Here is a 54002-nt window from a genome sequence, read left to right as displayed (position 1 = left end):
TGAAACGCCGGCCCCACACACCGTTTATCGGACAGTCCCGTGCGCCCAGAACACCGGACGAATAGGCCGAGGCTTGTTCGTGTCTTGACGATCGCAGCGATGAACGGTCCTGAACGCGCTGTGGAAGTGGCTCGCTGAGTCCGGGTGAGGTTCTTCGAGGATTAGGTGGGATCGTCGCCGCGCTAATATCGTCGGTGGCCTTCTGGGCGGTGCGGGCGAGACACGCGCCTACCGGTTCCCTTTCAAAGGGGTTTGCACTCCAAATAGTTTCCCTCCGGTAGCCGACTGCTTGACGACCGAAGGGACTCCCACGTTCGTGCACGAGGCTCGTCGGTGTATTCCGGCTGAGTCCCCGCGAACGGATCCGCTGGGACATCTTCAGGGGTAACCCCAGTATGCGTCCCAATGATGAGTCGCCTCCCCGTACGCCCCATCAAGATCACATGAAGTTCCCCGGAACCGGAACCGGAACCGGCAACCGGAGTCTGAGCGTACTTTCGCCCATGACGGCAAGTCAGTAGTTAAGAAGGGGCCGGGCGCACTGCGCGCCACACGACGACACTGTCTCTCTCGTGGGCGTCCTCGAACAGCTTAATTACGCCGGGTAAATTGGTCGCAGGTCTCATCCTCATCGCATCAATGAATTTTTCTCGCTCACGAACGTCGACGGCGACCAACGCGTCGAACTGCAACTATGCATCGTGCCTTGACGTGCCGCCCGTGGTGCCACCCGGGCTGTCAAAGTCATCCATCCTCCGAAAGGGTACGAGGCAGACGCTGTACGCATCGCTTTTGCCAACGCATTGGGGGGATTTCCGAGCCGTTGCGTCGATCGCTGACCTGAATTGAGGTCTGGAAGCGACAGCGCATCAGCAGCTCGACGGCATCATCGGGAGTAGCCCTAGTTGGGTTGACCGTCGTCCCCATCAGGTGCCGCACTGGGAGATGCCCATCTTTCGGTGACACCTACCTTCAGTGAGGTTGTAGAGATGCCGGCCTCAGGTCCAGTTATCGGTCGTGGGGCGCTTCCGGGTTGTCAGGGGCTTCGTGCCGGCGTTTCTCAAGGAGTTCCTTGGTGCGTACGAGCCGCAGGAGGGTGACCAGGACCAGTCCGCCGAGCATGTTGAAGAGCAGGGTGTACCCGAACCAGGCGAGCCACTGCCCGTAGCTGATGTCGGAGCCGGAGTGGATGGCGGCGAAGATGAGCAGCGAGTCGAGGATGGAGTGGAACAGCTGGAGTCCGGCCAGGAGGAAGCCGCCGATGATGGTGGCGACGATTCGGGCAACATCGTTGTTGGTGCCTTGCTGCATGCGGCTCATGAGGGTGATGGTGCTTCCCCCGAGGACTGCGAGGGCAACGGTTTGCAGGGAGAAGGGCGCATCTACATAGTGGTGGGCACTCTCACTGACGGTGTCGGTCCACTGCGGGAAGGCCTGCATGACGATCCAGACGAAAACCCACCCACCAGCAAGGTTTGCCACCAGGGTGCCTGCCCATAGCTTTCCCAGTTGCGCGATGCTTCCCTCTTTGGCGACGACGGCGGCGACGGGCATGAGGAAGTTCTCGGTGAACAGCTCGCTGTGGGCAAGGAGGAGTGCGACCAGGCCGACGCTGAACGCGAGGCCTGCGAGCAGGTGGTTGCCGGTCTCATGCATGACGGCGAGGTAGGCCATGATGCCTAGGCCGATCTCGAATCCTCCAAAGACGCCGGTCACAAGGATGTTCCTCGTGGTGCGGTGAAGTCTCTCGGCTCCTTCTTCGATCGTTTTGTCGAAGGACTCCTTGAGTTCGTCCTCGACTGGGGCGTTCGATGCGCCCAGTTCCCGTCTGCGGTCCTCGCTCATGTCACCTTCCTGTGGCTGGGTAGAACCCGGGTGGTGAGGTTCCGGTCACCCCGTCACCAATTCTCGGGTCACCTCAGTGAAGCAGTGACCCGCGTGGTCTGCTCGCGACGGCCCGTACTTGATCTTTTCAAGACCCTCTGACGCTGATCACGCAGAAACCTGAGAATGTCAACGTAAGTGGAGACCGCTGTTGCAGTCTCATCGGGACTGTCAGATAACGGTGTGTGAGGTCCGGAATCCCGGAGGAGTGGTGGCGCGATTTTTGTATGTTTCAGCTGTCTTACAAAGCTTTAGGTTTTCATGACATGGTGGAAGCGCCGGATATCGAGGCGTGAGCGACAGTGGTCAATGGGGACCTGCAGCGGACTTTTCAACCGCACCATGTGATGGCGCATCCCACGGAACCCGGAGTTAGGAAGTAGGCTTACTAGTTGGTCCTCCGTAAGGGGGTCCTTCCCGAGTCTCAAGGAGAAGCAATAATTCGCAAGAGCGCAGCCACTGCAGCCCTGTCCTTCGCCGTCCTGATGGGCGTGGCAGCCCCTGCCACAGCCGCGGAAGAAACCGCCCCTGCTACCGAGCAGACCCAGGAAACCGACGACAGCGGTGACGCCGGCCTGTGGGGTCTTCTCGGCCTTCTCGGTCTGGCCGGTCTCCTGAAGCGAAACAAGAAGGAACACGTCGATCACGTCCGTACCGCCGGCGCGAGCCGCGTCAACGACGCGAACGGCCCCGGACACTAATTCCGATCAGCACTGAGCAGCACGAAGCAGCACTGAGCAGTTAGTTCAACGCTGACTAGTGCCATGGAGCGCTGGGCCCGTTTCGGTGCTTGGACATGACGAAGGCTCGCCGCGATGGGCGAGCCTTCGTCATAACCAGAGTCCTGCGTGGATCACCGGGAAAGCTGCCACCGCAACGGTGATCGTTGCCTGAGGCGAAGCGCCGGCGGCCCGAAGTTTTGGCGGGGTTAGAGCGCTTGGCCGAGTGGTGTCAGTCTTTGGAGACGAGTGACCGGAAGTGGGGGTGGTCATGCAAGAACTGTTGGGTCTGCAGACAGTATGGGCTGATGGCAAGGCGGCGCCGGTGTGCGTTGAGCAGGGCGCGGCGGATGAGATCAGCTGCCAGTTCGGCTTGGTAGGTGTCTTCGGTGACGAGGGTTTCCTGCAAGGTCAGGTGGCCTGCTCGTAGCGTGTAGGTGATGGTGCCGACGAGGTCACCGTCGCTGAAGAGCTCGAAGCGTGATCGCAGCGGATTGTCCCTGAACGATGTCGTCCTGCCGGCGCCGATGTGCTGGGCTACCTGTGTCTCGCGGAGTGTGAGTTCCTCGGATACGTCCTGGTAATGCGCATAGGTCTCAAAGGGTGGAGCTGTGGTGTCCAGGTCGCGATAGAGGGCATTGGACAGTGCGCGTAGCTGACGCGTCGACATGGTTGAAAGCTCTACCGGTATCGTTCGGGCAGCGTTCTGGCCGTAGCCAGGATCATCTGTGACCGTTTCGGCCGTCCCTAGTCGGCCGAGGGACCGTACTGAACGGCCGAGGACAGATCCGAAAGGGGTGGTGGACATTGCAGACACCTCACGTAACGAGTTTTCGTCAGGCATCTGTTTAGCCGTGAGAGAATCTAGACGATTCCTAGACCAGCGTGCAAATCGTCTCTTTAGCTACCAGGTGCAGCCAGCCAACCGGTCGGCTCGTCACACGGTCAGTTGGGTAACTTTTGATGGCTCTGCTCGTGGCGCGACGCGGCAGATGTGATGAGGAAGCCGGGCCGCGGAGGCCCTGGATTTTGGGGCCTGCGAGAGTAGTGCTGAGGGCGCGAAACGAGGGTGTTGAACAGGGGTGCAGAGCGGTGGGGCCCTGCACCCCTGCCGTCCTTAGTGCCGGCTGCTTGACCCAAGGACTTCTTCCAGTGAACGGGTATCCGGTCGGGGGAGTGACCGATCCTCTCCTGATGATTTATGCGGCGAAGTGTGAGATGGGACGGAACTGAAGTGTGAGATGGGCTGGAAGTATGGGATGGGGCCAGCCGGCTGAGCTTATGCCAAGACTGAAACTCAAGATCGAGACAATCGAAAGGTGGGGTGCGAAGACCATGAGTGAGGACCCAGGTGTGGCAAGGGGCATGCCATCTATCCATCATGATGGGCAGGAGCGGGCCCGGGATCTGGCGACGCAGCTCGCGGAGCTCGCCCGGTCGCTGCAGCAGGCCCCTGACGCGGATGCTGTTCTTGCCGGTTTCGTTCACGCCGCCCTGGACCTGATTCCGGGAGCGGACGAGGGGTCTGTCAGTGTCGTCCTGGGCCGGAAGAACGTCGGATCCAAGGCTCCTTCGGGGGATTTGCCCGAGCGTATTGATGCGCTGCAAATGGAGACCAATGAGGGTCCGTGCCTGGAAGCGGCCTACGAGCACAGCACCGTCCGTGTTCCTGATATGAGTGTCGAGCAGCGGTGGCCGCTTTTCGCCCAACGCGCCACAGAGGCAGGCGCGCAGGGGATGCTATCGATCCAGCTGTGGGTTGAAGGCGATGACCTCGGCGCCCTGAATCTGTACTCCCGTGAAGCCAACGCTTTCACCGATGAATCGGAGAACATTGGGTTGCTGGTTGCCTCTCACGCCGCAGTGGCCTTTGCAGGGGCGGAGAAGAACCGGCACCTCAAGGAGGCCATCGATTCACGAGACGCCATCGGCCAGGCCAAAGGTATTCTCATGGAACGGCACAAGATCACTGGGGCTGAAGCGTTCATGGTGCTGTCCCTGGCCAGCCAGCGCACCCACACCAGGGTCGTCGACGTCGCCTACGACCTCATCACCAGCGGCGAACTCCCCATCAAACCCGGACGCCGATGAACAGTCCTGCAGACAACCGTTGTAATCTGCTTTCGGTCATCTGGGTTGCGCCGATACCAGGCAACACTGCCCCCGGTATGAACAGATCCTGGGGCAGTGTTGAAGCCTAGATGGACAGCTGATCAGCAGCGTCGGTCAACAGTGCTGGCTGTATCGACGGCAAACCTGGATTTTCTGGAAGTGTGGATTCGGTACTTCGAGTGCACTGGTACAGCCGATGAGCTCGAGCTGGATGCTCATTTGGAGGGGCTCGTCTTTCTCCCTGATGACCAAGCCGACATCCTGTCATACGCCGTCAACGAGCTTATCGACCAACTACCGGCTCGCCTCCGCGCCCCCTACAGCCATGAAATGATCCCTGACGGATCCCGGTGAAAGTATGGGGAACAAGAGCGGAACAACACCGCATTCAAGGTAGACCGCTGAGCCCATAATCTGGCTGCCTGTTCGTTACGCAGCGTCAGGTGGTACCTGGTGATGACGAAAAACAGTCTCGCACCTACAGGAGGCGCCCACACGAGGCGCGGCTCGCATCACGGGTTGAGGCGGGGTGGCGTGAGCGATGGGTTCGGATCACAGTGAATCGCTGTAGGGGGCACGGGGTGGTGGAGCTACTTGAGCGATAAGTTCGTTGACGGCGTGCGAGACCAGGTCCCTGTCCAATGGGGGTAAGACGATGAGTCCATGGAGGTAGGCGTCGAGTTCGAGCTCGTCGGCGTCTCCACTGATCGAGAAGTAGTGGATCCATACCTGCTGCAGTGTGAGACTCGCGGCGTGGAGAGCGTAGAGCGTTGACTGCCGCTGGTCCTCTGCTGGCAGTTCACCTGTCACTGCGCACTGCTGGCATGGTTTCCACGGTTCGCGATGATGCGGGCTTGATCGCCGATAGTGGTTCCGTCCTGGCCAGCCATGTCGAACAGTTTTTCCATGGCTTCCTGCACTCCGATGTCGTGGCGTTCCATGAGGATGCCGCGGGCGACACCGACAGCGTCCCGTCGTACGAGTGAGGTTTTGACGTCGTTACTGATGCGTTGAGGCATGTCGCTGGCCTGCACATGCCCAAGGAGTGCGGCCGCGGAGTGGGCCAGCTTCATCAGTAGCTTCCGGTCCTCATCTGAGAAGGCATTTGGGCTGTCGGAGTAGACCTTCATCGCTCCTAACGCCGCGGGTTTCTTCAACAGGGGAACGGAGAGGCAGGACCGGATGCCGGCTTGAGCTGCGGCCGTTGTCCATGGCTGCCATCGCTTGTCGGTGTGTGTATCGGTGATGTAGACAGGGGTGCCTGTGGACCAAGCACTCAAGCATGGTCCTCCACCGAGTTGATACTGCAGATCATCGGCCGTCAGTACCCCGTCGCTGGTGGCTCCGACGCTCAAGCGTTGACCGTCAGTGTCGATGAGGCTGACACCGGCGCCGTAGGCAGCACTGATGATGTCCGCGGCGACCTCAGCGAGACTGTCGACGGCGCTATGAGCAGTCTCCTCCGTCAGCAGATGGCCATTTGTGCGACCAAAGATGGTGTAAAGCTCGGATGAGGGACGCGGTGGTGTCACCATAGGAATCTCCTGAACAGCGGCGGAATTAAGTAGTGGAAGTTGGCGATGGAAGCTGGCTTTGTCGGTGCTGCGGACTGCTCTTTGTCGTAGTTGGCCCTACTCGGTTGTTCGTCGTGTCGCTAATTCTCGAAGTGGGTATCAGGCGGATTCGGATCACACGTGCCGACAACATGTTCCGCGGTCGTGTGGAGCTTCAACTGCCTCGTATTGGAGGCCCGTTTGAGGATGGCGATGGCCTGCGCTTGTGTGCACCTGTTCTGGGCCATCACCATGCCCACTGCGAGGTTGATGACGGTCCGTGAACGCAACGCCGCTTCAAGATGAAGCTGCCTGTCCACAGCGGCGGATCGCTGAAACACGAGTCGAAGAGCCCGCGATGCCGCCCGCGCAAACGCCTGCGCTTCGTCCTCATTCTCGCCGGTGAAGACGACGCCGTTCTGTGCCTGGAACGACAAGGTCACATCGGTTGCGTCACCCACATCCAGCGGTATGACGATAAGTGCTGAATCGCGGACGAAATGAATCGGCCGACGGTCAGGACCGTCCTTCGTACACGTGAAAGGGCTGCTGGTAGTTGAACTGGAGGTCCGGCTGGTGGTCGTGACGACGTGACCGCCCTGAACATGCTCGAGGGTGAGAACACAGACCGTGTCGGTGCCCACCGAGAAGTGCTGGCTGCCTAGTGAAACGACGCCGGCACAGAACGTTGCGAGGTCCTCATCGCGGAGGACGAGATCAAGCAACCGTGCTGCAAGGTCAGCACCTAGAGTGTGCATGTGGGCGTCAGGAGTCCTGCTCCGAAGGTCAGGCTGGGAAGCTGACAGGGGTAAAAAGTAGCGGTGTGCTGGTGGGTGCACCATCGTGAGACTCCTCGGCGGCAGAGAAAATTGCCATGCCACCGGGGTCTGGGGTGCTGGTTCAACAGTGCGACATAGCAGCCCGCCCGTCAACTCGACAGACCCTGCTCAGTTTCTCCTGCTGGAGGGAATGCTCCTGCTTGACAGGGAGTAGGACGACCGCGATGAGCAAGTCCTTCTCCGAGGGGTACGGGCTATGGTTGAGTCAAGTACCTCGTGATATTCAGGAATCGTCGGCGGATTGTTGAAGGGCTGCTCGTGCATCAGTGCCCCCGCCGTAGGGCCGCAGCCAACGATCCGAGACCCATGACAAAACCCTCACCCGTACCCTCACCCGACACCCCTTCGCCGAGCGACGAGTTGTGCGCGGTCTATCTCAACGAGCTTCCCGTTAACGGGGCTGCGATCTCAATCTTTGCGGGAACAGGCAATGAAACCCGCATCACGGCGACCGATGACGTTGCTGTGGCGCTGGATGAAGCGCAGTTCACCGTCGGGGAAGGACCGCGCTGGGATGCGGTCCGCACCCGACTCCCCGTGACCGTAACCGATACAGGTGCAGCTCACCTGATATGGCCGGCACTGGGCGCAGGTCTTGCCGAAACCGGTGCGGCAGCACTGGTGGTCCTACCGCTCACGGTGGGCGCGGTCGACGTCGGCGTCATCGAGTTGCACTGTCGTAAGCCAGGGCCGCTCAGTCCAGCCCAGCTCGCGCATGCTCAGAGGTTGGCGGCCACGACGTCCTTGGCCCTCCTGCACCTGATCCTCGACCAGCAACGCCATCCAGGATTGAAGCCTTCACTCGAGGGTGAGCCATTGGAGCGCCGCGAGATACATCAGGCGACGGGTATGGTCCTCGTGCAAGCTGATGTGTCCGCCGCCGACGCTCTGTTGCTCCTTCGCGCCCACGCATTCGCTTATGGGATTCCGCTCAAGGACGCAGCGCAAGCCGTCGTCAATAGGCGTATCACGTTCACTCCTGATGAGAACTCGGGCTTCGACACATCGTGGAGCTCGCCTAATGGTACTGATCCTGATTCGGTATCGGATCACGCCGGTCATGAGGAAGACTGATGAACGTACTTCATGATCCCCGCCGCCAGGGCGCCGATACGAAGCAATCCCGAAGGGCGGCATCATGGTGACCCGGTCACGACCCGAACAGGTCAGCGCAGCATTCGTGAAGCTCGCCGATACGCTCGTCGCCGATTACGACGTCCTTGACCTCCTGCACACCCTGGTAGAGGAGTGCGTGAAACTTCTCCAGGTGGATCAGGTGGGCCTCCTCCTTGCCAGCCCTACCGGTGACCTGCAGGTCGTGGCGTCAACGAGCGAACAAGCCGAACTCGTCGAGATCCTGCAACTACAAGCAGGTGAAGGCCCCTGCATCGAGAGCTACCACTCCGGAATCGTCACGACCATCGCGGACCTCACCACCATGGATAAGTGGCCGGCCTTCCGTCGGGCCGCCCTGGATCAAGGTTTCATCTCCGTACATGTTGTACCTCTGCGTATTCACGACAGGATCATCGGTGCCATGGGCCTGTTCGGTTCCACAGCCGGGGATCTTGCCCAGGAAGACGCCATGATCGCCCAGGCCCTCGCGTCGGTGGCGACCATCAGTCTGCTGCAGGAACGCACCATCCGGGAATCCCAGATCGTCAACGAGCAACTACAGCGCGCGCTGAACAGCAGAGTCCTGATCGAGCAAGCCAAAGGCGTCATCGCCCAGACCTCCACCGTCGGAATGGACGAAGCCTTCCGCCGGCTGCGGCACCATGCCCGATCCAACCAGCACACCCTCGACGGCGCCGCACGAGACGTCATTGACCGGACAGTCGTCCTATAGGCCAGCTCCCCACTCCCACCGCGCTACCCAGGGTTCGACGAACCAGAGTCAAGGCGGGCTGACACCACATAAAGGCCGTGGTTCGTGCTCCAGAGCGAAGAGTCAGTGCTGCAGCACCTCAGGGACACCTCAGGGGATGCCTGGGGGTGGGAAGGGAGGAGCAAAAGAATCTTTCTCCTGTGAGCAGTTGCCCGTCGACCTGACGACGCTCCGGTCGGTGTCTAGACTTCTATCAGAGAGTCACCGAACCTCCTATGGGTCCGCATACTCCTCCGTTGAATCAAGATGTTCCCTGAGAAAGGGCGAGGAAATGCTGGACCGGTTCTACGCCCCTGGCACCCGCGACTGCGGGGGCCGCTGGTGACGGGACAGGATCTGCCCGGGTTGGATGAGCTGTGTTCGGCGTTGTGCGCGTCGTTCATCGAAGCGGTGCCGGTGACAGGGGCCGCCCTGTCGGCGTTCAGTGGGTCCTTGCAGGAGACCAGGCTGGGTGCCAGCGACAAACTCGCCGCCAGGCTTGATGAGCTTCAATTCGATCTTGGGGAAGGCCCGCGGTGGGAAGCTGCCCGTTCCCGGATGCCGGTCCTCCTTCCCTATGTGCGGTCGATGCCGCATGAGAAGTGGCCGGTTTTCGGCAAAGCGCTGGTGGAGACCGAGGTGCAGGCCCTCTTCGTGTTCCCCCTGGTCGTCGGTGCCATGGACATCGGGGTCGTCGAGCTCTACAGGACGACCCCGGGGGAGTTGGACGAGACCGGGCTGGTCACGGCACGCGCCCTGGCGGACGGGGCGGCGTGGGGCCTGCTGCGCCGGGTCCTCGCCCCGGACAACGGCGACAGTCCTGATGGTGGACTGTCTCCGTCGCGCCGGGAAATCCACCAGGCGACGGGCATGGTGCTCGCCCAGACCGGGGGGACGGCCAGGGACGCGCTATTGCTGCTGCGCGGGCACGCGTTCGCGAACGGGCAGACCGTGCGGGAGACCTCCGGCGAGGTACTCGACAGGCGCCTGGACTTCACGCCGCCCTCGAACCGATAAACCGGTGAAAAGAGGCCTACAGTGAGCTTCATGGAATCCACCACTCGCGCAGGCCGGGTCAGCGCCGCCTTCGTGAGGATCGCGGACACCCTCGTCGACAAGTACGACGTGCTGGATCTGCTGCACACGCTGGTGGATGAATGCGTGGACCTGCTTGATGCTACCGCTGCCGGGTTGATGCTGGCCGGTCCGGACGGTGTGCTGCAGGTCCTGGCCTCCACCAGTGAGGAAAGCCATCTGGTGGAAGTCCTGCAGCAGGAAACAGGGGCCGGGCCCTGCGTGGAGTGCTACGCTACCGGTGTTCCGGTCACCATCCGCGACATCGCGGGGACCGGAGATCGGTGGCCGGAGTTCAAGGACGCGGCCGCAGCCCAGGGTTTTCAGTCGGTGCACGCCTTCCCGATGCGCGTCCGGGGCAAAACCATCGGTGCAATGAACCTGTTCCGGACCGATACCGGTGAACTCAATGACGAGGACGTCGCGATCGGGCAGGCACTGGCGGACGTATCCACGGTCAGCATCCTGCAGGAGCGTACTATCCGCGAATCCGCCGTCGTCAACGACCAACTGCAACGAGCACTGAACAGCCGGATCCTGGTCGAGCAGGCCAAAGGCGTCATCGCTCATGTTTCGAATGTCACCACGACCGAAGCCTTCCAGCGACTGCGTGCCCACGCCCGGTCCAACCACACAAGCCTCCGCGAGACGGCTGAAGCGGTCCTGAACCGCACACTCACCCTCTAGATTCTGCGTTCGAACCATGGCGTGGCCCACACATGGGTTCGAGGGCTACTCGGACAGAGCTTGAACGTGCTCAATCCGGCGCGACGCGGACATTCACATTGTGAGGTTGGAGTTCGCCATCATCTATTGCTAGCGCTGCGGGACGCCCGTGATCTGCTCGATTACAGCTCACCACGGGGCCTACCTCATGGCTGAGCACCACTGCACCAGCGAAGAGGCCTTCCTCCGGCTGCAGAAAATGTCCAACGACACCCATGTGAAGCTCACGCACGTCGCGACCGCCATCGTCTACCAGATAAGCGCACCGCGAAGCGGTGGATAGGCAACACGACTCTCCCTCAGGGCGTCAAGCTATTTCGTACCCCTTGGCTGACTCAACCAATGTCAGATCACGTACAACAGACGAGGGTTCACGCGTCATGACCGAAGATGATCTCCGTAGGATCGCCGTTGCCACAGCAGGTAAGGAAGCCGCTGCTATCTAGGTCGTAGGACAATGGCGCCACAGATGCAGCATCGCGTTCGGAGCTGATTGGACTGAACTAGTCAGTAGGCGGGGGAGGAGCGAAGCTGGGCGTCGAGGCCTTCGAGCAGGATGGTAATGCCCTGGTCGAGTTCGGCTTTGCCGTCGTAGCTGAGTAGGAGTGCCGCCAGATCGCGCAGGTGAGGGAAGTCCTTTTTAGAAAGTCGGTGAAGTCCCATGCGCAGTCCAACCTCGTCCTCATCGGGGTTGACCACGAACTCTTCAAGTTCGTTGAGAAGGTGACCCAGGAGGTATCCGTAGTAAGCGCGGTAGGCATGTAGTGCCCCGGCGGGATCGAAACCGGCCGTTCGAAGGATGGTGAGGATGCTTTCGAGCGGTCGCAGCGCGCCGAGGGGGCGCAGCCCAAGGGGGGTCGACAGGGGGCGCGTGACCAGCAGCGGCACGAGGTTGGGATGCTGCAGGGTCAACTCACGGAATCGGTGTGCTGCCAGACGGAGTTGGTCCTGCCAGGCGTTAGTTGTCGCATCGGGTGCAGGAATCATCCATTGATCCAGCAGCAGCTCGGTCAGCCCGTCCAAAAGGGCGTCCCGGTTGGCCGCGTACCTGTAGAGAGCCATCGGATCCTTACCGAGCCTCGCACCGAGGCGTCGCATTGACAGGGCGTCGAGCCCGTCCTCATCCACGAGATCGAGGGCGGACTGCAGGACCACCTCCCGATTCAGGGAACCCCGCGTGCTTCCCCGTCGTGTCGTAGCCGCTGCTTGGCCCACCACCTCGCCGGACAGGGCATTACTGGGTCGATCGTTCCGGTCCTTGGCGATCCTGAACACCACTCTCGGTCGGGCGCTTGTAAGCCTGCTTGCCATTCTTACCCCTACACCGTAGAGTCTACAGCGTAGAGCAGTTGTGGAGTACACCGCGACCTTCCCGCTCACACTTATGAAGTCGCCCGGTTCGGGCCTTCACCGCCGAATCTCGGCCCCACATTTTTCAGGAGAAAACCTTGGCTAACAGCAACGCCCACAGTGACCACAACGACCACACCGACGCCGGCAACCGGGTTGAGACTCGCCGCTCCACCGAGACGAAGGCCTCGACGAAGACCACCGAGTTCTTCGCCTATATCGCCATGGTCATCGCGACCGTCGTGACCGCGCTGGTTGTCGGTGACGGCGACGGCGAGGACGGCATCGACATGTTCAACGCTCACCAGGGCATGGAACTGATCACGTTCCTCACCATCGGTTACATGGTGGCCCGTGGCCTGGCGAAGTCCGGCAGCCGCGAGTACTACAACGTCTAGCACCCCCTCGTATCCCCGTACTGAAGCCTCACCCGCTTCGGTACGGGGATGACTTGTACCCGGGGAAATCTAGCCGCCCCAAGCCCGTTCAATCAGCACCCATACCGGTACTCCCCGGCAGTCCCCAGCAGTCCCGACAGCACCAAGGACACTCATGAGCGATCTCGCCACCCCTGCCGTCCCAGTTTCAGATCTTGCTGCGGTCCCTGCTGCTTCGGGGCAGGCAAAGGCACCGACCCCGCGCACCGTCCGCACCTCCAAGCCGAACGACGTCGTCGCCTCCTACTCCGTGCTGCTGAAGCAGGTGCGCAAGGAAGGCCTGCTGAACCGCCGCCGGCGCTTCTACGTCTCGGTCTTCGCTTTCCTGACCCTCGCCATGGGCGCGGCGTGGACGGGGTTCGCGCTCCTCGGGGACACCTGGTTCCAGCTCCTCATCGCCGCCGTGCTCGGCGTCGTGCTCACGCAGGTCGCGTTCCTCGCCCACGAGGCCTCCCACCGCCAGATCTTCAGGACCCGCGGGGCCAACGACTGGTCCGGACGAATCCTCGCCGCCGGCGTCGTCGGCATCAGCTACGCGTGGTGGATGGATAAGCACACGCGCCACCACAACGACCCCAACACCCGCGGCAAGGACCCGGACATCGAGGTGGACACCATCTCGTTCCTCGAGGAGGACGCCGCGAAGGCCAAGGGCATCCAGGCCTGGATCACCCGCCGCCAGGGCTACCTCTTCTTCCCGCTGCTCACCATGGAGGGCATCAACCTGCACGCCCGCTCCATCAGCACACTCTTCGCCCGCCGCACCATCAAGGGCCGGTGGGTCGAACTCGCACTCCTCGGCGCCCGGTTCGGTGCCTACCTCGGCGTCCTCTTCTGGTTCCTCCCCGTCGGCATGGCCTTCGCCTTTCTGGGCGTCCAGCTCGCCGTCTTCGGCGTGTACATGGGTGCGAGCTTCGCGCCCAACCACAAGGGCATGCCGGTGGTGCCGAAGGACAGCACGCTGGATTTCTTCCAGAAGCAGGTGCTCACCTCACGCAACATCCGCGGCGGATCCTTCGTCAACAACGCGTACGGTGGACTGAACTTCCAGATCGAGCACCACCTCTTCCCTGACATGCCGCGCCCGCACCTGCGCCGCGCCGCCGTCATCGTCAAGGAACACTGCGAACGCCTGCGCGTGCCCTACACCGAGGTGGGCGTCGCGGCGTCGTACGGCGCCGTGGTGTCCTACCTCAACCGCGTGGGACTCGCCGCCCGCGACCCGTTCGACTGCCCCATGGTCAACCGCTTCCGCTGGCCCTGAACCCCTCAGGCACCCCGAATCCTGAATCTCGCACCTCGAACCGTAAGAGTCCATGACTGATACCCAGACCCCGCAAACCCGAGCGAAGACGACGACGACAGTGTTCGAGGTTGATCGCGCACCCGAGCAGCTGTCCTGCCGGGTGCATTTGTCCCGCCGGGCGGCGGAGCCCGGACGTGTCCGGCCCCTGTTCGTGATGGTGCATGGAATCGGGATGTCCCACCGCTACTACGACAAGCTGCAGCGACAGCTCATCGACCATGGTGACACCCTCATCCTGGACCTGCCCGGCTTCGGCGGCACACCCCGGCCGGGGCACCGGATGAGTGTCCACGACTACGCGGCGGTGATTTCCCAGGCCCTGGACGGGGAAGAAGCCAGCGGGTGTGTCGTCATCGGACACTCGATGGGCGCCCAGTTCGTGACCGAGTTGGCCATCAGCAGACCCGACCTCGTGTCCCAGCTCGTGCTGATTGGCCCTGTCACCGACGTCGAGCACCGCTCCCCGATGAAACACACGCTCATGCTCGCCGCCGACTCCCTGATGGAGCTGCCCGTCACGAATCTGATGGTCGGTACCGCCTACGCCCAGTGCGGGATTCCCTGGTATCTGCAGGAACTGCCCGTCATGCTCGGTTACCGCCTTGATAACCGGCTGCCCCTGGTGAGCTGCCCTGTCCTGGTCATCCGAGGCACCCGCGACATCATCTCCGGCCACGACTGGTGCGAGAAACTCAGCTGCAACGCCCGGAACGGGGACCTCGTGGAAATACCGGGACAGCCTCATGCCGCCCACCGCGGAGGCGCAGGAGAAATCACCGCAGCAATCCTCGCCGCGGTGGAAAAACACACGAACGAGCACTCCAACGAGCACACCACCAAGCAGGCGAAGGAGCAGGAAAACGATCAGGCAGGTGACCTGCCGCGACCGGCAGAACCGCTGCGGGGGAAGCGGGTGCCTGCCCACTTCACCCGATCCTTCAGGTCCTACCCTCCTGATCCGAAAGCGCATCCCGAGGTGCTCGAGCTGAGGAGCATCACCGTGGGGGACCGGCAATGCCGGTCCTACTTCATCGCCCAGGGCACGAGCACCGGCCGCACCAGCCGGATCGGCCGCCCTGCCCGTACCGACGGTATTGGTCAGGTCGATCGGGTCGACCTCCAGGACGGAGCACCGGCGCCAGTGTTCGTGCTCATTCACGGGATCGGCATGTCCCACCGGTACTTCCGCCGCCTCGGCGCGGTCCTGTCCGCCTACGGCGACGTGCACCTCATCGACCTTCCCGGCTACGGGTGGACGGGACGACCGGAGCGGGCATCCAGCCATGAAGCCACAGCGGACCTGATCGGGAAACTCCTCGATGAAGCCGCCGCACCGTCCTGCGTCGTGGTCGGTCACTCCATGGGAGTGCAAAGCGCCACCGAACTGGCCATCGAACGCCCGGACCTGGTGTCCCACCTGGTCCTCATCGGTGCTGCCGTCGACGTCGATCACCGCACCACCCGCCAGCAGGCCCTCAGGCTCGGCGTGAACTCGATCCTTGAGAAACCGTTGCTGAGCATGGTCCAGTCCTTCGACGTCCTGCGGTGCGGGCCGCGCTGGTACCTGGCACAGCTGAAACTCGCGATGAGCTACCCGCTCGAAGACCGGCTACCCCTGGCCGGACAGCCCGTGCTCGTCCTTCGCGGTTCACGCGACGTCGTCGCCGGCGCCGCGTGGTCCGACAGGCTCGCCCGCACCGCGCAGCACGGAGAAACAGACACTATTGAGGGGGCACCCCATGCCGCCCACCACAGTGCCGCTGGCGCCGTAGCAACCGCCATCACCCGGTTCCTCAGCCGCCGGTAGCCTGATCGCACCCCGCCCAGTGGCTGTGGTCGGCTTCCACGACGCCGCGGCATGTACGAAGAAAACCCTCTCACCGAAAAGAGCAGCCATGGACATGACATCAACGGACTGGCCCCGCAGGTTCGACGCGATCACGATCATCTTCAACCCCAACAGCACCGGCGACGCCCCGACCCTCGCTCAGGAACTCCACGACGAGCTTGCTCCCCGGCTACCTGGAACCGATGTCCGGCTGACCCCAACCGAGCACGCCGGCCACGCCATCGACCTCGCCCGCGAGGCCGCATCGGCGGGTAACGCCCTGGTCGTGTCGGTCAGCGGTGACGGCGGGTACAACGAGGTGGTCAACGGTGTCATGGCCAGTGGCCGGGACGACGTCGTGAGTGCGGTCCTGGCGGCCGGGAACGCGAACGACCACAGTCGCGTCACGGGACGCAAGCCCTTGGGCGAGGCGATCGTCGAGGGCCATGTGCGCAGGATCGACCTGCTCCGCATCAGCATCGGTGGAACGGCCGCAGTGCCCGCTGCGGACCCCGTGTACGCGCACTCCTACATCGGATTCGGCCTGACACCGATCATGGCGATCGACCTTGAGAAGGGCAGCAAGGGTGCGATGAAGGAGATGTTCTCGGTGGTGAGGACCTTCCGCAAGTTCAAGCCCTTCGAGATCCGGCAAAGTGACGGCAAGCGTAGGAAGTTCGACAGCCTCGTGTTCGCGAACATCTCCCAGATGGCGAAGTACGCGACCCTCAGCGAGGCCGACGACCACCCCGCCGATGGGAAGTTCGAGGTCATCACCTTCCCGCACATGGCCAAGTGGAGGATCCTCCTGACCGCCCTGCGTGCCTCCACGAAGGGCCTGGGCGACCAGCCCAGCTACAGCCAGTACCGCTTCTCGACCCTGAAGCCTCTCCCTTACCAGATCGACGGCGAGGTCAAGGACGTCGCCGTTGGAACGGACATCACGATCGACAGCATCCACCGCGCCCTGGCAATCCTCGGCTGATGCCTGCCTGACTATCGTTTGTGCATCAACACGCTCAAGAACATATTGCAGTGGGACGCTCGTTCGTCGTACGACAGATGAGTACCGCTACATTGCGGGCGTGGGGCACCTTCTGGGTTACGCGCGGATATCGACGACTGAACAGGATGCTTCGCTGAGGGTCGACGCGCTGAATGCTGCCGGCGGCACCTAGGCTCTCACCATGCTCGACCGGTCCCAGAAGGGCCGGCACGTCCATGTCTCGACCTTCCGGTGGCGCGGTGTCGGCCGCGCCCAGTTCCGCGCCTAGTCCGTCGAGCTGCGCACAGCCCTCCTCGAACACGGATGGAATGAGGCGATCATCCGGCCGCTGCTCACCGGCGTCGACCCCGCAACGCCGACCCTTTTCTGATGCAGCAGGTCCCAGTATCTTCCGTTCCTATGACGGTCGGGATGTACAGGCCGCCGTTGAGGAGCGGCAATGAAGTCCCTCAACGGCCGGGGTTGGTAGCCTCAGACAATAAGCCAGCTAGGTTATGGGCGCGGGAACTGGTCGGTAGGCCTTACAACGACAATCCAACGGCTTGGGCAGGATTGTCGATACGAAGGTTCACGTCATGAGTTCACAAGCGCATGTCCAGCAGTTCAGAGAGGTCCTGTCAGAGACCGGACTGTCATTGGAAGGCGTGTGGGTTAGCTACTACGCCCTGGGCGGGGCGGTGTCACGCTTCGAGCTTGAGGCCTACCTGGGTGGGTTGCTGGTGCTCGATGACCTTGAATGCGACATCCTGGCGGAGGCGACGAACGAGCTCCTCGCTGACAGTGGGGCGAAGGCTCGGGTAAGCCCATGTTCGGATGACTCGTCAGCGGAGTCAGCGGAGTCGGCGCGGTCCCGGTACGAGCTCGGCGCTGCCGCCGCGTTCCTGTTCACGCCTCAGGAGCAGGAACAGGAACGCCTGCACGCGGTGACCCGCTCCAGTCTGCTGGACACCGAGCGTGAGGAACGATTCGATGCGATCACCCAGGAAGCCAGGGACTACTTCAAAGTGAGCTCCTCGATCGTCGCTCTGATCGATGACCGGCGGCAGTTCCTGAAGTCCGTCATCGGACCGGTGCAACAGAACATGCCGCGGGAAATCTCGTTCTGCAATGCGACGATCCGCAACGCCGGCCCGTTGATCGTGCGGGACGCCCTCGAGGACGACCGGTTCAAGGAAAACCCTCTAGTCGTGGGGGAGCCCTACATACGCTTCTACGCCGGCTATCCGCTGCGTGGGCCCGGTGGGTGGACGATCGGGACGCTGTGCGTGATTGACCAGCAGCCGCGGGAGTACTCGGTCAGCGACGACGCGCGACTGCGTGCCCTGGCCCGTCGCGCTGAGGATCAAATCAATGGTCCCCGCCTCTTCGCCGATGAGGACGCAGATCCAACCGGGCCGCGTGAGTAGGAGTAAAAGCCGAAGGGGGACCTGGTCGGGTAGAGGGTCGGCTAGGACGTGAAGTGGGTGGTCGGGGTGCCGCCGCTTGCTTGAATGACGATGTCTTCCGCTAGGTGCCGCAGCTTGACGTTGCGGGCGTTCGAGGCGCGTTTAAGGATGGCGGACGCCTTTTCCTGGGTGCATCGGTTCTGGGCGATGATGATGCCGATCGCCATGTCGATGCTGGTCCGTGATTCCATGGCCGAGCGCATATGTTCTGCCAGGTCCTGGTACTGGGTTAGTCGTAGCCGCAGTTCTATGGAGGTGCCGGCTTGTTCGGCGAACACCGACGCGACGCGTTGCCGGTGCGGGGAGAAAAACGCGACCGGTCGGGCGTAGAAATTCAGTGCGGCCGAGCTCCCTGCGCCGATCATCAGGGGAACGCTGAGGATCGAGGCGAATCCCCGTGACGCTGGGAGGCCGAAGAACGGCGGATGTGTCGGATCGCCGGTGTTGTCGGCGACCTGCAGTTCGAATGCGCTGAGAGCCTGCGGAGCGGGACCCTCGCCTCGAGCATGCTGGGCCGCGAGGACCTCATACATTTCCGTGATGACCGGTGATGCGCTGCAGAAAAGCGGCTGCCCGTCCGTGCGCCGGAGCATCAGCCCGCAGGCGGTCTGCTCCTCGTCGCTGAAGAGCTTCGCGCCGACGAGAGTGAGTTGCTCGAGGAAGACACTGATGCTGTCCTCGCTGGGCATTGCGTCCTGGACGTCGATCACCGGTGATGGGTCATAGTCTGCATACCTCGAAGCGTACGCACACTCAGCGCCCCGCCACACCACTCTTCGGCTGCGAGTAGCCCGCGCACAGGTGGGTGACCAATACCAACGGTGGCCGGTCAACGATCCGCTTGAGCACCATGGGTGGCGTGCGTTCTGGCTATCGGAGCAAGGCTGCGGCCACGGCCCAACCATTGCTGATGATATGAACAGTGATTATGGCGGTGAGGTTGCGGTATCGCCACCACATCACACCCACGAATAATCCGAATGACCCCTGAACGACGATGACGCGGGCTAGGTCCAGAAGCGGAGCGCCGGTTCCGTGGGAGCCCAGGTGCATGAGCGCGAAGGCAAAAGAAGTTACCACGATCCCCGGCCAGGCACCCAGAAGGGCCTCCAGACGTGTTTGTAGCCAGCGGCGGTAGAAAAGTTCCTCACCCACGCCCGCGGTGATGGCCGTCGCGATCGCCGCCGTGAGGATGAAAGCCATATCGAAACCCGCCGGGTCGAAGACCGGATTCCAAGGGGCGACCTGGGACAACAACGTCCACACCACGATCACGATGGCCGGGGCCCACCAGCGTGACGAATCTCTACGCCACGTGATGCTCACGCTCCCCCGCACAACGAGCAGCAGAATCGCCGGCACGATCATGAACAGGACCAGCTTGCCCAGAACATAAGCCTCACCCATCAGAGGTACGGCCACCGTTGCCAGCGGAAACAGGACAGCCAAGACGACGAGACCGGTTGTCGTCACGCGAAAGGGCTTTGAAGAACTGACCGCGACGGGCAGGGGTGGTGAGGAAGAACCAGGAAGGAGGAGGGTAAGGGCGATCCCTACGGCAACAGGTGTCAATGTCACCCAGTACGGCACCGCCTGCGCGCTCGGATCACTGGAGATCTCCGTACCTGACGGTGACGTGACGATGAGTGATGTGAGGCTCAGCAGCCATAGAACAGCTCCACCAATGACGATTTCCGATGCCGTAGCGCGTCCGGTACTCCCCCAAGTTTTCATGCGACCGACTGTAGAGCCTCCCAAAACCTCGCCCCTACCCTGCGGAGCCATGAAAACACCCCACCACGTCGAAGCCTCCAAGCACGCTAAAGGATCGCTCACCGCTCGAAAGGAGTCGCGACTATCGAGGTCGACGACGGAGCCAAGCTATGCCAGCAGCCGCTGCTAGAACGCTGAGGACAAGAGCTGGAATGTGATTAGCCCGACGCTGGGATGGTTCTGCTAGCTGACTGTTGGCGAAGGCCTCGACGAGCTGATCAAGTTCGTTCAAGCAGCCGCGAGCCGCCGCGTCATCTTCAGGTTCCCACTTCCACTCCCGGTACTCTGCGGTTCCATAAATGCAGACGTCTTCATCGAGAGCGTCGTAAAAAACTTCCATGAACCTGCCTGGCTCTGCTCGCCTAGCGATCCTGGTACTCCAGCCATTGACCGTGTCGTACCCCGCTACCCATCCTGTGTACGCATGTTCTGCCGTAACAGCGGCCTCGTTACGCAAAACAGCAAGATCAAGCATGTGACGCAGTTCGACGACGAATGCGGGCTCAGGAGGCTCCGTCAGCTCGTGCCTATTACGTGAGGAGGTTGCCATAATCGCCATCGTCCCATAGGGGATCCCTTACCGGGGAGCACATCGTCCGGCCAGGGATCACTGACCGTTGAGTGCTGTCTGTGAACTGGTCAGCTGGAAGTGCTTTTAGTGATCGCCTCGGTAGGCCTCGATCTCAGGTCCTTCGACATACCCACGATCCTAGAAGCCGTTGCCTACGCCCGAAAGCTCACTAACAGCCTCCTACCTCCCACAGCCTTCCTGTTGAGGGGTGGGTGCATCGCACGGATCCCGGCCAGCTCGAAAGCCTGGCCTTGGGGAACGGAGGCCAGATGGGCACACGTGGATTTAGTAGTAGCCGAATCGTCGGCGTACTGAACGGCCCGTGGCCCGAAGTGGCTTCTGAATGTTGGCTCTAGCCCTTGAGGTCGAAGTCCAGGTCCAGACACTCCGGGCCGATCAGTTCCCGCCAGGCCGAAGCCACCCGCGCGCTCGGTAGCGCCGTGGCGATTGGCATCCGGTCCACGGCGACGAGTTGCGCCAGGTCCAGCCCCGTAAGCGCGGCGATGTCACGGATGGGGACCTGGAAGGTACGGAACGGGCCCAGTGGGGGAGGGTCCCCGTCAGCTACTTCGCCTATTGCTCCCGGCCGTGGCACGTCCGGTAGGTCTTTGAGCTGCGGTGTCTGATCAACGACGTAGCCCGTCGCAGCCAGGGCTCCGGTTTCGAGGAAGACGGCGATCTTGAAGAAGCGCAGCGGGATCTCTACGCCCCGGTACACAGGATCGACATCGCTGAAGATGGGACCGGTGAACACGATCAGGCGCCGGCCATGATCGGCGGCGTTTTCCAGCAGGTAGGTTTCCAGACCCAGCCACAGCTCGAGGCCTTGGTTGAACTTCCCGGCCTGCGGGGCAGCGTTGGTGTAGTGGAAGGTGTCCTCATTGGCTTGCTGTGCCTCGGCCCGGGTGTCTCCCCACACTGCTGATGCCCGGCGGACGAGGTGTCCGCGGTCGATGTCGTTGCGCGCGTAGACCTGCTCCCCCGTCTGCTGGTCCTCAGGTAGCCGTGGATCCAACCGCCAGTCGATGCCGGACCGGTCCAGATCCATGAGCTTCGCCCCGTCGATACCGAGCGCTGTGACAGCAGCCAGACGCTTATCCGGGCGCATCAGCACCGAGAAGTGCGTGTACGGCAGCAGGACCGTCTCGGTGTCGTCGAGGGTCGGGATGGGTACATGCCGGCCCAGGAACTGCTCGTCGAAGCCCTCCCGGTCGGTCAGATCCTCGACACGGGTGGTACGCAGTTCAGGCAGCAGCTCATCCATGACCGGAAACTACCAGCGGCGCATGACACTCAGGTGAACACGCGCAGCCCTTGCACTGGTCCTCCCCGGGTGGTTCTTGCCGAAGCCCAGACTGGTTCAGCCGCGCTCAGAACGTACTTAGTGCCAGTAGTGTGCTCGTATTCGGCCCCGTGCCTGGGTATTGCGGAGCATCTCGGCGCTCTCAAGACCGTGGGGGTTGGTCGTCGACCATTTGGGCTGGGGTGGTTCGCCCGGGTGGTCGATACCCAGCCAGCGCAGGGCGTCGGCGCGCGCTGAGAAGTATTGGGCGCGCGTGGAGCGGATGATGAAGTGCGCCAGGACACGATCCATGGGGCCCGAGCCCAGGACGGCGACGGGTGCGGGGTGCCGATACTGGATGAGTCGCTGCCGACCCTCCAAGCTCACGCCGCGCAGGGTTCCCATATGGATAAGGACAGGCTTTTCGCGCCACCCCGGTGTAGCGGCCAGATCATTACGGAAGGCGAGCAGATCCGCGCCAGTGACGTCGCTTTCATTGCCGACCCAAACCTCGATCCATTGCCTGTGGTCCTCGATGGTGTGAGCGTGCACGTCGCTTTGTGGTTCTTCTGGCGTACCTGAAGGTTTCCCGGGCACTGTGGTTTCAGTGGTCATGAGGACGGGTGTGCCGTAATCCACTGCTGCGCCTCGAGGTGCGCGATTCTTCGGTACAGGGTGGCCCGTGACATGCCCAAATCCCGGGCAACATGTGACGCCGGTTGGCCCTGTTCGATGAGCCGGCGGGCGTTGGCGATCTGGCTGTCACTGAATACCGGCCGCCGCCCGCCGAGATCCATGCCGGCGCTCCGGCGTTTGGTGTTGGAGTCGTTGACGCGTTCGCGTTTGATCTCAAGTTCCATCTGGGCGAGGGCTGCCATGACGGTGAAGACCATCGATCCCATCGGCGTGCCGGTGTCGACGTTCCCCCCGCCAAGATTCAGCACCCGCAGGTTCACGTGGCGTAGTCGGAGCTCCTCGGCCAGGGCGAGCATGTTCGCAGTAGACCGGCCGAGCCGGTCGAGGGTCGTGACGATCAGGGTGTCGCCGTCCTGCAATGCACCAAGAGCTTTGTCGAACTGTGGGCGCCGGGCGTGAGCGCCGCTGACCCCGGAATCGATATAGAGGTCATCGCGGCGGACGCCGGCAGCGAGGAGGTCAGCGATCTGCCGGTCCGTGTCCTGGACGCGCGTCGACACCCTTGCGTACCCGATCAGCTTGCCCACACCACTCCTCCATGCCGGTATCTCCCGCAGAAGTGTCTTGCAACCAACGCTTCTGTCAGGATTTCCTGCCCCAGCTTATGAGACAGGGTATCAAGACATCGAAGGAGCAGTAACGGCGGGGGAGTGATGGTGTCTCGTCCTAGTGTCTTGCTACCCATGGGTTACGAGACGCAAGCCGTGGGTAGTTGTCCTACCACGCTCGTCTCGACGCCCTCGGGCTTTTGTGTCCTACCTACACATGCGTCAATAGCGTGCATGGGGATAGAGCACTTTTCTGGTGAAAACCGGAGGGTTCGCATCTCTGCTCAACTTCGTCCGCTCATGTCATGGCCCTGCAACCTATGTTGCTTCTTCAGATCTCTCAAAGTGCTATGGCACAGCTTGAGATCAGAGGGAAGGGGTGGCTCGGTGTCATGGTCAGCATCATTAAGAATTGTAACTATCTGTTGCCACCGTCCTGGTTCATTTGGTTGAACGGCGTACGCGATAGCCATCGGTCGGAGGTCGCGAAGGTTCTTGCCGTCATAGTCGGCGATTTGAGCTGAGGCATCGCCGCTTTGGCGGCGCCCCGCTACTATTACCATTTTGGCAAGGCGCTCAGTCGCAATCCTCAGGCTGTTTCCTGCTGCTCGGCGGTTCTCTCGCATAGGCGAATGCATCTGCGCGGAGGCTTCCAGTAAGAGGTTCTCGAAGTCGTCCCCTGTGCGGACGAGTTGACTGCCCTCGCGAGGCTCCAGAAGGGTAACCTCGAATTTATCCACTCCAGTGTGTTGGTGAATGGAATGCAAGTTACGTGCGAGCTCCGCATCGTGTGTAGCTATGATGACCTGCTGCCCGCTCTGTAGGAGGCCTTCCACGACGCTGCCTGCGAATGTGCCCCGATGCTCACGGTCGCTCCCAGGGACTGGGTCGTCCAGAAGGATAAAGGGAGCGCCAAGCATCTGGCACCGGGCAAGAAACGCCGCAAGCCCCAAGGCATTGATCTGGCTTGTACTGAGGACCGCGAGTGCGTTGCGGACGATCCCAGGGGCCGTATCATCCGGGGAGAGAGCAGCCGTGACGTCCAAAAACTTGTTTCCCGCCCCTCTGCGAGTAATTTGATCAAACTCGGTGAGTTCACCGGGGCGCATGGAGCTCCACCATTTACTGATTTCATCCCCCATCATGAGAAGGCGCTTGTCCAGAGCGGTCCGGGCCGCTTCATCTATAAGCTTCTTTGCCTTCTTTAGTCTCGCGGTCGCTACGTTGAACCGCGTCTGAGCGGCTAGGGCCGCTTCAACGCTAGGAACGTTATCGGCGAGGTACAACAGAATGCTCCAGCCGAAGGTGTTGCTTCCTTCTTCGAGTTTGGGTTTGACTATGTCAATCAGCAGGCGCTCGTCAGCGCAGTAGTCAATTTGGCTTTTAATTTGAGCGCCGGTGAGATCGTCCAAGACCTTGATGGCGTTCACTGCATCTGCTGCATCGACGCTGCTAATCGGCTGCATATCCCTGGCAAGACGTTTGAGTTCAGTAATTAGGGTGATTGTTTCCTGCGCTTTGGAGGAAATCGCTTGAGCGCTGGTAGACAGGTGGTCGATCTGGTTCAAGACGAGGTCATACATGTCAATAGACACGCCTAGGCGATGCGCGACTGTCCTGTAGGACGCTCTCTCCTCGATATCCCATTGCGCTGCAGAGGGAACGCTTCCTTGTGCAGAAACCTTAATTGCGGACAGCTGACGGAGAGTTTCACTCAACTTTGCCTCTAATTGCTTTGCGGTATCCCCGACGCCTTTACGCGATAGAATTTCTTTCCGAATGGCATCAACGCGAGGTGCGGTAAGCGACCAGGAAGTCGCGCAGAGCGGGCAATGAATTGGCTCGTTGTCAGAAATGTGAGTGATAGAAGGGATTCTAAGGGCAGCTTCGAGCAGAGGTACAAGGGCCGCCGTCTCTTTGTTAACTGCTTCCAAAGCAGCCTGGTAACCACCCAATAACATTGCGGCTTGGCTTGCGACGCTCTCGTCCCCATCTACTCGGTTTGAAGGATCGCGCTCAATTACCAGGGCATAAAATCCCGTGGGGGTCGAGCATACCAAAGCCTCCAGCGGAAAGACGGCGGATTGGCGGGTTTGTAACTCGGTGCCAACACGTGAAATGGACTCACTGAAGGTACTGTTGCCTTGCTCCTCAGGAGGAGCAATTAGATCCAGAGCAGAATGGATGGCCTCCTCAATCTTTGCGCGAGTACCGCCGCGCAACAGTGGGCGCAGTGCTTTGCTGAGTAGGGGAGTATCGCTTAGCGAGGTTACTTCTTTGATGATTCTGGGAGGCGGGGTAGCCTCTCGCTCAGTGATCAGCGCGGCAACCCCGCTTCTCACTTTGTCGAGGTCTGCGACATCCAGTACAGCCTTGAAGTAGTCACTTCTGTCTCCTGGCTTCGCGGACACGGCATAGCGAAGCGAATGCTCAAGCAAGACCGGAGCTGCAAGTGGCGGGTTTGATAGCGCGATACCAGCCTCGGTCACGCTATGAATGGGTCTTCCGTCCAGAGTTAGAACACTCGTGCAGTCCTCGGCGTTCCGGAAGTCACAAAGTAGCTCACGCCGCAGAATTCGAAGCTTTGTGCATTCTTCGGTGGGAGCCATTCCGAGCTCCACATATACCGTCTCGTCGGGATCAAGGTGAGCATTACGTAGAGAATTCTCAAACTCGCTAGGGCTTCCACCCGTTAGAAGCCGCCTCGACGTTGTACCGGTGAACAGAAATTCGACAGCTTCGACAAGGCTTGTCTTGCCCTGACTGTTGTGCCCGTGAATCACGGTCAAAGGCATCGTGAAATCCAAGCGCTGTGCGGTAGGTCCGTAGGCACGAAATCCACGTACTTCTATATAAGCCGCCTTCATTCCGTCTCGTCCCCCGGAGCTTCATTTGAACCCCAACCGTTAACTAACTGCCGAAGTGCTACACCCGCAGCTTCCGGAGTGTCCGTATCGAAGGCAGAACTGACAAGGGCAGCATCAGAGGCTGGCTCGAGTAGGGAAATAAGCTCATGGAGATTTGGAACGAGTTTGGTCACCTCACGAGCTTACTTAACCTCTCATGCGATCGGATGATGAACACGCCCGTGGTCGTGGCCACTCAAGCTCATACTGATTTGTTGGAAAGTTCTGGCCGCTTTAGGCCCGCTGCCCGGCAGTGGGTCTGTTGAGCGGGCGTCAGCATCCCCACTATGCTTCACAAACGAACGTTTCTGCTACATCCTTGTTTGCTGCAGCCCAACCAGCGCCAAGGGCTCGATTCATGTAGCGCTAGTCAGTGCCACAATCTATGTTTCACTTCTGTCCGCTAAGAACGGGTTCCGCTACAAGCGGCAGCTCACCCACAGGTGGACGGCTTTGAGCTCCACCCTTCGGGCTCCACCCGCCCATAGGTGGATGACCAACACCACGGCCACGGCTGATTTCAACCCTCGTGGATCTATTGCCACTATTAGCCCTAAGCCGGACCAGCTCCTGCTGTGCGTGACCATGCTGGTACGAGGCTGTGCGCGCCCACCTCCCGCTCGAGGTTAGCTATCTCGTGTCGGTGACGTGGTGGGTGTGTGCAGGCGGGCGCTCGGGTTCCTGCTGTCCAGGTGTGTGCGGGACAAGCAGCGGAGCGTAGGGGGCTTGTGCCGTGCACATGTGGTCAGGAGGCGCACCAACCGTTCCACCCCAGTCTGCCAGCTCCGACCCATTGAGCACCCGTGAGTTTTGCTACGTCCTACCTTGGTCAGGAGTGTGGCACGAGCCATGTGCGGAAGTCTTGCTGGTGTTCTGCGGAGTCGAGACGGGTTCTGCTGCTCGTCCGAGGTGTTGCGCTGGGTACACCCCAACGCCACAGCGCAGATGGGCTTAGATCGCGTTGCTCTGGGGTCCTTTCAAGCATTTCGCAACAGAACCGTGCGAGGGCTTAGACATCACGCAACGATGTCCTGACGATGGCGCCTCCCGGCGAGGATCCAGTGCTGGCCACGGTTGTGACTCGCAGCGATAATTGGCGGTTCGTTCGCACGCAAGACAATTTGGTCCCTGTCTCCGAACAAAGTTGGTTTCGATGCATATCAGGCTGTTTGACGCTCGACGATTCTTGGTCCGCTGTTGTCGGGGAAAAGCTTGGGCGCGGGATCGGCGGTGTCCGAATTTTGGATGCGAGCGAGGATCGCGTCGATGAGTGGTTGCCGTTCGAACGCGACTGTTGTGAGCGGGGGGATCGCGAGTGGTGCCAGGGGAATGTCGTCGGCGCCGATGACTGCGATTTCTCGAGGTATGGCGAGCCTTAGTTGGGCTGCGCCCGCGAGGATGGCGAACGCGTGGTCGTCGTTGTAGGCGCAGATCGCGGTGATGTCCGGATGTGTGTCTCGAAGGTCGACGAGCACCTTGCTCGCTGTGGCGACGGTGAGGTCAAGACGGACGACGACGGGTTCGGGCATGCCGGCGCGTGCGCAGACCTCTTTCATTCCTGCGAGACGGTCATCAGCGTATGCGCTCAGCTCCGGGTCTAGGGGAGCGGCGTAAGCGAGGGCGGTGTGGCCTCGGTGGAGCAGGTGCTCGGCTTGGAGCGCCCCCAGAGCTTGATTCAGGCGAGTGGGGCTGAGATCGACGGGGATCACGCCGTCGTCCTTCATCAGGGTGACATCGTCTTGGGTGATACCCAGGCTGACGACCGCGACCGGCCTGAGGTCACGCCAGAGTGTTTGCAGCGTGGTGCCACTGGTGGCGCGTCTGATGACGACATCCAGACCGAAGGGCCTGAGCGCGACGGTCAGCTCATTGACCAGGGTGTATGCGAGAGTGCCGAGGGACGTCTCGGCCGGAACGACGAAGACCACGAGGTCGCTTCGCCCGCTCTGGAGCATCTGCGCAGCCTTGTGTGGAAGGTACCCGAGCTCGTCCGCGGCGGCGCGAACCCGTGCTGTGGTGCTCTCGGTGATACCTCGACGGCTCATCTGGTCATTGAGGACAAAGCTCACCGTTGTACGGGATACGCCGGCGCGTCGGGCGACATCCGCCGCCGTGGGGCGCGTTGATCCTGGTTGACCCACCCGGGCTGTCTGGTTCTCGATCACGCCGATCCTCCTCTGCTCGCCAATCCGCCCCAGCATCGCGGTCAGTCTTGACGACTCTACCTAACTGGCCCTAGTATCTCACTCAACACGCGTTAGTGACGCATATTTCAGTCACTTCAACGAAAAGGGCCAATGTCCCTCGCCCCCGCGGTTGCTCCCCTGATCCTCGCGGCCAGTACGCAGCCGTACACGGTTCTGTATCTTGTCGCCGCGGGACTCGCGATCTTCAGCGCCCTATTCGTGATCCCCATCAAGCGTTCCCGCTGACCACGTCGTCGTTGTCCGCGCATCAGAGAGGCTCTACCGTGACCGATATTTCTTTCGGATCCGAGGATCTGACCCGACTCATCAGCACCCTTCCCCTCGAGCGGAAGGTGCGGATCCTGACCGGCCAGGACTTCTGGACGACCTACGCGGACGAGTCGATCGGGTTGCGGTCGATGGTGTTCTCCGACGGGCCGGCGGGAGTACGAGGGGAGCTGTGGGACGAGCGGTCCCCGTCCCTCAGCTTTCCCTCGGGGACGGCGATGTCCTCGTCCTGGGACGAGGACATCGCCCGTCGCTACGGCCGGGTCCTGGCCGCGGAAGCCCGACGGAAGGGTGTGGACATCGTCCTTGGACCCACCGTGAACCTGCATCGTTCACCGCTGGGTGGGCGTAGTTTCGAAGCGTTCAGCGAGGACCCTCTCCTGACCGCGCAGATGGCGGCCGCGTACGTCGTGGGTATGCAGGAGAGCGGTGTCGCGGCGTGCCTGAAGCACTACGTCGCCAACGAGTACGAGACCGACCGCTTCACCGCCGACAGCATTGTCGAGGAGCAGGTTCTCTACGAGCTGTACTTGGCGGCGTTCGAAGCGGCAATCACGGAGGCGCACGCCTGGAGCGTGATGTCCTCCTACAACCAGATCAACGGCACCACCGCCAGCGAATCGCCGCTGCTCACCACCCCGCTGAAGACCGACTGGGGCTTTGACGGGGTGGTCGTCAGCGACTGGACGGGCGTCCGCTCTCTCGACTCCGCCGCCTCCGGTCAGGACGTAGTGATGCCCGGCCCGGTCGGCCCCTGGGGTGACGCTCTCGTGGGCGCTGTTCGTGCCGGAAACATCGATGAAGCTGTGATTGACGACAAGGTCCGTCGGATCCTGTTGCTCGCGGCTCGCGTCGGAGCCCTCGACGGGTACGAGCGTGCGACGTTGGCTGCCGCTGAGGTGGAGGATGGTGCCGCGTTCTCCCGCGTCGCAGCAGCGGCTGGCTCAGTGCTGCTCGCCAACGACGGCGTCCTTCCTCTTGCTGCCGCCGACCTGAAGCGCGTCGCGGTCATCGGGCACGGCGCCTCACACCCCCGGATTCAGGGCGGCGGATCCGCAACGGTCCTGCCCGAGCATGTGGCCGCGCCCCTCAAGGCGTTGCGCGACGCGTTGCCCTCGACCGAGATCACGACCGCGATGGGCGCGGTCGTGCAGGTGGGAATCGCGCCCATCCCCTTGGAGGAGATCACCCTCACGGGAACCGGTGAGGCCGGAGCTCTCGTCCGCTTTTCGGATGACGACGACGTGGAGCTCTTCCGTGAACACCGACTCGCGACCACGCTGTTCTACTTCGGCGGAGACGCTCCCATCGGCACCGCTCGGACTATCGAGATCAGCTTCCAGTGGACCCCGCAGCTTACTGCCGAGGTGAATTTCGGCTTCAGCGCCGTGGGTTTGGGGCGCATCTTCATCGACGGAGACTTGCGACGCGAAGCCTCAGGCGTCGCCGACGGGATGGACCTCGGCGCAGCGCTGCTCGCACCTCCTGCCGTCAGCACAGCGGTGCAGGTGAGTGCTGGGGAGGCGATTGATGTCCGCGTCGAGTTCGACCTCGCATCACGCTCGCTTATGCCGGGCTTGGAGACCATTTTCGGGATCACCGTCGGCATGGAGGCGGACAACTCCCGCCCCGACGAGCTGATCGCCGAGGCCGTCGAGACAGCCCAGGCAGCCGACGTCGCGATCGTCATTGTCGGGACGAACGCGCAGATCGAGTCGGAAGGATTCGACCGCTCGAACCTGCAACTCCCAGGACGGCAGGATGACCTCGTCCGCTCCGTCATCGCCACCGGCACACCCACTGTCGTAATCGTCAACGCTGGTGCTCCCGTCCTCCTGCCCTGGCGCGAGGACGCCGCAGCGATCCTGCTCACCTACTTCGGTGGGCAGGAGATGGCCGGCGCCCTCACCGACATGCTCCTGGGCACCACGGAACCCGGTGGACGCCTGCCTACCACGTGGCCCTCGAGCGAGGACCCCGCCCACATTCCCTCCGTGACTCCGGTCGACGGAAGAGTCGTCTACGACGAAGGCCTCAACATCGGGTACCGCGGATGGCTCGCTTCCGGTGACCTCCCTGCCTATCCCTTCGGCCACGGCCTCGGTTATACGAGCTGGGACTTGAGCGATCTGACCGTGTCCCCCACGGGTGACCGGCATGTGGAAGTCACCGTCTCCAACACGGGAGGTCGCAGCGGGAAGCAGGTCGTTCAGGTCTACCTCTCGCGTCCCATCACCGACTACATCCGGCCTGTTCGCTGGCTCGCTGGCTTCACCAGCGTCCACCTCGCACCCGGGGAGACCGCCACCGTGAGGATCCCTCTCCCCGATCGGGCCCTCCGGACCTGGAACGACGGAACGTGGGTCCTGGAGCCCGGCGAGTACGAGGTGAGCGTCGGCACCAGCAGCGTTGAGCTGCCGTTGAGGGCATCGCTCCGTATCCCTTGAGCGGACATCATGCGGAGGAAGCAGAACACCTTCCCGGATACCCGTGTCCCGACATCCCCTCACATACAGAAAAGATCGACGATGATCCTTCCCCCTGTTTCGACTTCGTCCTACCGGTGGTCATCCCACGTATCCGAAGAACCGGGTCGCCTCGTCTCCTCTGAGGTTTTCACCGCCCCGTGGCTCCCGGCTTCAGCACAGGCATGGCGCATCCTCTACACCACGACGGCTGGACCGGAGCGTGCCGCGATCGCGTCCGCGCTTGTCGTCGTTCCGAAAGCCGCCCGAGGACCCCTTGACGTCATCACCTGGGCGCACGGATCGACCGGTATCAGCCGGGACTCCGCACCGACCCTGTTGAAGAAAGGAGTCGAAAGTGGTGCGCTGTTCATCCTCGACACGATCATCGACGCAGGATGGGCTCTCGTCGCCACCGACTACCCAGGCTTGGGAACAGACGGCCCGCACCCCTGGCTCATCGGTGAACCTTCCGGACGCGCGGTCCTCGACTGCGTGCGTGCGGCAGGGGAGCTCTCCGCGCTGACCCTCCGTCATACCATTATCTGGGGTCACTCCCAAGGTGGGCATGCAGCACTCTGGGCCGGCGGTCTGGCCGCCGACTATGCCCCGGATCTGCCACTTCGCGGTGTCGCGGCCCTCGCTCCCGTCGCCGATGTTCCCGGAGTCGTCGCGGACTTCGACAAGGTCGCGTTCGGGGCGATCTTTGCCGCGTACGCCATCTCGTCCTACAGCACCACCTATCCCGAGATCTCATTCGCCGAATACGTTCACCCCCGAGCTGGACGGCTGCTGCGCCAGCTCGCCAAACGTCCGCTCAGCCATCCACTGACCTTGGCCGGCGGCCTCGCGGTGACAGTGCTGCGCGCGAAAGTGTGGCGAAAACTACCCACCGCGGGGCCGTTCGGCCGCCGACTCGAGGAGAACACCCCGTCCAGTGCGCTGACCGTTCCCCTGTTCATCGCCCAAGGCACCCGCGACGAAATCATCCCCACCGCGGGCCAGGACGACTACGTCGCCCGACTCACACGCGCCGGCCAGCAAGTCGACTACCGACGTTACGACGGGCTGAAGCACGTGAACCTCGTACAGCCCGGATCGAGCTTGATCGATGATCTCCTGCATTGGACCCGGGAGCGGCTCCTCACCTCGGGCTGACGCACTCCCTGTGATGTCGTTCGAGCCGCGAAAAGCAGTGACGGTCACACGTCATCAGTGGTTGTTACGGTTTATTGGAGACGCCACCGTCGGCCTACAGGCCTGGGCCGATGGTGAAGCTGGCAGCGTCCGAGTGCAGGAACGCGGCGGCCTCGGCGATCTCCTCTGAGCTGTCAGACCGGGCCACTAGTGCTTGTCCGACACGGTCTGATCCCCTCGCCGCTCGAGATCCTCGACAGCCCACGCCGATCGGAACGTGCAAATCACGGCTGCGAGAGCCAGTGGCTGGTCCAGCATGGGTGCGTGCCCCGCTTCGGGAAGTTCGACGTAGTGGCCGCCCCCTTGAATGACTACATCCCGCACCTCTGCGCGCATGAGTCCATTTTTCGCGCGCACGTATGCATAAGGCATGGTGAGGCTCTCAGGGATCGCAAAATACGGTGCAGAATCGAAAACTCGTTGATCGAACTTCCAGGTCCATCCATCCTCGACTTCACGCAGCGACAGGCGCGCGATGTGGTGGGTGATGCGAGGATCCGATGCCTGAATCGGCACCGGTCGAAATCTGGCTAGGCCCGCTTCTAGGGTTCGGTAGATCCGGGGGCGTGCGGGGGAGCGGATCTCGTCTGAGCCAATCACGAGGTCTGCAGCGATAGGAGAATCGACCGCAATCACTGCTGCTAGATCTTGATTTGCCTGAGTGGCTAGATGTGTAGCGACGAGTCCGCCAAGACTGTGCCCTACCAAGGTAACGGGACCGATCGCGGTCTCCTTGGACACTGCCAACACTTCACGGCCCCAGGTGGCAAGGTCGTAGGAATGGCGCCAGTCGCTGGTGCCATGACCGGACAGATCGAGCGCGACTACACGAGTTCGGGCCGCGAGCAGTGGGGCTACCGAATCCCACCAATGGGAGTGCGCAGCTCCGCCATGTACCAACATCACCGTCGACGAAGCCGCAGGGGTGTCCCATACGCGATAGGCAATCTGAGCGCCGGCCACTTCTACGGCATCTGCGTCGGCAGTGGCGGTCAATGTGCGGTCGAGCCAGTCGTGCGCTTGGAGGCCATCCACTGTTGCTGCCTGGTGCTTCATGCTGAACCGTTCTGTGCAGGTGCCATCATTGGACGAAATGGCGTACGGAGTCGCCGCTTGAACTCGTCGGATGGGGCGGCGCCGACCGGCCCGTTCCAGACCAAACGTTGTTGAAACGATAGAGCATGAGCGCCTGATAAGTGAATTTTCGGTAACACGAGTCAGCTGAAAGGATGCATTGATGACAATCGCACAGGCCTCGCCGCGAACGCGGCCCCGCAATCGTCGTGCAATGATCCTTGCGGCCGCGGCTGATCTGTTCGCAGAGTCGGGATACCACAATGTGAGCACGGAAGATGTCGCCCGTGCCGTCAACATCGGCGCAAGCGCGCTCTACCGCCACGTGCCCAATAAGAGCGGCCTGCTCGAAGCCGCCTTAGTCGCCGAGTTCGAGAGTGTTTCGCACGAGCTGGACCGGGCAGGTTCGCCCGATTTGGACGCTGCCATCACGGTGCTTGCGGGCGCTTTCTCCCGCCGACGGCAAATGGGTGTGCTGTGGAGTCGGGAGATGCGACACCTCGAGGAGGATGCTCGCCGCCGTGCCCGCGCTCCGTTCTTCCACGTCTACGGTGAACTGCACAAACTCCTGCAACTCGAGGGCAAACCCGCAGAAGCCGAATTGACGACAATCGCGGTCATCGCCGTGCTGACCAGCCAGTCCTACCATCGCGCATCCCTCACGCCCGAGCGGGCCTCCGCTCTTCTGGCGCGGCTTGCCCGCGCGGTCGTAGCCGTCCCGCTCATCGCGGCAACCGGGGAGGATCCCGACGTATCGCATGACGGGGTGGTGTCGGCCACTCGATCGCAGGTAATCATGACCGCTGCGACGCACTTGTTCAGCATGCGCGGCTACCAGTCCGTCACGATGCAGGACATCGGTGATGCGGTGGGAGTGACGAGTGCGAGCTTGTACAAGCACTTCTCGACGAAAGGGGACTTGCTGACGGCAATCATGACTCGCGCCACCAAAGCGCTCCACGTTGGTCTGGAACACTCGCTAGCGGAAGCCGGCGACGCTCACGGGGCGCTGAGCGCTACCGTCGCCAACTACGTCGATTTCGCAATCCACCACAGCGACCTACTTGCGGTGCTCGTAACAGAGTTGTTCAACATCCCGGAACCTGATCGCCGTGGGCTACGACGCGACCAGGGTGTTTATGTCGGGGAGTGGATCGCACTCCTGGCAACCGCCAGACCAGAGCTTGATCGCGTCGAGGTCGCGTTCCGGGTTCATGCCGCTCTCACGATCATCAATGATTCCGCGCGCACCTCACGCCTTCGCCGTCACCCCGGCTTCTCGACGAACGTCCTGCGCCTAGCCGAGAGCGCCCTCTGGTCATAACGACCCTGTTCTGTGAGGTCTCCAAAGGGCCCCCACCCCTGCTGCGGGGCCATGACTCGTAGGCAAACTATCGAAAGAATCCTGTGCTATGCCTGAGCACACAGGATGCACCCCTCGACAGTGGTGCCCAGGTGCCTATGGATTGCTGCACCAGATCCTGGGTAGCTCAACTCAACCTGCCAGCCATGAACCAGTCGCGCGCCTGAGGAACATCCACGAGCTTGTTGACTTCCCGCAGCTCGACGGGAATACTCGCTAAGTGAATACGGAGTAACCCTTCAGGCTTGATTTTGCAGCCACACAGCACGGAGTTCATCAATGACGATCAACTTGCCGGCCAGCCTCTTCGCAGGAGCCGATTCATCACACCGGGCATCGAGCGATTCACTTCATGGCTCGGGCGGGGACATGGGGATTGGTACCTCTAACTCCTGGCGTGTTCGCCGCAGCCCCTCCCTTGAGGCAGTCATGACGGACTCAGTGATACGACGCCGCTCACCAGGCCCCGCCTGACCCAACAACACCTCAACCCGCCCGAGACGCAAGAAGGCGTCCCCATATTGAGGCAACACCAGGAACGAGGAGATGACTATGGCTACGAAAGTCGCTGTCGCTGGCGTGGGAATGATTCCCTTCATGAAGCCCGGAAAGAGTGAGGCGTTTGACGTCATGGGCGCAGAGGCGATCCGTCGGGCCCTGACGGATGCCGGCATCCCTTACGAGGATGTCCAGCAGGCATACGCGGGTTGGGTATTCGGCGATTCTGCATCAGGTCAGCGGGCCCTCTACAACGTCGGCATGTCCGGCGTCCCGGTGTTCAACGTGAACAACAACTGCTCGACCGGATCTTCCGCGCTCTTTCTGGCCCGACAGGCCGTCGAGAACGGTGTTGTCGACGTAGCTTTGGCGTTCGGATTCGAACAGATGGTTCCCGGCGCAATCAACACCGCGATGTACGGTGATCGTCCGAGTCCGCTCTCGCATTTCGAGGAGATCCGGGATCAGGTGAACGGCATACCCGACGCGGGAGTGCCTAACGCCGCGACGTTCTTCGGCGCGGCCGGTCAGCAGTACATCGAGGAGACCGGGATCGACCCCGCGATCTTCGCGCACATCACCGTGAAGTCACGCAAGCACGCGGCGAATAATCCCTACGCGGTGTTCCGCCAACCGATTTCCGTCGAGGAAGTCCTTGCCTCGCCGCACATCTACGGTCCTTTGACCAGATACCAGTGCTGCCCGCCTACTTCTGGAGCTGCTGCGGCCGTCCTCGTGTCCACCGAGTACGCCAGGAAGCACGGCTTGCGTTCGGATGTCATCATCGCCGGTCAGTCGATGACGACGGATTATGCGAGCTCGTTCGAGGGAGACATGAAGCGCCTGGTCGGTTATGACATGACGGTGGAGGCCTCGCGTTCGGTGTACGAGCAGTCCGGCATCGGACCCGAGGACCTCCGCGTCGTCGAGCTCCACGACTGCTTCACCACGAACGAAGTTCTCACATATGAGGCGCTCGGTCTCACGCGGGCGGGCACTGCGGACAGTTTCATCATGAACGGTGATAACACCTACGGCGGGAAGGTTGTCACCAACCCCTCAGGCGGGCTCATCTCCAAAGGCCACCCACTGGGTGCCACCGGGTTGGCGCAGTGCGCGGAACTGGTCTGGCAACTGCGTGGCGAAGCCCGGGACCGGCAGGTGGAGGGAACCTTGAACGCCGCTCTCCAGCACAACCTGGGCCTCGGAGGCGCGTGCGTCGTCACGATGTACCAGAAGGTGGGAAGTTGAGTTGAAGCTCGACCGCTCTCTCATTGGCGTTACCCGCCCTGGCGGCAGGCTGCTCATCGACCGCAGCCGCCTACGCCTGTTCGCGAAAGCGATCGGTCAGACAGACCCTGTCTTCGTCGACGTCGATGCCGCGCGAAGGGCCGGCCACCCCGATCTCCCAGTGCCGCCCACTTTCTTCCTTGGAGTTGAGCTTGAAGTCCCTGTGCCACTGGATTTCCTCGCCGAGATGGACGTTGACCTTCGATCCGTACTCCACGGGGGACAGTCGTTCCACTACCACGGAACTGCGCATGCCGGCGATGAATTGTCCTCCTCGTGTGTGATCACCGACATGTTCGAGAAGAGTGGCGGTGCCTTAACCTTCCTGATCACCGAGTCACCCATCGTCAATCAGGACGGCGTCACGATCGCCACACTGGGTAACACCATCATCATCCGTTCGATGGCAGGAGCCATTGCATGAGCGCTCTCGAGGTCGGACACACGCTGGACCCGATCGTGATCGACCCGATCACCCGAACTACTCTCGCCTTGTTTGCCGGCGGCTCTGGTGACCATAACCCCATCCATATCGATCTGGATGTCGCCCAGTCCGCTGGCCTGGACGATGTGTTCGCGCACGGAATGTTATCGATGGCCTATTTGGGCCGGCTCATCACGGACAACTTCCCGATCGAAAGTATCCGATCGTACTCAGTGCGGTTCGTCGCTATCACTCCAGTTCTCGGGCAGCCCACGTGTACCGGTCGGGTGACCGATATCCAGGAGAACGACGGTGAGAGGCAGGCGGCCTTGGAGCTCGTCGTCACCCTGTCCGACGGCACGAAAACTCTCGTCGGCGATGCCGTCGTGGCTATTTGATCTCGCACAGGAAGTAGGAGATATGGGAAAGCTTGAAGGAAAGTCCGCAGTTGTCACCGGAGCCGGACGAGGGATCGGTCGATCGGTGGCACTCAAACTCGCGGCCGAGGGCGCGCGGGTCGTCGTGAACGACCTTGACTCCGAACCTGCCGAATCCGTTGTGGCCGAGATCGTCGCGGCCGGAGGAGAGGCGATTGCCTTCGCTGGCAGCGTCACCGAGGACGGGTTCGCGGATGGTTTTATTGGCGCAGCTGTTGAGAACTTCGGCGGCGTCGACATCATCATCAACAACGCGGGCTACACCTGGGACAACGTCATCCAGAAAATGTCGGACGAGCAGTGGAACGCCATCCTCAATGTGCATCTGAAGGCACCCTTCGACATTCTCCGCGCAGCTCAGCCCGTGATCAGCGCCGCAGCCAAAGCCGAAAAGCTTGAGGGGCGCGTGGTCCATCGTAAGGTCGTCAACATCTCCTCCATAGCAGGCGTCTTCGGCAACGTCGGCCAGGCGAATTACGCCGCCGCGAAAGCCGGTGTCATCGGCCTCACCAAGGCAATGGCAAAGGAATGGGGGCGGTACAACGTCAACGTCAACTGCGTTGCGTTCGGCATCATCGAAACTCGGCTCACCCAGGCTTCCGCTGACGAAAACGCGACGATCAGCGTCGAGGGACGGGAACTGAAGGTGGGCGTCAACCCGGCATTCCTGGACACCCTGAAGCGGAACATCCCCCTGGGCAGGGCAGGAACCCCGGATGAGGCCGCAGGATCCGTCGTCATGCTCACCTATCCCGAGGCCGATTACGTGAGCGGCCAGCTCCTCATCACCGGAGGCGGTTTTGAGGGGTAGCAACCGAGGTCACTTCGCGAGAGGACAATTAAATGCTCACCATAGGTAATTCGCTCCGCATGACGGCACGCCGGGTGCCCAACGACCCGGCGCTCGTGTTCGGGGACCGCACGCACACGTATGCCGAGCTGGACGCTGCTGTCGACCGGACGGCAGCTGTGCTGAAGGGCTTGGGCGTGAGCCGCGGTGACCGCGTCGCCCTCATCGCCACGAACTCCGACCGATTCCTTATCGCGTTCTATGCCGCCCAGCGGATCGCGGCGATCCTCGTACCCATCAACCCGGCAGCAGCGCCACCCGAGATGACCTATATGTTGGAGGACTCCGGCGCGCGAGTGCTCGTGTTCGATCCGGCTGTGGATGTGACCATACGAGCAGTGGAGGACCGCGGTCTGCCGTCCACCGTGGAGCACGTCTATGCGCTGGGCCCCTCCGATCGTCACCCCGACCTGATGGCATCGGCTGATGCGCAGCCAGCGACGGACGTGGTGGATGCAGCAACTGAGGACGATGACGCGCTCATCATGTACACCTCCGGGACCACAGGACGCCCCAAAGGTGTGCTGCTGGATCATCGACGAAGCATGCGAGTGGCTGTCGCCGCGGTAGCGGTCATGGGGCAACGAGCCGGGGATCGCATGCTGCATGTGGCACCGCTCTATCACGCGGCTGCGCTGGGCGTCATGCTGATCCCGGGGACCCTTTTAGGCGTGAAGCACGTCGTGCACCCGGGCTTCAACCCGGCGAAGGCGCTCGAGGCCATGGAGTCGGAGAGAATCACGATGTTCTTCGGCCCACCGACGATGTACCAGATGATGCTCAGAGTCCCCGGCGTCGAAACCCGTGACCTGTCGGCATGGCGGACCGGCCTGTATGGGGCGGCGCCGATGCCACCTCACCTTCTCAAGGCGATGTTCGAAGCGTTCCCTCAGACAGGATTCGTCAACATTGCAGGGCAGACCGAAGCGGGCCCCAGCGGTATCTACCTGTCGAGCGAGCAGGCGAAAGAGCGCCCGGACGCCAGTGGCCGGCAGCCTCTCCTGTTTACTGAGGTACGCATCGTTGACGCTGAGGACAAAGAGGTAGCCCCCGGTGGCATCGGTGAGATGCTGTTCCGCGGTGAAACGATCATGAAGGAGTACTGGAACAACCCGGAAGCCACCGCCGCCGCCATCACCGAAGATGGTTGGCTGCGCACCGGAGATCTCGTCCGCCTCGACCCCGACGGCTACATCACAATGGTCGACCGCATGAAGGACATGATCATCACCGGCGGACTCAACGTGTACTCGGTCGAGGTGGAAAACGTTGTCATCGCGCATCCCGACGTTGTCGAAGCTGCGGTCGTCTCGCGTCCGAATGACACCTATGGCGAGAGCATCGTGGCAGTGATCGTGCCGGCCCCCGGCAAAACCGTTGACCTGGAAGCCATCCGCCTGTTCTGCGCCGACAAGCTCTCCAAGTACAAGATTCCGCATGACCTGCTGGTCGTCGAAGAGATTCCCCGCAACCCATCGGGCAAAATCCTCAAGCATCGCCTCCGGGCGCAGCTGATCAACTGAGCCTGTCCATCCCCGGCGAACCGCCAACTACCAACGTGTGAGTAGACGATGTCATAGCGACGACGATGCTGACCTGTGATGACGAGGAGTTTATTGGATGAGTGTTGTTCAGCGTCTGGAGACGTCGTTCCCGAGTTTGAAGTTCGCACTCAGCGAGGCAGGGGTACTGGAAATCGTCCTGGACGCACCAGGACTGAATTCCGTGAGTCCTCAGATGCACCTTGATCTCGCTGATGTCTGGCCCGCACTCGAACGCGAGGACGATGTTCGGGTAGTACTCGTCAGAGGTGCGGGTAAGGCGTTCTCGGCCGGAGGGAACTTCGAACTGGTCGAATCGATGATCGATGACTTCGACAGCCGGATGCGTGTGATGCGCGAAGCCCGTGACCTGGTCCTCAACATGGTGTCCTTTACCAAACCGGTGATCTCGGCGGTACTCGGGCCGGCCGTGGGTGCTGGCCTTGTCGTGGCCGTACTGGCCGACATCTCCGTCGTCGGAAAGAACGCCAAGATCATTGATGGTCATACCCGTCTCGGGGTTGCCGCCGGAGACCATGCCGCGATCTGCTGGCCGCTGCTGGTCGGTATGGCCAAGGCGAAGTACTACCTACTCACATGCGAACCGTTGCGGGGCGAGGAAGCAGAACGCATCGGTCTGGTGTCCACATGCGTCGACGACGATGACGTGCTCTCAACAGCTACCCGGATAGCTACGGACCTGGCCGAAGGTGCCCAGCAAGCGATCCGCTGGACGAAATACAGCCTGAATCAGTGGTACAAGATGTTCGCCCCCGCATTCGAGGCCTCCCTAGGCCTCGAGTTCCTCGGCTTTGGAGGGCCGGATGTGCGTGAGGGACTCGCGGCCCACCAACAGAAACGATCACCGAACTTCGGCGGCACCTCAACCGGTGACAGAGGCTGAGGGACATGGCTACTACGGTCGTCACCACCCGTCATGCACACGGGATCGGATGGATCTGTTTGAGCGGACCGGATCGTTTGAACGCGATTGCGTCGTCCACCTGTGAGGAAGTTGGCCGGGCCGTCACTGCTTACGAAGGCAATGACGAGGTCGGCGTCATCGTCATCCATGGCGATGGCAAAGTTTTCTCCGCTGGCGCGGACATCGAGGAGGTCCAGTCCTTCTCCGAGCGTGAACAGTTCGCAGCGTTCCTAGCCGGCCTCTCCAAAGTATTTGACCTGATCGCTGCGAGTCCGCTGTCGACCATCGCCGCGATACACGGGGTTGCACTCGGGGGAGCTTTCGAACTAGCCCTGGCCTGCGATCTGCGCATTGTGGCCCGAGACAGCAAGCTCGGACTTCCCGAGGCGAAACTCGGAGTACTCCCGGGAGCTGGAGGCACCCAACGCCTCCCGAGGGTCATCCCGGTAGGCATTGCGACCGAGATGCTGATGACAGGAGCGGCCATTTCCGGTGAGCGTGCCTATGAGCTGGGACTGGCTAATCGCGTCGTAGCAGCCGATGACCTGTTGGACGCTGCTTCTCGACTTGCGGCCACGCTGGTATCGGCGGCACCAGGCGTCGCCGCCGGAGCGAAGTCGCTGGTGCAGTTGGCTCTGACCACACCTCTGGCGGATGGGTTGATCATTGAACGGGACATCGTATCGGACCTGTTCGACGCCCCGGCCGGACGCGCCGGATTCGCCCAGTTCGGAAAGTAATCCTCCTGACCCAAGCACGAGGGATTGTCGGGAAAGGAACGCACACCTATCACCGTGAACGGGGTGCACAGTGGTGCGACGTCACCTCCTGACGGCACGTATTCTCTCTGCGCCTTTTACGAACCGTCGTTGAACTACCGGTGACCTACGACCACAGTGCGGGTGTAATGCACGGTCACCATCGATGACGGCTGTGGCAGTCGTTTCCCATCACATACCGGCCAGGATCATTTCCTCGCCCGATGAAGGAGGAGGCAAGTACATCGCTTGATGTCGGTGTGCTGTTGGCGCGCCCGAGATCGTCGTCAGGTGATCGGCCGTCCAGGTTTCTGGACACTGGGATCGTGCCCGGCTCGCATAGCGTCACCGTATGGCCGATGTCGTCCGCATACGGGCCACCACCAAGGTCCAGAAGAAAAGGAGCTGAGTGTGAACACCAGCGCAGCAGTCCTCCGCGAAGTTGGAGAACCATTCACCATCGAGACGCTCGTCCTGGACGAGCCCCGTACCGACGAAGTCGTCGTACGGCTTACGTCCACGGGCATCTGTCACACCGACATCGGTTTCAAGAAAGGATTCCTGCCTGTTCCGCTCCCGTTCGTTCTCGGTCACGAGGGCGCCGGAATCGTGGAACGTGTCGGATCCGGCGTTACCCGGGTCGCTCCGGGCGACCACGTCGTGCTGTCGTTCGACACGTGCGGTCACTGCGTGACCTGTCGCAGTGGTCACTCCTCGTATTGCCTGGAGTTCGGGGCACGCAATATTTCCGGAGGCCGCCCCGATGGTTCGCCCACCATTCACGATGAGTCCGGGGAGACCGTGTACGCAGGCTTCTTCGCTCAGTCGTCCTTCGCTACCCACGCGCTGGCGACAGAACGAAGCGTCGTGAAGGTCGACGACTCCGCAGACCTGACCCTCGTGGGTCCACTGGGCTGCGGGCTGCAGACCGGCGCGGGCACGGTGCTGAACCGCCTACGACCCGAGGTTGGAAGTAGCATCGCCGTGTTCGGTGCCGGCGCCGTCGGACTCGCGGCCGTGATGGCAGCCAAAGCCGCCGGCTGTGCCGTCATCGTCGCGGTCGATCGGATCCCTTCACGACTGGAACTGGCGCGCGAACTGGGTGCTACGCACACCATTGATGCCAGCCAGGTCGGCTCCACTCCAGAGGCTGTCCGCGAGATCGTGGCGCTGGGGGTCGACAACGCCATTGACACCACCGCAGTGACCTCCGTGGTCCGTGATGCAGTGTCGTCCCTCGTACCTCTGGGCACCTGCGCGGTACTGGGTATGGGCAAGGGCGGCACGAACATCGAGGTGGACATGCTCGACCTGATCCTGAGCGGTCGCACCATCGTGGGAGTTACCGAGGGTGATGCAAGTCCGCAGGACTTCATTCCGTTGCTCATCCGCCTGCACGCCGCCGGACAGTTCCCCTTCGAGAAACTTGTGAAGACCTACCCCTTCGCCGACATCAACCAGGCGATCGACGACGCCGAGTCAGGAAAGGTCATCAAGCCCATCCTGCTGTTCTAAGAGGTGGCACCAGCCGGGGCGGGCATGCGCCCGCGTGTCATGCGCTGATGTGCAGTGCCCGCATCCGGTTGTAAAGGGTCGAGCGGCTGACTCCCAGAAGTTCCGCCGCTCGACGCTTATTGCCATGGGCCGAGCGGACCGCCGTGAGGATGATGTCGCGCTCCGCCTCGGCGCGAGGGGTGGGCATTGGAGCCGGTTCGCGGTGGGATGCCGGGATGTCGCTTGCATGCAGGTCCCCGGTACCCGGGGTCTCAGCCATAAGCTCTACGACGCGGCGCAACTCGCTGAGGTTCCCCAGCCAGGGCTGCCTGCTCAGTACACGGATCGTGTCCGGGGCCAGTCCGCGCAGCGCCCCTCCTGGAGCGGTGGCAAGCATTCGCGCCGCGAGTTCCGGAATTTCATGCCGGCGCCGACGCAGCGGCTCCAAACCGACCCTGTGCAGCGTACCCGCCGCGAGTACCGCTGCCGCCTCGTCCGAGGACTCATTGCTCGCGAGCGTGAAAACAACCGGCGCCGGACAACCCCGCGCCCGCCGCAACACCATATTGAGCAGCGCGATCGGCATCAAATGCGCGTCTTCGAGGATGACCGGTTGCGGAGCGTCGAACCGTGATCGAAGTGCGGACTCGAAAGCGACAGGATCATCAGATGCCCTCGAGGCATCGAGCACCACGGAACGGCCGTCAACTAAATCACGGGCGGCAGTGCTACGACCGGTCCCGCGCTCACCGACCACAAGCGCCGGGAACAACACCGACTCCAAGCGCCCCGGCTCCTCGATGCTGTGCTGTGCCCGCAGCTCGACCACAACACCCTCACCTACAATGTCCCACCGAAGCGCGTACCTTTGTCCTTCCGCCAGGCGGAGAAGAGGGACAGGAACAGCGCCCCGGCGTAATTCGTCCGCTCCAATCCGCAACGCGACGTGATCGGCAGGTCCAAGCAGCTCCAGCGCGGAAGGTGTAGCCAATGTGACGCCCTCGCCAAGCGCCACGACCGCACCGCCCCTGCGTCGCGCGGCGCTGAAGGCGTCCGCTAGTTCGTGATGGCTGCGTGGTGAGGCATCCGCCAGGCGCAGCGAGATGTCTCGGACTGCTCGTCGGACGATGGCATCGAAGACCCTGTTGTCCTCGCTGTCGCGGAAGGTGACATCCAGTACCCCCACCTGTCGTCCTGTGATCGGATGCAGGATGGGATGCCCGTAACAGGCGAACAGCCGGTATGCCTCGGCGAAATGCTCACCCCCGCGAACGGCGACGCCACGTCGAATCTCAAGCGACGTGCCGATTGAGGTCGTACCTACAGCGTCCTCGCTGCACCGAGCTCCAACGACAGCGCCGACCGCGGTGAACCAGTCCTGCACGACATTGCTCGTTGTCCTGACTCCGCGAACAGTGGCGTTCTGGTCTGCGAGCAGCACCCCGCTTTGGATCTCACCGAGATCCTCGACCATGGCGTCAATGACCGGTGCCGCCGCACTCGTCAAGCGCGATTCCAGGGGAACGTCCTGAACATCGATACGAAGCGGCTGCTCAGGGGTGAGGCCACTCAGACGCGCACGGCGCCATGAGGATTCGATCTCAGGTCGAAGGGGACTCTGGGTCACTGGCACCTCATCGTTGAGTAGCTGGGCACTTCAGGTGCGTACCTCCATGAACAGTCCCGTACATCCCAGTACATTGCCGTCCATCAGCGAAGCGGTTCGCATGTCCAGGAAGTTGGACATCACCGGCGGTTCACCCGAGCCTAGTGTGAAGTGTACCGGCGACGATGCCGCCGTCGGCGACAAGGAGAGACATGTCCACCATCGCCCCTTCAGCTCCCGTTACTCAGAACGAGCTTGACCGAATCCTCCAGATTCAGCGCACGTCCTACCTCGCCGAGGGTACGCCCAGCGCTGCGGTACGCCGAGACCGCATCCAACGCATGCTCCTGGCAGTGTTCGAGAACGCAGACGAACTCGCCACCATCCTCGGTGAGGAGTACGGTCACCGCCCCGCCGCCCTCACCAAAGCTCTCGACATCCTGCCCCTGCTCCAGCTGGCGCAGGAAACCCTCGACGGACTCGAGGAATGGATGAAGCCGGACGTGGTCGCCGGCGGCTACATCCAGAAGAAGCCGCTCGGCGTCGTCGGCGTCATCGGTCCCTGGAACTTCCCGTTGGAGCTCGCCCTTCACCCAGCAATGGACGCCCTCGCCGCGGGTAACCGGGTCATGATCAAATTCACGGACTTTCACCCGCGTACCGGTGAGGCGCTGGCTCGAGCGATAGCCACACGCCTGGACGAGAGCGAAGTCGCAGTCGTCGTCGGTGACCTCGACACCGCACAGGCGTTCTCCGAGCTCACGTTCGACCACATCGTCTTCACCGGTTCATCCAGGGTCGGCGCAATCGTGGCTGAAACGGCCGGTCGCAACCTGGTGCCGACCACGCTCGAGCTCGGCGGCAAGAATCCGGTGATCGTCTCCCGCGATGCTGACTTCGCCCTGGCCGCACACCGTGTGGCCACCACCCGCCTGGCCAACGGCGGTCAGATCTGCCTGTGCCCGGACTACGTCTTCGTACCCCGCGAACGCCTCGCCGAGTTCGCGGACACACTGGTCACAGAATTCGGTGCAGCTCTGCCAAACAACCCCTCCAATGCAGGCACAGTCTCAATCGTCAGCGATCGCAACTTCGACCGGGTGTGCGGACTCATTGATGACGCGGTCGCGCAAGGGGCTCGGAAGCTCGTTGCCGACGCAACAGGTACCCCGGAGAAGGAGAGCCGTCTGATCCCGCCGACCGTGCTCCTCGACGTGCCCGAATCGGCCAAGGTGGCCAGTGAGGAGATCTTCGGCCCAGTGATCTCGGTCTACGCGTATGACGACCTGGACGAAGTCGTCCAATACATCAACGACCGACCCGCACCGCTTGGCTCCTACTGGTTCGGACCCGAAGGCTCCGAACTCGACAGGTTTCTGGACAGGACGACGAGCGGCGGCGTGACCGTCAATGACGGTATCGCCCATGTCTTCCTCGGCGGAGCTCCCTTCGGTGGTGTCGGGAACTCGGGTACCGGCGCCTATCACGGCAAGGCGGGGTTCGATCGGTTGAGCCATCACCGCACAGTAGCGGTGGCGTCGGAAGAGGTCGGTCTGACGGACGGTCTCGTCGGGCCGGGTCTCGAAAGCGCGGAGTTCATCGGATTTGTCGACGGCGCCATCGAGCAAGGCATTACCGCGTTCCGCAGCCAAGTGGACAACACCTGACCTTCTGAACCAGTGCGTCCATGCAGTCGCTATGGTCGGTATGGTCGGTATGGTCGAATAAATCCTCCGGTACTCTGGTCGGCGCATGCAGGAGCTTTTCCTGGGGGTGCCGGCCAGAGACGCGCGGGTCGTATCTTCTCGGCGCAGTGCCAGCCGCGATCGGAGTTAGTCGCCCAAGTGAGCTATGCCCAACATGAGGAGCCCCATGATCGGCATCGAAGATAGCGATGGAATCACCATCGCGACGATCGAACACGGGAAGGTCAACGCGCTGGACACCGACCTTCTGGTCGCCCTCAGCACAGCATTTCGCTCCTTCTCCAGTCATCGCGCCGTCGTGCTTGCGGCCAACGGCCGAGCGTTCTCGGCCGGCGTCGATCTACGGCGCTTCATCGACGGCGGCCGGGACTACGCGGAGAGCTTCTTTGAAGCGCTGGAGGATGCACTCTTGACCGTATTCACCTGCCCGGTCCCGGTAGTTGCCGCCGTCGGCGGGCACGCTCTCGCCGGGGGATGCGTGCTCGCCGGAGCTGCCGACCAGCGAGTCATGTCCGGTGGCACAATCGGACTGCCGGAAATCAACGTCGGCGTACCTTTCCCAGCCGTCACAGCCGAAATCATGCGCCACGTGCTGGGCTCCGGGCTGTCACCGGTGGTCTATGCCGCGCGTGGATTCGAACCTGACGTCGCAGCCGAACGCGGACTCGTCGACATCGTCTGCTCACCGGAGGACCTGCTACCCACCGCAATCACCTGTGCAACCAAGCTCAGCTCCGGCGTGGCGATCACCTTCGCCGAGATCAAAGCAGGCCTCAGGGCACCTGCTTTCGAAGCAATCCGTACACGAGGCGGAGACGCAGCGCATATGGCCGATCTATGGACACGCGATGATGTGCTCGCAGCAGCCGAACAGGTCCTCACGCGGGCACCGGACGGCGGGTCGCGCACCAGCGCCTGACACTTCGGATGTCCTGCGCACGTTGAACCGCTCCCAGCTCATGTAGGCGGACAGCCCTGACCCCCGTGTCGTTCACTGTCCCACCAACGCCGCCAAGAACACTGCAATGAACGACGCCGCAGACGTTTCCGCGATCCCCTAGGGCAGAGGCACGAACCCATCCCTGGTCATGGACGTCCCGATCCGACCTCAGGTTCAGGACACGCTTCCGCCGATGGGCACTAGAGGTAGCACAGGACTATGCCGGGCAGGGCTCACGCTGCTCCTGGGCTCACTGTCCGAAGCATTGCCCTCGCCCGAGGTTGGGCAAGGGTGGCACTGCTTAGCCGGCAGTAAGGAGAGGTCAGCCCGGCGTCGCATGGTTTTTCTGCATCCTCATCCAACTAACGACCACCGTCCGCTCCAGGTGAGCTTCGCCGTGTCGGTAACGGTAGTGGGTGTGTGCAGGCGGGCTGCTGGTTCCTGCTGTCCAGATGTGTGCGGGACAAGCGGTGACGCGTAGCGAGCTTGTGCCGTGCGCAGGTGGGCAGGAGGCGGTGAAGAACAAGAGGAGGGGTGATGCGTGAACGCATCACCCCTCCTTATACCCCCGGGAACGGGTCAGACCGCATAACAGGCGCCATTTTGCTGGCGCCGGTTATGCGCCTACGTCGTCAGTTCTTCGTGCGACCGACCTGATCGTAGGCGTTTTGCATCTGCTGCGCGACGGTTGCCGGCTGCAGACCCGTGTCCTCTCGAATGAGGCTCAAGTTGTCGCGGAAGGACTCCGGGTTCAGCTCTGGATCGAAGAATCCTGCGGTCTCCTTCAAGATCCAGCGCGACGCACGGCCACCGCCCAGCGAAAAGAACTCACCTGAAACGGCGTTGTCCTCGTGTGCGAGGTACAGGGCACCGGCCGAAATGAACTCCGGGGCAAGCTTCCGATAAATTGCTTCGCGCTCGTCCTCAGGGAAGGTGTCATCGACCAGACGCGACGCTGCTACGGGGACAAGCGCATTGACGGTGATGTTGGTGTCTGTCTCCTTGAGTTCTGCAGCCAGTCCGAGGGTGAGACCCAACAGTGCGGCTTTGGACCCGCCGTAGGCGATGACTCCAGGGAAACCGGTCAGACCCGCAGAGGACGTGTTCACGATGCGGCCATAGCCCGCCGAGCGCATATGGGGAAGTGCTGCAAGACTCATGTACAACGTGCCGAAGTAACTCACGTCCATCGTGCGCCGGAAGTCTTCCTCGGGGGTCTCCTCAAACGCCTTGCTGACGACGATGCCCGCGTTGTTGATCACGGCGTCTACTTTGCCGAACTCGTCAACAGCGAGCTGCACGATGCTTTCTGCGCCTTCGCGGGTGGCGACCGACGCGGTATTCGCGACGGCGCTTCCCCCAGCCCTTTTTATCTCCTCGACCACTTCAACCGCAGGGCCTTCCGAGCTGCTGGTGCCATCGGGGGCAGCGCCGAGATCGTTGACGACGACGTGCGCACCTCGCGAGCCGAGCATCAGGGCATGCGCACGTCCGATACCGCGGCCACCACCGGTAACAATGACGACTCGGTCATCAAATCGCATTTCAGACATTCAGGTAGGTCCTTCCAAGTAGTGATTGTTGTTAGGAGACGTGAGGCGGTCGGCGTTCACGCGAGCTAAGGGTGCTGGTGAGAGCTGTCAAGACGACGTGGGAATGCAGTTGATCTTGGGATCACGGAGTAACTCATGTCGTTCCCGGACCCCATCATCATCGGGATCGGGGAACCGGATCGGGAAACTGCCGGAGAACAAGTAGTCACCCTTCACCAGTGAAGTGCCATGCGCGCATGGGCATTCTCCTTAGTACGTCTATCGGCACCACGGTGTGCAGAACCGAGTCGGTAGCAGTCCCTGATTCAGGCTGCCTGTCGGCGCTTACAGCATAGTGGAACTCAGTTCCACAAACCACGAGGGGCCTGCAGCGTGATGCAAACCGGCAGCTGTCGCCATCTAGATTGGAGGGATGATGGTAGTGCGACATATGAGAGGACCTGGTCGACCGCCGGCGGCGACGAGGGAATCGGTTGAGCGCATCGCCTTGGCGTTGATGCTCCGCGATGGATACGACGCGGTGAGCGTCGAGACGATCGCCGATGCGGCTGGTATCGGCCGTACGACCTTTTTCCGGTATTTCGGGTCCAAGCATGGGGTCGTTTGGGCTCCGTTCGATGACACCATCGCGGAGCTGCGATCTAGGACCGAGTCCTCGGATATGGAAGGCGACATTCTGGACGCCATCCAAGTAGCTATCACCCACTCGACCCGGTCGGCCTTGTACTCGAGCGATGTGTGGCTTGAACGCTTTCAGCTGTTGGACAACAATCCTTCGCTCCGCGCTGGAGCTTACGAGCACTGGGAACGATGGAAGCAGGTCATCGCCGAGAGCATCGCCAGCAATCAGGGAATCGAATCACGCACTGTGGTTCCCATGGCGATTGCCGCAGCTTGCCAGGGAGTACTTGTCGCCGAGTTCCGTCATTCCCAGAATCGTGACGTCGAGCGTGAGGCGGTACTTGGTCGCCTCGACATGGGTCTGCGCGAGATATGCGGGGCGCTCCGGCCGCTCCTCCATGCACCCGGCGAACCCTAGCCGTACCTTCGCCCAATAAGCCTCTCTGCCCGCAAAGTGATCGTTTATGGGCGTTCTCTTCGATGCGGCTGGATGAGGTAGCCCTTGTCCTGCAAGGCTTGTATGGACTGATCCAGGGACTCACCGCGTAGGAGTAGAAGGTCACTGTCGAAGGTCGATATGACGAACACGGGTAAGTCCTGCTGGGCGACTGCCGTTGTGAGACCGGCGACGACCCCCGCCAAGGTGAACGGGATTGGCCCCTCAACGTAAAGGCAACGCCACCCAGCATCCACATTGTCTGCTGGGAGATTGGCGCTTTCTTCCGCCACTACGGAAAGCTCCTTCTGTGTGCGGGTGATCGACCACACTCCAGACAGTTGACCAAGATTCCCCAAAGGGGTAGACGGATCAAAACGGTAGACACTCAAACGGTCCGGAAGAAGAGTAAGACTAACTGCCGGTGCTGTGCCGACTGGGTTCATGCTCATAGTTACACCGATTCGGTGTCGCGGAAGACGCTCACGACGGCGTCACTCTAATCGCTCGGCCACTATGGCAGAGAGTTGCCGGCCACCACAAATCACGGCAATCACCGTTGCCAACGCTCGAAATCACGGACAGAAGTCTGATTCCTGCCTAGGGGATCTACAACGTTAAGTATGGTGGTAGTACTTGTCTAGGCCGCACCCGAGCGCTTCCCGGCAGGCCGCACGATGTTCGGTGCGCTGCCCGATGGGATAGGGCTAGTGTTGAGGTCCGGCATGGTGCCCGACTATTTTGGTGAGCACGTTTTTTCCTTCGGGGATCATGGTGAGCATGGGCCAGGCGTGCATGAGGTCCTGGCGCAGGTCGAGGGTGAGGTCGACGTTTTCTTCGGACGCTTTCGCGGCGAGCTTTTCGCTGTCCGGGTACAGGAGGTCCCCTGTGCCGGCGTACACGGAGGTGGGCGGTAGTCCTCGTATCGGCCCGTAGATGGGGCTGACCAGCGGGTGAGTGGTGTCGAGATCGCCGGCCCACATGCGTCCGCATTCGACCAGTCCTGAGGCGTCCAGCATGGCGTCCTTGATGGTCCAGCTTCGAGGATCCGGGAGAGTGACATCGAGCCATGGGGAGATCAGAACAAGGCGCGCAGGGAGAGGTTTGTCGCGCCGCATCAACTCCTGTACGGCAGCGAGGGCGAGCCCTGCGCCGGCAGAGTCTCCATGCACGGTCACACGGTGTGCGCCGGAAGCTTCGATGTGGTGGGTAATCAGGTCCGCGATGGCGGGAACGACGACACCAGCAGTTCCCATGGGCGCTCCGGGGAAGAGCGGAACGACGACCTTCGCCCCGACGGACCGGGCGAGCTCAGCGTAGTACGCGAAGTGGGCGGCGCTGATTTCATGAACGTACGCTCCGCCGTGAAGCGCGATAATTGTTCGCTGTGGTCTAGTCGCAAGTGATGACAGTGTTGATGGCACTGGCGATGATGAGGCAGGTGTTGGTGCGAGGGTCCATACGTCCCAACCTTCGTGCTGAGACAGGTCTGCTTCGAGGCCTCGCATAAATTTTCCGGTCGGTTTCGGTACCGGCTTCTTCGCTTCCCGCCCCAACGTCTTGGGCAGCCGTTGGGTGGTGTTGTCCCGGCGTATTCCCATTAGGGGTAGTACGGCTTTGGCGAACACATGGTGCTGCCAGCTGATGGATGGTGTCATACCGGGTCTCCTCATTGAGTGGAGGACGCTTCACCAATACCTTCACCTGTTACCGCGTGGGTACCTGTATGTGTGCTGGTCCTGGCGGTGTCTGGGAAGTGGTGGAAGGTGGTCGTGATGGCTTGCGGTTGTCAGTCGTGGAGCTGGACCAGGGTTGCTCTGCGGCCGGAGCTGATGACAGGGGAGGTGAGGACGCGATCCTCCTCACGTAGCAGGTGTACGAGGTTGGACACGGTTGCCGGGGACAGCAGGGTCAGGTCGGCTAGCTGCCGTTGAGTTGCCGGACCGTGGTCCTGGAGGTGTTGCAGTAGCAATTCCTTGTTACGTTGACGCAAGGCCTGCTGCGAGCCCGGTCGGTGCGTTGAAGACACTGGTGTCGTGGTCTGAGCTGTGTTCATGCTGGTCGTCCCGTCATCAATGTCCGTGGTGTCCGGCTGCCATCACCGCGGCACCGACGATGCCGGCGTCGGCTTGGAAGCGGGCGACGCTGATCGGGGTTTTTAGGGTGCCCTGTCTTAGAAATTCCTCGCTCTGCGTCGAAACGCCGCCACCGATCACGAACAGTTGAGGCATGAAGAGCCTTTCCAGGTGATCCAGGTAACGCAGGACCCTCATGCCATACTCGTCCCATGACAGGGCACCCGCCTCGCGGGCCAGGGCTGACGTGTGTTTTTCCACGACCACACCATCGAGCTCAAGGTGTCCGAGTTCACTGTTGGGCAACAGCACGCCGTTGTAGATCATGGCCGAGCCGATACCGGTACCGAGTGTGATGAGGACGACTAGTCCGGATACGCCAAGCGCGACGCCGAGAGCGGATTCAGCGAGACCAGCAGAATCCGCGTCATTGAGAACATGGACGGGCCTACCCAGCTCAAGAGCGAGGAACGACTCGGCGGCGAAACCTTTCCAGGTGATGTCAATATTCGCGGCCGTGTATGCCGTACCGGAGCGGACGACGCACGGGATAGCTACTCCCAGTGGCAACACCGCATCGGTGCCGGTCCTGCGTTCGGGAAGCTCGATGAGCTCAATGAGCTCCCGAATGGTGGCAGTGATTGCTTCGGGTGTGGCAGGACGAGGTGTAGGCATGATGTGCGTGGTGCCAACACTGGCACCGGTGTCTACCTCGATGATGGCTCCCTTGATGGTGGTGCCACCAACGTCGATCCCCAAAGCAACGGTGGTCATGGCATTAAGGCCGGGTACACGTGCGCTGGGGACGGGTCTCACGGATGTGCTCCGGTTCTTGCGCCCTGGACGGATGTTCCGCGGAGGTCTGGTGGATGCTGCAACTTCCGCGGCTCCCGTGACTCATGTGACGTCCGGGGGTCGGTGCATAGGTAGTCGGCCATGCGGGTGAGAGTCCGGTCCGTTTCCGCGGTGTTGCCACTCAGTGAGAGATGACCGTGGATGGTGCCTCTGGCGATGTAGTAATCCACTTCCACGCCAGCGTGCCGTAGCTGTTCCGCGGCGGCCTCGCCCGAAGGAAGGAGACTGTCGTATTCGCTGACGACAATCTGGGAAGGGGGAAGCCCGGTCAGGTCATGACCGTCGATGTCCGCGTATTTCGCCGAGGAATCCGATCCCAGGTAGGCGCCGAACATCACGGTCATGGTGTCCGCGCTGAGGCACATTACATCGGGCAGGACCGACAAATCGGCGTTGCCAGGGGTGGGTTCTAGGAGCACCCGGTGGAGCAAAGGGTAGACAAGCACGAGTTTCTCGGGCAGTTGTTTTCCGCTGTCGCGTATCTGCAGAGCCGCGGCCATGGCCAGATTTGCACCCGCGGATGCGCCACCCATGGATATTCGCGTTAAGTCGACTCCGAGGTCGGCGGCGTTGTCCTGCGCCCAGGTAAACGCAGCAATCACCTCATGGTGTAGGCGCGGATAGGTGACGGTAGAACCGTTGGCGAGGGTGTATCCCACCGTGATGACGACGACTCCGGCCCGCGCAACCAGTTCGCGGGCGACCCCGTCGGCTTCGCGGACCTCGAGGGAGTTCGTGATGAACCCACCGCCGTGCATCCAGATCAGGGCCGGCAGGTCGTGGTCCAGCCGTTCCGGGCGATAGATCCGGATGCGCACGTCGTCACCCTGCACCGGTCCCGGAATGCGGCGCTCCTCGACCTGACATGAAGGCGGCTCGTAGGAGGGGTCCGTGTCGTACGCGCTATGGAGGCGCTTCATCAATGTCGGGTCGCTGATGAGGTCGCTGAACGTGAATTGGGACGTCCACCCGAAGTTGCGGAGGATCACCGGATCAAGTTCGCTCATCGGAGACCTTTCGAGGACGCCGCTTCTGGGGAATGGAAAGGGTAAGGGACAGTAGCGTCGAGCGGCAGCTTGTTGCTACTGAGGCCCGCATGGAGGGTGTACTGGCCGTTTTCGACGGCCCACCGATCATCATTCCAGACCGCGAGCATGCGACTGGGGAGCGGAATCTCAACACCCTGGGTCTGTCCCTGATCAAGGAGAACGATCACCGGGCGCCCTTGATCGGGAAGATGAACAGGGCGCTGAGTATGGCGCTTGCTGCTGCCACCATGTAGAGCACTTGGTAGGAGCCCGTGGATGCGGCGAGGATCAGGGGTGCCACTGCAGGGGCTAGCGACTGGGGGAGGGTGGAGGCGATGTTCGCCACTGCGAGATCCTTACCCGCGGTAGCACGGTTCGGTAGGACATCCACGATCAGGGCGGTGTCTACGGCGACGAACGCGCCGAACCCGAAACCGGCGATGGCTATGCCGATGAGGAAGGTGTCGAAG

The 54002-nt window shown here is 61.8% G+C and carries 51 protein-coding genes and 1 pseudogene (1 of these 52 running past the window's edge); 29 read left to right on the top strand and 23 right to left on the bottom strand.

The window, feature by feature from the left end; all coding sequences use genetic code 11:
* Positions 1-1008 precede the first annotated feature (1008 nt).
* On the bottom strand, positions 1009-1845 hold the full coding sequence (locus AC4D2C_RS18095; protein ID WP_490916205.1) for a formate/nitrite transporter family protein: 837 nt from the start codon (positions 1843-1845) through the stop codon (positions 1009-1011).
* A gap of 431 nt (positions 1846-2276) precedes the next feature.
* On the opposite strand from AC4D2C_RS18095, the gene AC4D2C_RS18090 reads away from it, so the two are divergent.
* Positions 2277-2585, top strand: a complete 309-nt coding sequence (locus AC4D2C_RS18090) for a WGxxGxxG family protein (RefSeq protein WP_490916204.1) — start codon at positions 2277-2279, stop codon at positions 2583-2585.
* A gap of 250 nt (positions 2586-2835) precedes the next feature.
* On the opposite strand, the gene AC4D2C_RS18085 is transcribed toward AC4D2C_RS18090, so the two are convergent.
* On the bottom strand, positions 2836-3411 hold the full coding sequence (locus AC4D2C_RS18085; protein ID WP_490916202.1) for a GNAT family N-acetyltransferase: 576 nt from the start codon (positions 3409-3411) through the stop codon (positions 2836-2838).
* A 527-nt stretch (positions 3412-3938) separates the two neighbouring features.
* Between AC4D2C_RS18085 and AC4D2C_RS18080 the strand changes: the two genes are divergently transcribed.
* A complete protein-coding gene (locus AC4D2C_RS18080; RefSeq protein ID WP_490916201.1) occupies positions 3939-4694 on the top strand; it encodes an ANTAR domain-containing protein in 756 nt (251 codons plus the stop codon).
* 573 nt (positions 4695-5267) lie between these two features.
* Here AC4D2C_RS18080 and AC4D2C_RS18075 read toward each other — a convergent pair.
* From AC4D2C_RS18075 to AC4D2C_RS18065, 3 genes are all read right to left on the bottom strand, one after another.
* Positions 5268-5525, bottom strand: a complete 258-nt coding sequence (locus AC4D2C_RS18075; RefSeq protein WP_490916200.1) for a hypothetical protein — start codon at positions 5523-5525, stop codon at positions 5268-5270.
* Positions 5522-6250, bottom strand: a complete 729-nt coding sequence (locus tag AC4D2C_RS18070; RefSeq protein WP_490916199.1) for a GAF domain-containing protein — start codon at positions 6248-6250, stop codon at positions 5522-5524. Before AC4D2C_RS18070 ends, AC4D2C_RS18075 begins: the two co-directional genes overlap by 4 nt.
* Positions 6251-6369: 119 nt before the next feature.
* Positions 6370-6993, bottom strand: coding sequence for an ANTAR domain-containing protein (locus tag AC4D2C_RS18065; protein ID WP_490916198.1), 624 nt, complete (start codon positions 6991-6993; stop codon positions 6370-6372).
* Between the two features lie 420 nt (positions 6994-7413).
* Here AC4D2C_RS18065 and AC4D2C_RS18060 point away from each other — a divergent pair, with 420 nt between their 5' ends.
* From AC4D2C_RS18060 to AC4D2C_RS18040, 5 genes are all read left to right on the top strand, one after another.
* Complete coding sequence (locus AC4D2C_RS18060) at positions 7414-8181, top strand: GAF domain-containing protein (RefSeq protein ID WP_490916197.1); 768 nt, start codon at positions 7414-7416, stop codon at positions 8179-8181.
* A gap of 64 nt (positions 8182-8245) precedes the next feature.
* The gene (locus AC4D2C_RS18055; protein ID WP_490916196.1) at positions 8246-8956 is read left to right on the top strand and encodes an ANTAR domain-containing protein; all 711 of its coding nucleotides are present in this window, start codon (positions 8246-8248) and stop codon (positions 8954-8956) included.
* A 285-nt stretch (positions 8957-9241) separates the two neighbouring features.
* The gene (locus AC4D2C_RS18050; RefSeq protein ID WP_490916195.1) at positions 9242-9991 is read left to right on the top strand and encodes a GAF and ANTAR domain-containing protein; all 750 of its coding nucleotides are present in this window, start codon (positions 9242-9244) and stop codon (positions 9989-9991) included.
* Between the two features lie 30 nt (positions 9992-10021).
* On the top strand, positions 10022-10735 hold the full coding sequence (locus AC4D2C_RS18045; RefSeq protein ID WP_490916194.1) for a GAF and ANTAR domain-containing protein: 714 nt from the start codon (positions 10022-10024) through the stop codon (positions 10733-10735).
* Positions 10736-10922: 187 nt separating this feature from the next.
* Positions 10923-11057: an ANTAR domain-containing protein gene (locus tag AC4D2C_RS18040; protein ID WP_490916193.1), complete on the top strand. Its 135-nt coding sequence runs from the start codon at positions 10923-10925 to the stop codon at positions 11055-11057.
* A 224-nt stretch (positions 11058-11281) separates the two neighbouring features.
* Here AC4D2C_RS18040 and AC4D2C_RS18035 read toward each other — a convergent pair whose 3' ends face one another.
* A complete protein-coding gene (locus tag AC4D2C_RS18035; RefSeq protein ID WP_490916192.1) occupies positions 11282-11929 on the bottom strand; it encodes a TetR/AcrR family transcriptional regulator C-terminal domain-containing protein in 648 nt (215 codons plus the stop codon).
* 293 nt (positions 11930-12222) lie between these two features.
* On the opposite strand from AC4D2C_RS18035, the gene AC4D2C_RS18030 reads away from it, so the two are divergent.
* The 5 genes from AC4D2C_RS18030 (at position 12223) to AC4D2C_RS18010 (ending at position 18107) form a co-directional block, all read left to right on the top strand.
* Complete coding sequence (locus tag AC4D2C_RS18030; RefSeq protein ID WP_490916191.1) at positions 12223-12522, top strand: hypothetical protein; 300 nt, start codon at positions 12223-12225, stop codon at positions 12520-12522.
* Positions 12523-12676: 154 nt separating this feature from the next.
* A complete protein-coding gene (locus AC4D2C_RS18025; protein WP_490916190.1) occupies positions 12677-13825 on the top strand; it encodes a fatty acid desaturase family protein in 1149 nt (382 codons plus the stop codon).
* Between the two features lie 52 nt (positions 13826-13877).
* Positions 13878-15674 (top strand): alpha/beta fold hydrolase, encoded by a 1797-nt coding sequence (locus AC4D2C_RS18020; protein ID WP_490916189.1) that lies wholly within the window; start codon positions 13878-13880, stop codon positions 15672-15674.
* Positions 15675-15762: 88 nt separating this feature from the next.
* Positions 15763-16680 (top strand): diacylglycerol/lipid kinase family protein, encoded by a 918-nt coding sequence (locus AC4D2C_RS18015; protein ID WP_490916188.1) that lies wholly within the window; start codon positions 15763-15765, stop codon positions 16678-16680.
* 596 nt (positions 16681-17276) lie between these two features.
* Entirely contained in the window at positions 17277-18107 is an 831-nt protein-coding gene (locus AC4D2C_RS18010; protein ID WP_490916187.1) for a GAF domain-containing protein, read from the top strand.
* A 41-nt stretch (positions 18108-18148) separates the two neighbouring features.
* Here AC4D2C_RS18010 and AC4D2C_RS18005 read toward each other — a convergent pair whose 3' ends face one another.
* From AC4D2C_RS18005 to AC4D2C_RS17990, 4 genes are all read right to left on the bottom strand, one after another.
* On the bottom strand, positions 18149-18856 hold the full coding sequence (locus AC4D2C_RS18005) for a GAF and ANTAR domain-containing protein (RefSeq protein WP_490916186.1): 708 nt from the start codon (positions 18854-18856) through the stop codon (positions 18149-18151).
* A gap of 160 nt (positions 18857-19016) precedes the next feature.
* Entirely contained in the window at positions 19017-19880 is an 864-nt protein-coding gene (locus AC4D2C_RS18000; RefSeq protein WP_490916185.1) for a CPBP family intramembrane glutamic endopeptidase, read from the bottom strand.
* A 962-nt stretch (positions 19881-20842) separates the two neighbouring features.
* A complete protein-coding gene (locus AC4D2C_RS17995) occupies positions 20843-21754 on the bottom strand; it encodes a DNA/RNA non-specific endonuclease (RefSeq protein ID WP_490916184.1) in 912 nt (303 codons plus the stop codon).
* A 117-nt stretch (positions 21755-21871) separates the two neighbouring features.
* Entirely contained in the window at positions 21872-22159 is a 288-nt protein-coding gene (locus tag AC4D2C_RS17990; RefSeq protein ID WP_490916183.1) for a hypothetical protein, read from the bottom strand.
* A gap of 18 nt (positions 22160-22177) precedes the next feature.
* On the opposite strand from AC4D2C_RS17990, the gene AC4D2C_RS17985 reads away from it, so the two are divergent.
* On the top strand, positions 22178-22354 hold the full coding sequence (locus tag AC4D2C_RS17985) for a hypothetical protein (RefSeq protein WP_490916182.1): 177 nt from the start codon (positions 22178-22180) through the stop codon (positions 22352-22354).
* 29 nt (positions 22355-22383) lie between these two features.
* Here the strand turns inward: AC4D2C_RS17985 and AC4D2C_RS17980 are convergent, their stop codons facing one another.
* The 3 genes from AC4D2C_RS17980 to AC4D2C_RS17970 form a co-directional block, all read right to left on the bottom strand.
* Complete coding sequence (locus AC4D2C_RS17980) at positions 22384-22995, bottom strand: recombinase family protein (protein WP_490916181.1); 612 nt, start codon at positions 22993-22995, stop codon at positions 22384-22386.
* A 305-nt stretch (positions 22996-23300) separates the two neighbouring features.
* On the bottom strand, positions 23301-25883 hold the full coding sequence (locus tag AC4D2C_RS17975) for an AAA family ATPase (protein ID WP_490916180.1): 2583 nt from the start codon (positions 25881-25883) through the stop codon (positions 23301-23303).
* Between the two features lie 1199 nt (positions 25884-27082).
* Positions 27083-28123 carry a LacI family DNA-binding transcriptional regulator gene (locus tag AC4D2C_RS17970; protein ID WP_490916179.1) on the bottom strand — a complete coding sequence of 347 codons (1041 nt, stop codon included), beginning with the start codon at positions 28121-28123 and terminating at the stop codon, positions 27083-27085.
* Positions 28124-28219: 96 nt separating this feature from the next.
* On the opposite strand from AC4D2C_RS17970, the gene AC4D2C_RS17965 reads away from it, so the two are divergent.
* The 3 genes from AC4D2C_RS17965 (at position 28220) to AC4D2C_RS17955 (ending at position 32019) form a co-directional block, all read left to right on the top strand.
* Positions 28220-28354: a hypothetical protein gene (locus AC4D2C_RS17965; protein ID WP_490916178.1), complete on the top strand. Its 135-nt coding sequence runs from the start codon at positions 28220-28222 to the stop codon at positions 28352-28354.
* Between the two features lie 38 nt (positions 28355-28392).
* Complete coding sequence (locus tag AC4D2C_RS17960; protein ID WP_490916177.1) at positions 28393-30843, top strand: beta-glucosidase family protein; 2451 nt, start codon at positions 28393-28395, stop codon at positions 30841-30843.
* Positions 30844-30924: 81 nt separating this feature from the next.
* Complete coding sequence (locus AC4D2C_RS17955; RefSeq protein ID WP_490916176.1) at positions 30925-32019, top strand: alpha/beta fold hydrolase; 1095 nt, start codon at positions 30925-30927, stop codon at positions 32017-32019.
* Between the two features lie 186 nt (positions 32020-32205).
* Here the strand turns inward: AC4D2C_RS17955 and AC4D2C_RS17950 are convergent, their stop codons facing one another.
* Entirely contained in the window at positions 32206-33114 is a 909-nt protein-coding gene (locus tag AC4D2C_RS17950; protein ID WP_490916175.1) for an alpha/beta fold hydrolase, read from the bottom strand.
* A gap of 181 nt (positions 33115-33295) precedes the next feature.
* On the opposite strand from AC4D2C_RS17950, the gene AC4D2C_RS17945 reads away from it, so the two are divergent.
* From AC4D2C_RS17945 to AC4D2C_RS17900, 10 genes and pseudogenes are all read left to right on the top strand, one after another.
* Positions 33296-34456, top strand: a complete 1161-nt coding sequence (locus AC4D2C_RS17945) for a TetR/AcrR family transcriptional regulator (protein WP_490916174.1) — start codon at positions 33296-33298, stop codon at positions 34454-34456.
* A gap of 591 nt (positions 34457-35047) precedes the next feature.
* A complete protein-coding gene (locus AC4D2C_RS17940; protein ID WP_490916173.1) occupies positions 35048-36244 on the top strand; it encodes a lipid-transfer protein in 1197 nt (398 codons plus the stop codon).
* Between the two features lies 1 nt (position 36245).
* Complete coding sequence (locus AC4D2C_RS17935) at positions 36246-36707, top strand: MaoC family dehydratase N-terminal domain-containing protein (RefSeq protein ID WP_490916172.1); 462 nt, start codon at positions 36246-36248, stop codon at positions 36705-36707.
* On the top strand, positions 36704-37105 hold the full coding sequence (locus AC4D2C_RS17930; RefSeq protein ID WP_490916171.1) for a MaoC/PaaZ C-terminal domain-containing protein: 402 nt from the start codon (positions 36704-36706) through the stop codon (positions 37103-37105). The genes AC4D2C_RS17935 and AC4D2C_RS17930 overlap by 4 nt, the downstream gene beginning before the upstream one ends.
* Before the next feature lie 22 nt (positions 37106-37127).
* Positions 37128-37955: an SDR family NAD(P)-dependent oxidoreductase gene (locus AC4D2C_RS17925; RefSeq protein WP_490916170.1), complete on the top strand. Its 828-nt coding sequence runs from the start codon at positions 37128-37130 to the stop codon at positions 37953-37955.
* Between the two features lie 32 nt (positions 37956-37987).
* Positions 37988-39517, top strand: a complete 1530-nt coding sequence (locus AC4D2C_RS17920; RefSeq protein ID WP_490916169.1) for a class I adenylate-forming enzyme family protein — start codon at positions 37988-37990, stop codon at positions 39515-39517.
* 97 nt (positions 39518-39614) lie between these two features.
* Entirely contained in the window at positions 39615-40439 is an 825-nt protein-coding gene (locus AC4D2C_RS17915; RefSeq protein ID WP_490916168.1) for an enoyl-CoA hydratase/isomerase family protein, read from the top strand.
* A gap of 5 nt (positions 40440-40444) precedes the next feature.
* A complete protein-coding gene (locus AC4D2C_RS17910; protein WP_490916167.1) occupies positions 40445-41200 on the top strand; it encodes an enoyl-CoA hydratase/isomerase family protein in 756 nt (251 codons plus the stop codon).
* A gap of 270 nt (positions 41201-41470) precedes the next feature.
* Positions 41471-42037: pseudogene (locus AC4D2C_RS17905) on the top strand (alcohol dehydrogenase catalytic domain-containing protein); the annotation flags it as partial.
* Between the two features lie 48 nt (positions 42038-42085).
* Positions 42086-42733 carry a zinc-binding dehydrogenase gene (locus AC4D2C_RS17900; RefSeq protein ID WP_490916208.1) on the top strand — a complete coding sequence of 216 codons (648 nt, stop codon included), beginning with the start codon at positions 42086-42088 and terminating at the stop codon, positions 42731-42733.
* A 37-nt stretch (positions 42734-42770) separates the two neighbouring features.
* Here the strand turns inward: AC4D2C_RS17900 and AC4D2C_RS17895 are convergent, their stop codons facing one another.
* The gene (locus tag AC4D2C_RS17895) at positions 42771-44339 is read right to left on the bottom strand and encodes a helix-turn-helix domain-containing protein (RefSeq protein ID WP_490916166.1); all 1569 of its coding nucleotides are present in this window, start codon (positions 44337-44339) and stop codon (positions 42771-42773) included.
* Positions 44340-44530: 191 nt separating this feature from the next.
* Here AC4D2C_RS17895 and AC4D2C_RS17890 point away from each other — a divergent pair, with 191 nt between their 5' ends.
* Both AC4D2C_RS17890 and AC4D2C_RS17885 read left to right on the top strand, forming a co-directional pair.
* Positions 44531-45985, top strand: a complete 1455-nt coding sequence (locus AC4D2C_RS17890) for an aldehyde dehydrogenase family protein (RefSeq protein ID WP_490916164.1) — start codon at positions 44531-44533, stop codon at positions 45983-45985.
* A gap of 205 nt (positions 45986-46190) precedes the next feature.
* The gene (locus tag AC4D2C_RS17885) at positions 46191-46943 is read left to right on the top strand and encodes an enoyl-CoA hydratase/isomerase family protein (RefSeq protein ID WP_490916163.1); all 753 of its coding nucleotides are present in this window, start codon (positions 46191-46193) and stop codon (positions 46941-46943) included.
* Between the two features lie 653 nt (positions 46944-47596).
* Here AC4D2C_RS17885 and AC4D2C_RS17880 read toward each other — a convergent pair.
* Positions 47597-48517 (bottom strand): SDR family NAD(P)-dependent oxidoreductase, encoded by a 921-nt coding sequence (locus tag AC4D2C_RS17880; protein ID WP_490916162.1) that lies wholly within the window; start codon positions 48515-48517, stop codon positions 47597-47599.
* 412 nt (positions 48518-48929) lie between these two features.
* Between AC4D2C_RS17880 and AC4D2C_RS17875 the strand changes: the two genes are divergently transcribed.
* The gene (locus AC4D2C_RS17875; RefSeq protein ID WP_490916161.1) at positions 48930-49556 is read left to right on the top strand and encodes an acyl-CoA-like ligand-binding transcription factor; all 627 of its coding nucleotides are present in this window, start codon (positions 48930-48932) and stop codon (positions 49554-49556) included.
* A gap of 44 nt (positions 49557-49600) precedes the next feature.
* Here the strand turns inward: AC4D2C_RS17875 and AC4D2C_RS17870 are convergent, their stop codons facing one another.
* The 7 genes from AC4D2C_RS17870 to AC4D2C_RS17840 form a co-directional block, all read right to left on the bottom strand.
* Positions 49601-50020 (bottom strand): ACT domain-containing protein, encoded by a 420-nt coding sequence (locus tag AC4D2C_RS17870; protein WP_490916207.1) that lies wholly within the window; start codon positions 50018-50020, stop codon positions 49601-49603.
* A gap of 261 nt (positions 50021-50281) precedes the next feature.
* Positions 50282-51232 carry an alpha/beta hydrolase fold domain-containing protein gene (locus tag AC4D2C_RS17865; RefSeq protein WP_490916160.1) on the bottom strand — a complete coding sequence of 317 codons (951 nt, stop codon included), beginning with the start codon at positions 51230-51232 and terminating at the stop codon, positions 50282-50284.
* A gap of 131 nt (positions 51233-51363) precedes the next feature.
* On the bottom strand, positions 51364-51630 hold the full coding sequence (locus AC4D2C_RS17860; RefSeq protein WP_490916159.1) for a MarR family transcriptional regulator: 267 nt from the start codon (positions 51628-51630) through the stop codon (positions 51364-51366).
* 16 nt (positions 51631-51646) lie between these two features.
* The gene (gene ppgK, locus AC4D2C_RS17855) at positions 51647-52423 is read right to left on the bottom strand and encodes a polyphosphate--glucose phosphotransferase (protein ID WP_490916158.1); all 777 of its coding nucleotides are present in this window, start codon (positions 52421-52423) and stop codon (positions 51647-51649) included.
* A gap of 38 nt (positions 52424-52461) precedes the next feature.
* The gene (locus AC4D2C_RS17850) at positions 52462-53511 is read right to left on the bottom strand and encodes an alpha/beta hydrolase (RefSeq protein WP_490916157.1); all 1050 of its coding nucleotides are present in this window, start codon (positions 53509-53511) and stop codon (positions 52462-52464) included.
* Positions 53508-53720 (bottom strand): fibronectin type III-like domain-contianing protein, encoded by a 213-nt coding sequence (locus tag AC4D2C_RS17845; protein ID WP_490916156.1) that lies wholly within the window; start codon positions 53718-53720, stop codon positions 53508-53510. Before AC4D2C_RS17845 ends, AC4D2C_RS17850 begins: the two co-directional genes overlap by 4 nt.
* Positions 53717-54002, bottom strand: partial view of an MFS transporter gene (locus tag AC4D2C_RS17840; RefSeq protein ID WP_490916155.1) — the 3' end only. The gene runs 1055 nt beyond the window's last position; 286 of the gene's 1341 nt are visible here — the last part of the coding sequence; its start codon lies beyond the right edge, outside the window; its stop codon occupies positions 53717-53719. Before AC4D2C_RS17840 ends, AC4D2C_RS17845 begins: the two co-directional genes overlap by 4 nt.

The organism is Arthrobacter sp. TJ-240, from assembly GCF_058269195.1.
Note: the sequence above shows the minus strand (reverse complement) of the source record. Positions and strands in the feature narration are given on the sequence as shown.

Excerpts from the sequence above, each read along its gene's own strand:
- AC4D2C_RS18095 (WP_490916205.1), bottom strand. The coding sequence starts at position 1,845 with ATGAGCGAGGACCGCAGACGGGAACTGGGCGCATCGAACGCCCCAGTC.
- AC4D2C_RS18085 (WP_490916202.1), bottom strand. The coding sequence starts at position 3,411 with ATGTCCACCACCCCTTTCGGATCTGTCCTCGGCCGTTCAGTACGGTCC.
- AC4D2C_RS18080 (WP_490916201.1), top strand. The coding sequence starts at position 3,939 with ATGAGTGAGGACCCAGGTGTGGCAAGGGGCATGCCATCTATCCATCAT.
- AC4D2C_RS18070 (WP_490916199.1), bottom strand. The coding sequence starts at position 6,250 with ATGGTGACACCACCGCGTCCCTCATCCGAGCTTTACACCATCTTTGGT.
- AC4D2C_RS18060 (WP_490916197.1), top strand. The coding sequence starts at position 7,414 with ATGACAAAACCCTCACCCGTACCCTCACCCGACACCCCTTCGCCGAGC.
- AC4D2C_RS18055 (WP_490916196.1), top strand. The coding sequence starts at position 8,246 with ATGGTGACCCGGTCACGACCCGAACAGGTCAGCGCAGCATTCGTGAAG.
- AC4D2C_RS18050 (WP_490916195.1), top strand. The coding sequence starts at position 9,242 with ATGTTCCCTGAGAAAGGGCGAGGAAATGCTGGACCGGTTCTACGCCCC.
- AC4D2C_RS18045 (WP_490916194.1), top strand. The coding sequence starts at position 10,022 with ATGGAATCCACCACTCGCGCAGGCCGGGTCAGCGCCGCCTTCGTGAGG.
- AC4D2C_RS18040 (WP_490916193.1), top strand. The coding sequence starts at position 10,923 with ATGGCTGAGCACCACTGCACCAGCGAAGAGGCCTTCCTCCGGCTGCAG.
- AC4D2C_RS18025 (WP_490916190.1), top strand. The coding sequence starts at position 12,677 with ATGAGCGATCTCGCCACCCCTGCCGTCCCAGTTTCAGATCTTGCTGCG.
- AC4D2C_RS18020 (WP_490916189.1), top strand. The coding sequence starts at position 13,878 with ATGACTGATACCCAGACCCCGCAAACCCGAGCGAAGACGACGACGACA.
- AC4D2C_RS18015 (WP_490916188.1), top strand. The coding sequence starts at position 15,763 with ATGGACATGACATCAACGGACTGGCCCCGCAGGTTCGACGCGATCACG.
- AC4D2C_RS18010 (WP_490916187.1), top strand. The coding sequence starts at position 17,277 with ATGAGTTCACAAGCGCATGTCCAGCAGTTCAGAGAGGTCCTGTCAGAG.
- AC4D2C_RS18000 (WP_490916185.1), bottom strand. The coding sequence starts at position 19,880 with ATGAAAACTTGGGGGAGTACCGGACGCGCTACGGCATCGGAAATCGTC.
- AC4D2C_RS17995 (WP_490916184.1), bottom strand. The coding sequence starts at position 21,754 with ATGGATGAGCTGCTGCCTGAACTGCGTACCACCCGTGTCGAGGATCTG.
- AC4D2C_RS17985 (WP_490916182.1), top strand. The coding sequence starts at position 22,178 with ATGGATAAGGACAGGCTTTTCGCGCCACCCCGGTGTAGCGGCCAGATC.
- AC4D2C_RS17975 (WP_490916180.1), bottom strand. The coding sequence starts at position 25,883 with ATGAAGGCGGCTTATATAGAAGTACGTGGATTTCGTGCCTACGGACCT.
- AC4D2C_RS17970 (WP_490916179.1), bottom strand. The coding sequence starts at position 28,123 with ATGCTGGGGCGGATTGGCGAGCAGAGGAGGATCGGCGTGATCGAGAAC.
- AC4D2C_RS17965 (WP_490916178.1), top strand. The coding sequence starts at position 28,220 with ATGTCCCTCGCCCCCGCGGTTGCTCCCCTGATCCTCGCGGCCAGTACG.
- AC4D2C_RS17955 (WP_490916176.1), top strand. The coding sequence starts at position 30,925 with ATGATCCTTCCCCCTGTTTCGACTTCGTCCTACCGGTGGTCATCCCAC.
- AC4D2C_RS17950 (WP_490916175.1), bottom strand. The coding sequence starts at position 33,114 with ATGAAGCACCAGGCAGCAACAGTGGATGGCCTCCAAGCGCACGACTGG.
- AC4D2C_RS17945 (WP_490916174.1), top strand. The coding sequence starts at position 33,296 with ATGACAATCGCACAGGCCTCGCCGCGAACGCGGCCCCGCAATCGTCGT.
- AC4D2C_RS17940 (WP_490916173.1), top strand. The coding sequence starts at position 35,048 with ATGGCTACGAAAGTCGCTGTCGCTGGCGTGGGAATGATTCCCTTCATG.
- AC4D2C_RS17930 (WP_490916171.1), top strand. The coding sequence starts at position 36,704 with ATGAGCGCTCTCGAGGTCGGACACACGCTGGACCCGATCGTGATCGAC.
- AC4D2C_RS17925 (WP_490916170.1), top strand. The coding sequence starts at position 37,128 with ATGGGAAAGCTTGAAGGAAAGTCCGCAGTTGTCACCGGAGCCGGACGA.
- AC4D2C_RS17920 (WP_490916169.1), top strand. The coding sequence starts at position 37,988 with ATGCTCACCATAGGTAATTCGCTCCGCATGACGGCACGCCGGGTGCCC.
- AC4D2C_RS17915 (WP_490916168.1), top strand. The coding sequence starts at position 39,615 with ATGAGTGTTGTTCAGCGTCTGGAGACGTCGTTCCCGAGTTTGAAGTTC.
- AC4D2C_RS17910 (WP_490916167.1), top strand. The coding sequence starts at position 40,445 with ATGGCTACTACGGTCGTCACCACCCGTCATGCACACGGGATCGGATGG.
- AC4D2C_RS17890 (WP_490916164.1), top strand. The coding sequence starts at position 44,531 with ATGTCCACCATCGCCCCTTCAGCTCCCGTTACTCAGAACGAGCTTGAC.
- AC4D2C_RS17885 (WP_490916163.1), top strand. The coding sequence starts at position 46,191 with ATGATCGGCATCGAAGATAGCGATGGAATCACCATCGCGACGATCGAA.
- AC4D2C_RS17880 (WP_490916162.1), bottom strand. The coding sequence starts at position 48,517 with ATGTCTGAAATGCGATTTGATGACCGAGTCGTCATTGTTACCGGTGGT.
- AC4D2C_RS17875 (WP_490916161.1), top strand. The coding sequence starts at position 48,930 with ATGATGGTAGTGCGACATATGAGAGGACCTGGTCGACCGCCGGCGGCG.
- AC4D2C_RS17870 (WP_490916207.1), bottom strand. The coding sequence starts at position 50,020 with ATGAACCCAGTCGGCACAGCACCGGCAGTTAGTCTTACTCTTCTTCCG.
- AC4D2C_RS17865 (WP_490916160.1), bottom strand. The coding sequence starts at position 51,232 with ATGACACCATCCATCAGCTGGCAGCACCATGTGTTCGCCAAAGCCGTA.
- AC4D2C_RS17860 (WP_490916159.1), bottom strand. The coding sequence starts at position 51,630 with ATGAACACAGCTCAGACCACGACACCAGTGTCTTCAACGCACCGACCG.
- ppgK (WP_490916158.1), bottom strand. The coding sequence starts at position 52,423 with ATGACCACCGTTGCTTTGGGGATCGACGTTGGTGGCACCACCATCAAG.
- AC4D2C_RS17850 (WP_490916157.1), bottom strand. The coding sequence starts at position 53,511 with ATGAGCGAACTTGATCCGGTGATCCTCCGCAACTTCGGGTGGACGTCC.